35 protein-coding genes and 2 tRNA genes (1 of these 37 running past the window's edge) are annotated in these 42,629 nt (G+C 50.7%); 33 read left to right on the top strand and 4 right to left on the bottom strand.

Features of this window, described 5'->3' with window-relative positions:
* On the top strand, positions 1-1,154 hold the 3' portion of the coding sequence (locus HFE64_05520; GenBank protein MCI8632924.1) for a VWA domain-containing protein. 220 nt of this gene lie to the left of the window's left edge; 1,154 of the gene's 1,374 nt are visible here — the last part of the coding sequence; its start codon lies off the left edge, out of view; it ends in the stop codon at positions 1,152-1,154.
* Here HFE64_05520 and HFE64_05525 read toward each other — a convergent pair.
* Positions 1,147-1,692 (bottom strand): GNAT family N-acetyltransferase, encoded by a 546-nt coding sequence (locus tag HFE64_05525; GenBank protein MCI8632925.1) that lies wholly within the window; start codon positions 1,690-1,692, stop codon positions 1,147-1,149. The two genes, HFE64_05520 and HFE64_05525, sit on opposite strands and share 8 nt — an antisense overlap.
* A gap of 150 nt (positions 1,693-1,842) precedes the next feature.
* On the opposite strand from HFE64_05525, the gene HFE64_05530 reads away from it, so the two are divergent.
* From HFE64_05530 to HFE64_05540, 3 genes are all read left to right on the top strand, one after another.
* Complete coding sequence (locus tag HFE64_05530; GenBank protein ID MCI8632926.1) at positions 1,843-3,768, top strand: hypothetical protein; 1,926 nt, start codon at positions 1,843-1,845, stop codon at positions 3,766-3,768.
* 76 nt (positions 3,769-3,844) lie between these two features.
* Positions 3,845-6,391, top strand: coding sequence for a peptidase M14 family protein (locus HFE64_05535; protein ID MCI8632927.1), 2,547 nt, complete (start codon positions 3,845-3,847; stop codon positions 6,389-6,391).
* A 152-nt stretch (positions 6,392-6,543) separates the two neighbouring features.
* Positions 6,544-6,616, top strand: a tRNA-Val gene (locus HFE64_05540).
* On the opposite strand, the gene HFE64_05545 is transcribed toward HFE64_05540, so the two are convergent.
* Positions 6,605-7,348 carry a DeoR/GlpR transcriptional regulator gene (locus HFE64_05545; protein MCI8632928.1) on the bottom strand — a complete coding sequence of 248 codons (744 nt, stop codon included), beginning with the start codon at positions 7,346-7,348 and terminating at the stop codon, positions 6,605-6,607. The two genes, HFE64_05540 and HFE64_05545, sit on opposite strands and share 12 nt — an antisense overlap.
* Before the next feature lie 124 nt (positions 7,349-7,472).
* On the opposite strand from HFE64_05545, the gene HFE64_05550 reads away from it, so the two are divergent.
* The 3 genes from HFE64_05550 to HFE64_05560 all read left to right on the top strand — a co-directional run bounded on the left by HFE64_05550 (position 7,473) and on the right by HFE64_05560 (position 11,022).
* Positions 7,473-9,044, top strand: a complete 1,572-nt coding sequence (locus HFE64_05550) for a histidinol-phosphatase HisJ family protein (protein MCI8632929.1) — start codon at positions 7,473-7,475, stop codon at positions 9,042-9,044.
* Between the two features lie 121 nt (positions 9,045-9,165).
* Complete coding sequence (locus tag HFE64_05555; GenBank protein ID MCI8632930.1) at positions 9,166-10,182, top strand: zinc-dependent alcohol dehydrogenase family protein; 1,017 nt, start codon at positions 9,166-9,168, stop codon at positions 10,180-10,182.
* A gap of 54 nt (positions 10,183-10,236) precedes the next feature.
* Positions 10,237-11,022 (top strand): DUF134 domain-containing protein, encoded by a 786-nt coding sequence (locus HFE64_05560; protein MCI8632931.1) that lies wholly within the window; start codon positions 10,237-10,239, stop codon positions 11,020-11,022.
* Here the strand turns inward: HFE64_05560 and HFE64_05565 are convergent.
* Positions 11,007-11,966 (bottom strand): TIGR01212 family radical SAM protein, encoded by a 960-nt coding sequence (locus tag HFE64_05565; protein MCI8632932.1) that lies wholly within the window; start codon positions 11,964-11,966, stop codon positions 11,007-11,009. The genes HFE64_05560 and HFE64_05565 overlap by 16 nt on opposite strands.
* 112 nt (positions 11,967-12,078) lie before the next feature.
* On the opposite strand from HFE64_05565, the gene HFE64_05570 reads away from it, so the two are divergent.
* Entirely contained in the window at positions 12,079-13,101 is a 1,023-nt protein-coding gene (locus tag HFE64_05570) for a hypothetical protein (protein MCI8632933.1), read from the top strand.
* Here HFE64_05570 and HFE64_05575 read toward each other — a convergent pair.
* Positions 13,080-13,958 (bottom strand): helix-turn-helix transcriptional regulator, encoded by an 879-nt coding sequence (locus tag HFE64_05575; GenBank protein ID MCI8632934.1) that lies wholly within the window; start codon positions 13,956-13,958, stop codon positions 13,080-13,082. The two genes, HFE64_05570 and HFE64_05575, sit on opposite strands and share 22 nt — an antisense overlap.
* A gap of 119 nt (positions 13,959-14,077) precedes the next feature.
* Between HFE64_05575 and HFE64_05580 the strand changes: the two genes are divergently transcribed.
* The 25 genes from HFE64_05580 to HFE64_05700 form a co-directional block, all read left to right on the top strand.
* Complete coding sequence (locus HFE64_05580) at positions 14,078-14,773, top strand: PIG-L family deacetylase (protein MCI8632935.1); 696 nt, start codon at positions 14,078-14,080, stop codon at positions 14,771-14,773.
* 13 nt (positions 14,774-14,786) lie between these two features.
* The gene (locus HFE64_05585) at positions 14,787-16,730 is read left to right on the top strand and encodes a DUF4838 domain-containing protein (protein ID MCI8632936.1); all 1,944 of its coding nucleotides are present in this window, start codon (positions 14,787-14,789) and stop codon (positions 16,728-16,730) included.
* A 13-nt stretch (positions 16,731-16,743) separates the two neighbouring features.
* On the top strand, positions 16,744-17,682 hold the full coding sequence (locus HFE64_05590; GenBank protein MCI8632937.1) for a glucosamine-6-phosphate isomerase: 939 nt from the start codon (positions 16,744-16,746) through the stop codon (positions 17,680-17,682).
* Positions 17,683-17,685: 3 nt separating this feature from the next.
* Positions 17,686-18,702, top strand: coding sequence for a carbohydrate kinase family protein (locus HFE64_05595; GenBank protein MCI8632938.1), 1,017 nt, complete (start codon positions 17,686-17,688; stop codon positions 18,700-18,702).
* Positions 18,696-19,523: a class II fructose-bisphosphate aldolase gene (locus HFE64_05600; protein ID MCI8632939.1), complete on the top strand. Its 828-nt coding sequence runs from the start codon at positions 18,696-18,698 to the stop codon at positions 19,521-19,523. Before HFE64_05595 ends, HFE64_05600 begins: the two co-directional genes overlap by 7 nt.
* Before the next feature lie 73 nt (positions 19,524-19,596).
* Complete coding sequence (locus tag HFE64_05605; GenBank protein ID MCI8632940.1) at positions 19,597-20,370, top strand: hypothetical protein; 774 nt, start codon at positions 19,597-19,599, stop codon at positions 20,368-20,370.
* Positions 20,371-20,725: 355 nt separating this feature from the next.
* Positions 20,726-21,310 (top strand): flavodoxin family protein, encoded by a 585-nt coding sequence (locus HFE64_05610; GenBank protein ID MCI8632941.1) that lies wholly within the window; start codon positions 20,726-20,728, stop codon positions 21,308-21,310.
* A 540-nt stretch (positions 21,311-21,850) separates the two neighbouring features.
* Positions 21,851-23,077, top strand: a complete 1,227-nt coding sequence (locus tag HFE64_05615; GenBank protein MCI8632942.1) for a tyrosine--tRNA ligase — start codon at positions 21,851-21,853, stop codon at positions 23,075-23,077.
* A gap of 9 nt (positions 23,078-23,086) precedes the next feature.
* A complete protein-coding gene (locus HFE64_05620) occupies positions 23,087-24,235 on the top strand; it encodes an aldo/keto reductase (GenBank protein ID MCI8632943.1) in 1,149 nt (382 codons plus the stop codon).
* A gap of 262 nt (positions 24,236-24,497) precedes the next feature.
* Positions 24,498-25,682 (top strand): MFS transporter, encoded by a 1,185-nt coding sequence (locus HFE64_05625; protein MCI8632944.1) that lies wholly within the window; start codon positions 24,498-24,500, stop codon positions 25,680-25,682.
* Positions 25,649-27,307, top strand: coding sequence for an extracellular solute-binding protein (locus tag HFE64_05630; GenBank protein MCI8632945.1), 1,659 nt, complete (start codon positions 25,649-25,651; stop codon positions 27,305-27,307). Before HFE64_05625 ends, HFE64_05630 begins: the two co-directional genes overlap by 34 nt.
* A 303-nt stretch (positions 27,308-27,610) precedes the next feature.
* Positions 27,611-28,687 carry a phenylalanine--tRNA ligase subunit alpha gene (gene pheS / locus HFE64_05635; GenBank protein ID MCI8632946.1) on the top strand — a complete coding sequence of 359 codons (1,077 nt, stop codon included), beginning with the start codon at positions 27,611-27,613 and terminating at the stop codon, positions 28,685-28,687.
* Positions 28,688-28,711: 24 nt separating this feature from the next.
* Entirely contained in the window at positions 28,712-31,090 is a 2,379-nt protein-coding gene (locus HFE64_05640) for a phenylalanine--tRNA ligase subunit beta (protein MCI8632947.1), read from the top strand.
* Between the two features lie 75 nt (positions 31,091-31,165).
* Positions 31,166-32,722 carry a hypothetical protein gene (locus HFE64_05645; protein ID MCI8632948.1) on the top strand — a complete coding sequence of 519 codons (1,557 nt, stop codon included), beginning with the start codon at positions 31,166-31,168 and terminating at the stop codon, positions 32,720-32,722.
* A 212-nt stretch (positions 32,723-32,934) separates the two neighbouring features.
* Positions 32,935-33,207 carry a hypothetical protein gene (locus HFE64_05650; GenBank protein ID MCI8632949.1) on the top strand — a complete coding sequence of 91 codons (273 nt, stop codon included), beginning with the start codon at positions 32,935-32,937 and terminating at the stop codon, positions 33,205-33,207.
* A 19-nt stretch (positions 33,208-33,226) separates the two neighbouring features.
* Entirely contained in the window at positions 33,227-34,153 is a 927-nt protein-coding gene (locus tag HFE64_05655) for a ribonuclease Z (GenBank protein ID MCI8632950.1), read from the top strand.
* 4 nt (positions 34,154-34,157) lie between these two features.
* Positions 34,158-35,168, top strand: a complete 1,011-nt coding sequence (gene tsaD, locus HFE64_05660) for a tRNA (adenosine(37)-N6)-threonylcarbamoyltransferase complex transferase subunit TsaD (GenBank protein ID MCI8632951.1) — start codon at positions 34,158-34,160, stop codon at positions 35,166-35,168.
* 140 nt (positions 35,169-35,308) lie between these two features.
* Complete coding sequence (locus HFE64_05665; protein ID MCI8632952.1) at positions 35,309-36,088, top strand: M23 family metallopeptidase; 780 nt, start codon at positions 35,309-35,311, stop codon at positions 36,086-36,088.
* 205 nt (positions 36,089-36,293) lie between these two features.
* Complete coding sequence (locus HFE64_05670) at positions 36,294-38,168, top strand: LPXTG cell wall anchor domain-containing protein (GenBank protein ID MCI8632953.1); 1,875 nt, start codon at positions 36,294-36,296, stop codon at positions 38,166-38,168.
* 77 nt (positions 38,169-38,245) lie between these two features.
* Positions 38,246-38,318 (top strand) — tRNA-Ala (locus tag HFE64_05675).
* Positions 38,319-38,381: 63 nt separating this feature from the next.
* The gene (locus HFE64_05680; GenBank protein MCI8632954.1) at positions 38,382-38,918 is read left to right on the top strand and encodes a GrpB family protein; all 537 of its coding nucleotides are present in this window, start codon (positions 38,382-38,384) and stop codon (positions 38,916-38,918) included.
* Between the two features lie 1,015 nt (positions 38,919-39,933).
* On the top strand, positions 39,934-40,140 hold the full coding sequence (locus HFE64_05685; GenBank protein ID MCI8632955.1) for a hypothetical protein: 207 nt from the start codon (positions 39,934-39,936) through the stop codon (positions 40,138-40,140).
* 103 nt (positions 40,141-40,243) lie between these two features.
* Positions 40,244-40,489: a hypothetical protein gene (locus HFE64_05690; protein MCI8632956.1), complete on the top strand. Its 246-nt coding sequence runs from the start codon at positions 40,244-40,246 to the stop codon at positions 40,487-40,489.
* Positions 40,490-40,578: 89 nt separating this feature from the next.
* Positions 40,579-42,111 (top strand): SAM-dependent DNA methyltransferase, encoded by a 1,533-nt coding sequence (locus HFE64_05695; GenBank protein ID MCI8632957.1) that lies wholly within the window; start codon positions 40,579-40,581, stop codon positions 42,109-42,111.
* A partial coding sequence (locus tag HFE64_05700; protein MCI8632958.1) for a restriction endonuclease subunit S occupies positions 42,108-42,629 on the top strand: 522 nt, incomplete at its 3' end. The genes HFE64_05695 and HFE64_05700, both read left to right, overlap by 4 nt.

Below are 42,629 nucleotides of genomic sequence, written 5' to 3' on the forward strand. Positions count from 1 at the left end.
ACGGCGGTCCGGATGGACAAATCGGATATGGGAGCCGCATAGGAATTGTGAGCTTTGCCAGTGTGGCCACGCAGGATACGCAGCTGATAACCTCTGTGGCAGATTTGGATGAAGCGGTAGATGCCCTGTCTGCCGGCGGATCTACGAATCATGAGGATGCATTCATAAAGGCATTAGAGCTGTTTGATCCGCAGTCTGCAAATCAAAAGGTAATGGTCATGTTTACAGATGGGGAAACAACGGCAGGAGGAAATCCGGTGCCTGTTACCACGCAGGCAAAGGCAGAAGGGATTACGATTTATTGTATAGGACTTTCGGGGTCCGGCGGGATCGATGAGGCGGCGCTGGACGCATGGGCATCGCAGCCGGCCTCCGCATATGTAGCCATCACTCCTGATGATGAGGAGCTTGAAAAAATTTTTGAGGATCTGGCCCGGAATATCGTAAAACCCGGGGCGACGGGAATTGAAATAAAGGAAACGGTTAATTCGTGTTTTAAAATAATCTCCATCACGGCGCCGCAGGTCGGAACGGCCATGATTGTAAATGCCAATTCGCTGGAATGGAAAATCTCTGAGCTTGGCGTAGATCATTCGGAAGCAGCTGAGCTTGAATTTACAGTACAGCATGTTGGCGGATGCACGGGGAGCGTGGAGGTGAATGAGAGCATCACGTATAGTGATAATGAAAACAATCATGTTGTATTTCCATCACCAACGATAGAAGTGACCTGCGAAACGGTTGTTATCCCTGAGGAATGTCCGCAGCCTGTGGAAATCTGCATTGAAGGCTGTAAGGATTCGGTTGAGTTTAATGCGGGGGAGGTTGCCCTTGAGTCATTGGGAAGAATTCTGCAGCTCGATGTAACACTCCGAAGCGTTTGTCCTGGAAAAAGAGTTGCGCTTGCCATTATTTTAACGGAAGAAAATGCATGCGGCGAGGAGGTTTCCTGCGGCCTGAAAACTCTTACGGTTCCAGCGCATCATCAGGATAGCTGCCGTGATGTTACGGTGCGGTGCATTAAATTTGTTCTTCCGGAAGAAAGCGGCATGACATCCTGTCAGTGCTCGCTTTGTCCAAAGAGAAAGATCAAAGCGAAGATGATAGCCAACTATATAGACAGCGATTTTAGCTGCTGCTCGGCTATCAGCTGAGACTGGTTTTAGCTATAAAATTGATGAAGGTCTCTGGACAGAGCTCATAGTCAACTGAGGATTGCAGCTCGCCCAGCTGATCGCGCCAAGCATTTTCACGGATCCGAACTTTCCGAAACCCGAGCGCTTCATATACATGCTGCGCCCGGGTGTTTTTTAGATTGGTGTCTAAAATGATCCTTTGGTATCCCATATCCTGAAAAAGTGAATCGATGAGCATGCTCAGAAACAGTCTGCCATAGCCTCGGTTCTGCTTGCTGAAATCGCAGATTTTAATGCCAATTTCAGCAGTATAGCTGCCTATATTGCGATAATTCATTTCTCCTATGGGGCAGTGATCCAGCTCTAAGATGAGTCTTCGGTGGATGTCATCGGCATCATGGCTGATTTTTTCGGTAATTTGCGCCGGCATTTCTCCGGTCCCATTGGGAAATCCGGCATGGGCCATCACCTTGCCGTCGTTCCACCAGGCTGATAGCTGCTGAGCATCAGAGGCACAGGCATTTCGGATCGTCAGATTTTTATATTGTAAATACATAAGGCACTCTCCTTTTTATTTATAACTATAGCGGGGGACAGGCAAAAAAGCAATGCGGCAATCGGATATAGCAGATCTGTCCCTACATCTCTTGAAGAAGACGTCATAATAGGATATACTTAGCCCAATCAGCGACAAAGGAGAAATCATATGATACATACAGCAGCCGTCATTACCGAGCAAAAAAGCGATTTTAGTCTCTTTCTGGAGACGATTCCTCATTATCAGATAGACTATATTCATCCGCAGGATATTGCGGCGTATGATCTTTCAATTTATGATTTTTTAGTTTTACTAGGAGGAACGGAAGAAAAACCGATGGAGCTGGAGGCGCAGGCGCGTATCCAGATCGAGCAGCAGCTGGCGGCTGGTAAAAAAATTTTCAGCGAATATGTAAGCAGCATAGCGGATGTATATACAGCGCCGGTGGCATCCACGCGTTTTAAACGGCTGGTAGTCAGTCAGGAAATAGCAGGGCTTGCGCCGGGGAACCTGCTGGAGGATCAGTGCAACCAGTATGCGCAGCCCTATTTTAGCAAAAGGATGGAAGAACCGCTGCTATATTATAAGGAATTTGCCAGCGGACATGATCAGACAGAGATAGAGGAGCAGGACAAGGCAGAGCTCTCAGGCTGGGCGCTGTGGAAGGAGCGGCCCCAGCTGATGATCTGTGCGTTTCGGCTTTGTAATTTTGTGAAAGCACGCTTTGCGCCTTTGGCGCGCTGGCAGGCGCTGGTGCGCATGATTGCAGAATGGCTTACCGGGGAACATCTCCCGCAGCTGACAGTTAAACAGGCCTATTGGCTGGCGGAGAGCGCAGAAGAGGCTCATTTTGAGACTCAGCTCAGAGACTGCATTGAGTTAGGTAGGAGCTGGTATCATGAAGCGGGCATGCTCCTTGAGAATGGAAAACGCGGTGTATATGAAGGCATGATGACCGAAATTCATCCGGATGGCTCACAGGCACTGGCTAAAACCATCCGCACGGATTGTGCAGGCGAGGCATCACTGGCATTTTTTGCAGACTATCTGCTTACAGGCAGCCGGGCAAGCCTGAAAACCTCGGACGAGTTAGAAGCCTTTTGCTATACGCGGATGCAGATTCAGGGCGGACCTTATGACGGCATGCTGCGCTGGACCAATCTGGCGTGGAATGTATGCTATCAGGATGATAACGCGCGCGTTATCATTCCCAGTCTGCTAAAAATGATGTATACAGGGGACACACGCTATTTGGATGCCTGCTGCAGGGCATTAGAATTTCTTCAAAAAACAACGGGGCCGGATGGGCTTCGGGTGATGAGAACCGACAATTGTCTGCTGGACGAAGCGGAAATGGAGCGCCTTGCTAAGACACCGGCTGACTTTCCTTGTGCGCATTATAACGCCTATTTTGCAGCGGCGCTGCTGCTCTGCGGAAAGCTGGCTGGGCGGGAGGATTTTGTGCGTACGGGCATCACAGGAATGGAAAGCCTGATGGCGGCATATCCGCAGACGATTCGCGAGCATAGCGAGACGCAGGAGCTGTGCCGGCTGATTTTGCCGCTGGCCTGGCTCTATCAGACGACGGGGCAGGCGCGGCACCGGGAGTGGCTTTACCGGGTGACTCAGGACCTGCAGAAAATGAAGCGGGCAGGCGGTGCGTATGCGGAGTGGGATTCGGGCTATCAGGCGGCGTGCAGTCAAAAAGAGAATGGGGAATGCTCGCTGCTTAGCCAAAATGGGGATCCGGTTGTTGATCTGCTGTATTCGATGAACTGGCTGCCGCTTGCCTTTTGGCAGTCGTATCTGGTGACGGGGGATTCGTATTTTTATACGCTGTGGAAGGAGACGGCTGGTTTTATGATCCGTACGCAGATTCATAGTGAAAATCCCTTGATCAATGGGGGCTGGGCCCGCGGATTTGACGTGGAAAAATGGGAGGTTTACGGGATCCCTAACGACATAGGCTGGGGGCCGTGGGCGATCGAAAGCGGCTGGACGGTCTCGGAGATTTTGGCGGGGCTGGCATTTGGTCTGGCGGATGCAGGCGTGCCTCGTACAGAGCTTGCTCAGCGGTTTTATATAAAAAGGTAAAGCTTGACAAAAGATTTTTTGTATAGTATAGTCAAAGTGTTGGAAATTAAAAGTATTTTAAAAAGGAGGCTTTTCTATGCAGCATTCTATTACTTCACCGGATCAATTTTTCGGCTACCATTTAGGTACAGACCGGGAAATGGCCCGCTGGGATGAGATCGCCCGTTATTTTGAGCAGCTCGGCAAGGAGTCTGACCGCGTTCGTACGATCAACATGGGTCCGTCCACCGAGGGCAATCCTTTCTTGGAAGTGATCATCACTTCGCCGGAAAACTTTGAAAATCTAGAGGAAATCCGGCAGACAAGCCTGGCGCTCGCCGATCCGCGAGGCCTCGAGCAGGAGCAGATCGACAGTCTGGTGCAGAAGGGCAAGGCTGTCTGCGTACAGAGTATGAGCCTGCATGCAACTGAAATCGGCGGCACACAGATGGCACCTCTGCTGGCGTATGATTTGGCCTCTAAGGACGATGAAGACATCCTGCGCATCTTGGATCAGGTCGTATTTGTCATGATCCCCTGCTTCAATCCGGACGGGCAGATCATGGTGACAGACTTCTACAAGAGTACGCTCGGCACGCCCTATGAAGGCTGTCATTATCCGATTTTATATCATAAATACACTGGTCATGACAATAACCGCGATGCGTTCGCGCAGAATATTGTGGAGTCCCAGTACATGGGTCAGATCATTTTCCACGAGTGGATGCCGCAGGCCTATCAGGATCATCATCATATGGGCAGCAACGGCGCGCGCATCTTTATCGCACCCTACAAAAACCCGCTGCGTCCCGACACCGATCCGCTTGTATGGCGCGAGCTGAACTGGTACGGCGCTAACATGGCCTATCATATGGAGGCTGAGGGGCTCGACGGCGTAACCAGCGGCGCGCAGTTCCCGGCATGGGGGCACTATGGCTACCACTGGATCACCAACAGCCACAACATCCCCGGCATGCTCACCGAATCGGCCAGCGCACGCCTCGCTTCTCCGCTGTATATCGATCCCTCCTCTCTGGAAGGCGATCATGACAATTTCATGCCCGAATACGAAGCACAGACCAACTTCCCCAATCCGTGGAAGGGCGGCTGGTGGCGCCTCTCTGATATCATGGACCGTCAGTATGGCGCTGCATGGGGCCTTTTAGATACGATGGCCAAAAACCGCGAGGCCGTTCTTTCCAATATGGCGCGCAAAGCGCTCAACCAGACGGAGCGCGGCGCTCAGAGCGAAGAATTTGCGTACGTCATACCGGCGACCCAGTTTGACGCCAGCAGTCATCGCAGACTTCTGCAGATTTTGCTCGGTCAGGGCATCGAGGTGCAGGTAGCGCAGCAAGACTTTACTGTGGGCAATCGCCTGTACAAGGCGGGCGATGCGGTCGTATTTTTGGCGCAGCCTAAGTTTGGCTTAATTAAGAGCCTGCTGGGCGAGACGCATTATCCGGATAATATCTGGACAAGGGATCAGAGCGGTGCGATTACGGCGTTTGATTCGGCGACGGATACCGTGGCAGAGTTCATGGGAATTCAGGTGGATGTGGCCGGACAGGCGTTCAAGGGTGATTTTAAGGTGCTGAAGGCCGTGCCGGAAACGAAGAGCTGGGAAGCAGCGCTGGCGATCGGCGCAGTAAGTCCGGGAGCAGCGCATGATAATCCGGTTGAGGCAGGAAAGCCGCATGGCTATGTGCTGAGTGCGCGTGAGAATGAGGCGTATGCAGCGGCCAATGCGATGATGAAGGCTGGCTGTCAGGTATGGCGTATAACAGCCTGCCCGTTCCGCGACTTTTATGTAGAGGGCGATGAGGCCGCGATCCGCAGCTGCTGGGAGCAGCATCCGGTAGAGCTTCGCGCAGCAGGGCGTCCGGATGGGCTGATCGAGGTAAAGCCTGCCCGCGTAGCGATTTATCAGCATTATTATGGCGGCAATGCCGAAGAGGGCTGGATGCGCCTGCTGTTTGAGAAATTTGGATTTGATTTTACCACAGTGATGGATCAGGATATTTGGGATGGAAAGCTGGCTGATTTTGATGTGCTGGTGCTCCCGAGCGATAATGAAAACATTCTGGACGGTCCGGAGAAGCATCCGGAGGGCTGGATCTATTCGATGAGCCTCAGCCAGCCGCCGCAGTACCGCAGCGGACTGGGTGAAAAGGGCGCTGCCGCCATCCGTGAGTTTGTAGAAAAGGGCGGGCGCCTGCTGGCAATGGAAGGTTCGGCTGACTATGCGATCCGCGTGCTGAATCTGATGGTTCGCAATGTGGTGAAGGGACTGCCGGCTAGTCAGTTCAACACACACGGCTCTACACTGCACGTAACGGTGGATACGCAGCATCCGCTTGGCTTCGGTATGCAGAAGAATACGCTGGCTCTGCACTGGAACGGTCCTGTATTTGAAGTCAAGGATAAATTCCATGCAGATGAATATCAGCCGTTTGTACGCTTTGAAAAGGATCATATCCTAAAGAGCGGACTTCTTACGGGAGAAAAGCTGATTGGCGGTCGTTTTGCCTGCGTGCAGGCACCCTGCGGAGCAGGAAGCGCTGTCCTGTACGGCTTTGCTCCGTCTAAGCGCATGCAGACCTATGCAACCTTTAAGCTGCTGATGAACGCGCTGTATTTATAAGCTGAAACGATAGGAAATGTGGGGTATGGCAGCTGCCATGCCCCATGTTTAATGATAAAGAAGGAAGCGAAGCGCTTGGGAGTACCAGATTATAGGGGAGAAAAAGTCATGTATTGACTTCTGAACGCAAATATGATATCTTTCTATCAAATGGGATCTTAGCTCAGCTGGGAGAGCATCTGCCTTACAAGCAGAGGGTCATAGGTTCGAGCCCTATAGGTCCCATTTATTTTTATGCCCGTCGGTTCTGATCAATGAATCAGCATAGACGATGCCGCTGATTTCATCGGCTTGGCACAGCGTATGAAAGAAACGATGTCCGATCTTATCTGGCGTACAAAGCAGATAGGCCCAGCGCGCATGCGCGATCATATGATGCCGCACATGATTCTCTTTTTCTGATATATCGGTTAGATATCCGTCATCGGAAAGACCGCGGCAGGAAAAAAAGGCCAGATCGGCATTGTAACGGTCGATGATGCTGTGGGCATTATCACCGACGAGAGCTAAACAGGAATGGATCACCTCACCGCCGGTACCAATGGTTTTTATGCCGGACTCACTGAGTCGTTTTAATGCATGAATTCCGTTGGTAATCACGGTGAGATTTTTTTTCGAGCTTAAAAACGGGATCATCTGATAAGCGCTGGTAGAAGCGTCTAAAAAAATAACGCTTTCATCAGGTACAAGCTGAGCTGCCCTTCGGGCAATCTGAATCTTCTCATCAGAGCTTTCCAGCTCGCGAATGAGAAACGGAATCTTGATTTCTGAAATACCGGTTTCATCTAAAATAGCGCCGCCGTGGATACGGCGCAGCAAATGCTGCCTTTCCAGCTCATTCAGATCCCGGCGAATGGAGGGCTCGCTGGCGTATAAGCGTTTGGCCAGATCCGTTACTCTCGCCTGCTTTTCCCGAATTAAAATTTGTAAAATCGCTTTTTCACGTTCTGCATTCATAGAAGCCTCCCATGCGATCATTTATGTGATCGTTTTTTCATTTTTAGCGGCGATCATTGACTGATTGATTGTTTTTATGATTATATAGAAAATATCAATGCATGGCAAGCGGAAAGGGAGAAAAATGAAATTTCAAGCACACAGAGGGGTAAGCAGCGAATATCCGGAAAATACACTTCCGGCCTTTGAGGCGGCGGTGATGCAGGGCTATGCCTATATAGAAACCGATCCCCGCTTTACCAAAGACGGGCAATGTGTTTTGCTGCATGACAGCGCCTTAAGGCGTACCTGCTGCACCGAAAGCGGCGCGCAGCTGCCGGAGGGACTGACAATCGAGACTATTTCGTATGAAGAAGCGCTGCGCTATGATGCCGGCCTCCATAAGGCCTGCAAATTTAAAGGAACCAGAATTCCACTGCTCACAGCGCTTCTAAAGCTTGCAGAGCGAAGCGATGTGACGGTCAAGATCGACAATCGGTTTGAAAAATGCAGCGACGCGCAGCAGAAGGTATTATTTGAGCTTGTCAGGCGTACAAAAGCGAAAGTAGCCCTTACCTGTTCAGCAGTCGATTCCGTAAAACGAGTCAGAAAGGCACTGCCGGATTGTGAAATCCATTATGACGGTCCGGTAAGCGAATCCGTCATAGAAGAGCTGGCCGCCATATTGCGGGACAGCGCATGGTATGTCTGGCTTGCCCTCGACACGCCGCGGACCGCGTGGGTGAAGGTGTCGAAAGCTTCTCCGGCGCTCTGTGCAGCGGTCAAGCAGTACGCAAAGCTGGGGATCTGGATTCTTACCGAGGAGAAGGAGCTGCAGGCAGCGCGGGCGCTGGGAGCAGATCTGATTGAAACAGACGGAAGACTCAAACCGGAGCAGCACCTGCCAGGCTTTGTCGATTGCCATACGCATTCTGAATTTTCGCATGATGCAAAAGGAAGCATGCAAGGTATTTGCCGCGCTGCGGCGCAAAAAAGGCTGGTGGGTCTGGCTGTTACCGATCATTGTGATACGGAATTTGCGGGTCAGCAGGATGTGAAGTCGCCCATCGAAGCTGCTGCAAAAGCAATCCGTGAGGTGCGGGAGCCGGAGCCTCTTTTAAAACTGTGCGGCGTAGAGATGGGAGAGGCAATGTGGCAGCCAGGGGCAGCAAGGGAGGTGCTTTCGGCTGCGTCCTATGATGAGGTGCTGGGATCGGTGCATGCCGTGCGGATGGCGGGGTATACGCTGCCCTATTCGGCCATTGATTTTTCGCGGCTTTCGGAGAAGGAGATAGAAGCTTTTCTGGCAATCTATTTCGCGGATATGGAGGAGATGATTGAAACCTGTGATTTTGATGTACTAACACATTTAACCTGCCCGCTCCGGTATATTAACGGGAAGTACCAGCGGGGGATGGCGGTGAACAGATATGAGGCGGAGATTGAGCGGATTTTGCGGAGGATCATCCAAAAGGGCATTGCGCTGGAGGTCAACACCTCAGGGATTGGCAGCCTGTATGGGGATTATATGCCGCATGAAAGCATTATCAGGCGCTACCGGGAGCTGGGGGGCTATTTGATTACGCTTGGCTCGGATGCGCATACGCCGGAGCGTGTGGGTAACGGCTTTGAGGCTGCCGCTGCCCTGCTCAAGAGGCTGGGCTTTAAAAATCTGTATTATTATCAGCGCCGGATCGCGGTGCCATATCAAATATAAAGGAGAATAGATTGAAAAATAAGTTTGATAGCTTATTTTTTAATCGGCTATTTGTGCCGGAGCGTCACAAATAAGCTGGGATGGCATTCCCGTCGCATACGCTTCGGAATGGAGGAATAAAATGAAAGCAGCTGTATTTTACGGAAAGAATGATTTGCGGATAGAGGAGCGGAGCGTTCCTCAGATTAAGGAGAATGAGGTGCTGATTAAAGTGCGGGCCTGCGGAGTTTGCGGTACGGACGTCCATATCTTTTGCGGAGATGAGGGCGCCGCCAAAACGCCCGCCGGTACGGTGCTGGGGCATGAATTTGCCGGTGAGATCGCAGCGCTGGGGGCAGGAGTTTCTGGCTATGAGATTGGCGATTTGGTAGCGGTGGATCCTAATCAGCTTTGTGGAGGCTGTGAGTATTGTAAAAGCGGCGCCGGACATTTTTGTGAACATATGATCGGCATTGGCACGACGGTGGACGGCGGCTTTGCAGAGTACTGCGCAGCACCGGTTTCGCAGCTATGCCGCTATCCGAAGGAGGTTTCCTATGAGGCGGCAGCCATGACAGAGCCGTTATCCTGCTGTCTTCATGGCATCGATATGAGCAGTGTGCGGCCGGGCAGCACGGTGGTGGTGATTGGCTGCGGCATGATTGGGCTGTTGATGCTGCAGCTGGCTAAGATTTCGGGTGCAGCCAAGCTGATTGCTCTGGAGCCGATTGCTGAAAAAAGAGAACAAGCGCTGGAGCTGGGCGCTGATGCAGCGCTCGATCCGCTCAGCGGTGATGTGAAGACAGCCATTGAGGCCATCACGAAGCAGGTGGATACGGTGATTGAATGCGTGGGTAAGCCAGCGACGATTGAGCAGGCGATCGAAATCGCGGGTAAAGGCAGTACGGTGATGCTGTTCGGTCTTACGAAGCCGGAGGAGACGGTGATGATCAAGCCTTTTATGATCTTTAAAAAAGAAATTACGATTAAAGCTTCTTTCATCAATCCATATACATTTCCCCGTGCTAAAGAGCTGATTGCCGGCGGAAAGATGGATGTAAGCTCAATGATCTATGAGAAAGCACCGCTAGAAGAGCTTCCTAAAATTCTGGCGGATAAAAACAGACGGAATAAAGGTAAATATGTGATTGTATTTTAGGCAAAAGGGTGGTATACTATTTTCGACATATGACGAAAATGGGGGAGTGAGAGCATGGCAAGACCAAGCCGCTGCAGAAGAATCTGCCAGCAGCCATTGTATGCCCGGTTTGAACCGGCAGACAGGAGTCAGGCAGAAACGGTGCAGCTTACCGTTGACGAATACGAGGTAATCCGCCTGATCGACTTGGAAAAGCTGACGCATGAGCAGTGCGCCCGGCAGATGGAGATTTCCAGAACTACAGTGACGGAAATCTATGAGGCCGCCAGAGAAAAGGTGGCGGACAGCCTCGTGAACGGCAAGGCGCTCTTCATTGCAGGCGGTCATTACCGGCTTTGCATTGGCTCTGAATTTTGTCATGGTCAAAAAAAGTGCAGAAAAAGAAAAGGTATGGCGCTACAGCAGGCCATGCCGCAGAAGGGAGAACAAAAAATGAAGATAGCAGTCACGTATGAAAATGGCACGGTATTTCAGCATTTCGGGCATACAGAGCAATTTAAAATTTATGAGGTAGAAAATGGAACCGTTACGCAGGAGCAGGTAGTGGATACCAATGGCAGCGGACATGGCGCGCTGGCTGGTTTTCTGAAGGAAAACGGCGTGGATACGCTCATCTGCGGCGGCATTGGCGGCGGTGCGCAGGCAGCGCTTTCTGAGGTAGGGATCACGCTTTACGGCGGAGTAAGCGGCAGTGCCGATGACGCAGTAAAGGCACTGCTGGAAGGAAATCTTGGGTACGATCCCGAGGTGCACTGCGATCACCATGAGCACGAAGGCCATGAGGGGCATAGCTGCGGACATCATGGTCATCATGGCTGCGGCGGTCACTGCGGCCACTGAGCTAAGCGGCCCTGTTGTACGTCGGCCTCATCCATTGCACGCTGCATAGCGCCTAGTACCAGCTTTTTATTGGCGCTCCACTGCGGCGCGATGAGCAGTGATTTGGGGCCGTCGCCTGTCAGCCGGTGAATGACGAGAGAGGGCGGCAGGACTTCTAAACAGCGAAATAAAATGGCAAAATAATCTTCCATAGAAAGGGCTTTAAAAAGCCCTTTTTTGTAGTCTGCAGCAAGGTCCGTCCCCTGCAGAACATGCAGAAGCTGCAGCTTGACACCACTTGCAGGCGGGATCGGCAGAGCAGGCTGCGGCAGATTTTGGCGCGCAAGCGCGGCGCTTACATAGGCAGCGCTTTGCACCATATCGTCCGGCGATTCACCGGGAAGCCCCAAAATGAGATGCACAATGACGGAGAGCCCGCGCGCCTGCAGCGCATGTACGGCCTGATCAAACACGGGCAGGTCGTAGCCGCGGCGTATATAGGCCGCCGTGTGCGCATGAATGGTCTGCAGGCCGAGCTCTACCCAAACGGGCTTGATATGCGAAAGGCGCTCCAGCAGATCGAGTACCGGCTCTGGCAGGCAATCGGGGCGCGTACCGATGGAGAGCGCGGCGATGTCGGGATGCTGGATGGCCTGCGTAAAAAGCGCCTCCAGATAGGGCAGCGGCGCATAGGTGTTGGTGTAGGCCTGAAAATAGGCGATGTACGGGCCGCCGCGCGCCTTGCGCGAAACCAGGGCCGCCGCTGCTTTGATCTGCTCGTCCACAGACAGCTGGGGATTGGAAGCGAAATCGCCGGAGCCGCCGGCGCTGCAGAAAATGCAGCCGGAGGTGCCGAGCGTGCCGTCGCGGTTCGGACAGCTCATGCCGCCGTTTAAAGAGAGTTTATACAGCTTTTGGCCAAAGGCCTGCCGAATATAGCGGTTAAAAGAATAGTAGTGGTTCATGGTATTATGATTTGAAAAACTCCTTGACAAGAAAAGAGGGGACAAATAAAATAGGGACAGAACAAAAAGAACCTTAATGTATAGGCATGAGGGGGAAAGGAAGAGGAAATACATGACATTACAGGAATTTACAGGCTATGCGACTGCCAGAGGGATGCTGGTAGCGAATCAGATGGCGTTTGGAGAAGTGAAGGGGTATCCGTTTACCATTACGGCCAAAGGCAACCCGGTGCAGAGCATGACGGTTAGCTTTAAGCTGGCGTACAGACTGCCGAAAAAGGTGTATAAGAGCGCAAAAAGAGCGCTGCAGGGAAGTGCAAAGCTGTTTTATTTTAATAATGATCCGCTGCTGGTGGGACTGACCTGTGCAGGGCGCGACGAGGGCCTGTGGAATCGCATTTTTGCGGCAATGGACATTGTTGCGCAGGAGTTTTTGGAAGCTGGCGTGGCCATTCCCCAGCAGTGTCCGCTGTGTAAAAATGCAGGCTGTGACAGCTTGGCGTATATTGGCGATGGTTATGTACCGGTACATAAAAGCTGCTGCGAGAGCCAGTCATACGGTGCACTGGCGGAGGCAGAGGCCAATCAGAATGCCGGTCATTACTGGAGCGGTATCATCGGTGCGATCTTAGGCGGCACGATTGCGACGATCCCGACGATCCTGCTGATGTATTTTGCGGAGCTGATCTCGGCGTGGCTGTACGCGCTGATTCCGCTGGGCGCATATTTTGGATACCGCCTGCTGAAGGGCAAGATGGGGCGCGCGGTACTGCCGGTCGTGATTTTGGTAGCGATCGCCGAGCTTTTCTTTGTGCAGCAGGTGATGTGGTATCTGGCGCTGCATGATGCGTATGGCGTATGGCCCTATATCAGCGATAGCCTTCGCTATTTCAGCACCTATGTGACCACAGAGGATATGATCATGGATCTGATCCAGCCCGCTATTTTCACAGCGCTGGGCATCTTTATCAGCTATGGGCAGATTCGGCGCAACAATCATACCGAGGTAAGGAATGCCGGCCTGATTTTAAACAGCCTGTTTGTGAAAAACGGTGCTCCCGTGCAGCCAAGCCCGGTGCAGAGTACTCCCGTGCAGGCACCGGAGGCGGAGAATCAGCCGCCGATGGAGGACTGATACGCTGTCGGCGAGACGCCATAGGCGCGCTTGAACATGCGTGAAAAATGATGAATACTGGCATAGCCAAGAAGCTCCGAGATCTGCGTGACATTGTAATTGCTTTCACGCAGGAGCTTCTTGGCTTCTTTCATTTTGAGCCCAATCCAATAGTCGATTGGGCTTGTTCCTGTTTCTTCTTTAAAAATGCGGCATAGGTAGGCTCTGCTCAGCGAGAAATGCTGGCACAGCAGTTCGAGCGAAGGGGAGGCGGCAAGTTCTGACTCGATATAGCTTTCGATGGACGATACGAGCGTGCCTGCCGCCATGCGGCGCGCGGCCTTGGTGGGCTGCATCGCGCTGACAGAGGTTTCGTCGCTGCGGATGAGCGAAAATAGAAATTCAACCAGATAGCACTGCATGAGCTGGACGGAGCCGGGGCGTGCGCGGGAGAAGTCTACGGGCGATTTGTTTTCGTATTCGCCGGGCAGGCTGCCGAGCGCGTTTTTGGCTTCTTCTAAAAAGAGGGAGAGGATCTTGCGTGAGGGCTTTTCGAGGGAGAAGATTTTTTTGTTGAAATAGGCCATGCGCGGGCTGGGAGAGGAAAAGGACACGACTACGAGATTGCTGGCGTCCTGATGATTGGCGATGTGGGAATGCATCTCCATGGGCTTGTGAAAGATGACCTGCCCCTTGGAGAGCGTACAGCCGATGCCATCGGCAATGGCGTGGATCCGTCCCTCATCGACATAGACCATCTCCCAGAAGTCATGCTTTTCGGGAGGGTGATAAAAATTTTTGTCAAACTCGAAATAATAGAGCGAATGGAAGCCGGCGATGTCGATCTCCGGCTCGATGCGGACTAGTTCAAAAGCCATGGCGCCTCCTGCTTGGATACGATGTGTTAAAAAATAAAGAACATAAGATAAAGACTTTTTATGCAGTATAGCATAGAATGAGGGCAGAAACAAGACGATGTGTTAAGGAGGGAAACGGATTGAACGTACTAGCGATTGGATGCCATCCGGATGATATTGAGGTATCATGCGCGGGGACAATGGCAAAATACCGGCAGCAGGGGCATCATGTGATTGTGTGCCATGTGGCCAACGGCAATCTGGGGCATGCCATCATTCAGCCGGATGAGCTGCGGGATATGCGCCGCGAGGAGGCCCGCCGGGCTGGGGCGCTGGCTGGCATCGAGGTGATCACCTGCGATGTGGGCGATCTGATGGTGTACCCCAATGAGGAGCAGCGCAACAAGGTGGTCGAGGTGATTCGCTATGCGAAGCCGGATGTGATCATCACGCACAGCCCCGAGGATTATATGCCGGACCACACGGCGGTGAGCAAGCTGGTGTTTGACGCCTCCTTTGCCGCGAGTGTGCCGCATTATCTGAATGCAGAGGCGGCGCCGCTGACCCCCATTTATTATATGGATACGCTGGCTGGCGTGGGCTTTTTGCCGACGGAATATGTGGATATTTCGGACACGATCGACCTCAAGCTGGAAATGCTCGAATGCCATGAGAGCCAGATGAAGTGGATGCGCGACCACGACCATATTGATTTTGCCGAATTTGTGAAGACCTGCGCGCGCTTCAGGGGTCTGCAGTGCGGCGCACAGTATGCCGAGGCCTTTACGCAGTGCTATGCATGGCCCAAGGTCACGACCAAAAGAATGCTGCCATAAGGAGGAGAAAAGGATGAAATACCGCAGAATTAGAATTGCACAGCTGGGAGACGGCAAGGTGACCGATTTCGCCGTTTCAGAGCTGAAAAAATATTTAAAGCAGATGGACAGCGCCCTTGTGATCGACGTCCTGCAGCTGTCTGCGCTGGACGAAAGCTTTGAGCAGGTGATTTGGGTCGGCCGCGACGAGAAGCTTGCAGCCAAGCTGCCAGCTGTTCCCGAGCCTGCACTGGACGACGCGATTGCCATCGCCGTAAAGGGCTGCGCAGGATACATCACGGGTACCAATGACCGCAGCGTCCTGATCGCAGTGTACCGCTTCCTAAAGGAGCTTGGCTGCCTGTGGCTGCGTCCCGGCAAGGAGGGGGAACGAATTCCGTCCCGCCCGGTGGAAAATCTGGAAGTGACTGTCAGCGAGGCGGCCAGCTACCGCCACCGCGGCGTATGCATCGAAGGGGCGGATACCTACGAAAACATTGCCGATATGATCGATTATTTGCCTAAAGTCAGCATGAATGAATATTTTGTCCAGTTTTTGGTACCCGGCGAGTTCTTTGAGCGCTGGTATGGGCATGACAGCAATCCATATTTAGAAAAAGAACCGCTGACAAAGCAGGATATCGCTGCTATGACGGTGAGTCTGGAGAGTGAAATTGCCCGCCGCGGGATTGGCTATCATAAGACCGGCCACGGATGGACCTGTGAGCCCTTTGGCCTTGATGGCAGCAACTGGGGCAGCATGGCCAGTGCGGAAGCGCTTTCTGAGGATACACGGGAGTGCCTGGCGCAGATTGGCGGCAAGCGCGATCTGTGGAAGGGTGTGCCGCTCAATACCAATCTCTGCTATTCGAGTCAAAAGGTGCGCGACCGGATGACGGACGCCATCACAGAATATTGTAAGAAAAATCCGCATGTGAATGCGCTGCATTTCTGGCTGGCCGACGGACGCAACAATCACTGTGAATGCGAGCAGTGCCAAAAGAAGCGTCCCTCCGACTGGTACGTGCGCATGCTGAATGAGCTGGACGAAAAGCTGACAGCAGCAGGGCTGGCTACCAAGGTTGTCTTTTTGGTATACGTGGATCTTTTGTGGGAGCCTGAGGAAGAGCGGCTGCACAATCCCGACCGCTTTATTCTAATGTTTGCCCCCATCTCACGCCGTTACGGTCAGAACTACAGCGACTTTATTGAGTATACTGGCGAGTTGCCGCCTTATCAGCGCAATCAGCTGATCGTGCCCAAATCGCTGGATCAGAATCTGGAGCATCTGCGCCGCTGGCAGGCCATCTTTGACGGCGACAGCTTTGACTATGACTACCATCTTATGTGGGCGCATATCAGCGATCCCGGCTACGAAAAGTGCGCGCAGAACCTCTATCAGGACATGAAGGATCTGCACAAAATCGGCATCAACGGAATGGTCAGCTGCCAGATTCAGCGTGCATTCTTCCCCACGGCCCTGCCCTTCAACATGATGGCCGCCGCCTTGTGGGATGAAACTTGCAGCTACGACGTACTTTCTACGTCATATTATGAAAATGTATTCGGCGCGGACGGCGGACAGGTGCAAGCATATCTGAAAGCGATTTCTGATCTCATGCTCATCTACAACGGCCCCGCCTTTGGCGATCTCGAAAACGAATACGGCCCCTTCTGCAAGGATTATGCCGCGGTGCGCAAAGTGATTGCAGATTTTCAGCCGGTGATTGCAGACAACCTTGCCCGTCAGACCGGCGCATGCCGGAAGGAGTGGGAGGTGCTTCAATTCCATGCAGCCTATGCGAGCCTGTTAATTACCTGCTTTGAGCATAGGGAGCGCCATGAGGACGAAGCCTGTGAACAGACGGCGTGTGAGCTTTTGGATCTGGTAAACCGAAATGAGATGAAGATTCAAAAGATCATGGACGGCGATAATTTGAGGACCATTTTTAGAAGAAGATTTAAAATGGAGCTGTAAGGAGGAAAACAGAATGGATTTTATGACAACCGTTAAGGGCTCTTTATTGGAAGATTTTTACCCCGCTGGCTGGGATATGGCGAAGATCGACGCCTGCTGCGAAAAAGGCGTACAGCGCGAGGACTTTTGGCATGAGGGCTTTGAGCCTATTGCCTGCGCCGACATCAGTGAGTTCGACATGAAGATGGGGCATGAGATTGCATTGCAGATTAAAAAGGCTAAGGATCGCGGAGAAAAGCTGGCAATGATCGTCCCGGTTGGCCCCATGGGCATGTATAAATGGGCAGTTTATTTCCTGCAGGAATGGCAGGTGGCCTGTGATCATGTGTATACGTTTAATATGGATGAGTGGGCCGACGGCGAGGGCAATACACTGCCCAGCACGGATCCGGCTTCGTTTGAATACTGCATGAAGGAAGCGTTTTTTAATAAATTAGGGGATTTGACGGTGCCGGAATATCAGCGGAATTTTGCAACGAAAGAGAATCTGCCAACGTATGCGGGCAAGATTGCGGCGCTGAAGGCAGAAGGAGCGAAACTGGTACTGCTGTTTGGCATTGGCCGTATGTGCCATATTGCTTTCTGGGAGCCTCATTTCGCGGCGGAGTTTGCCAGCGAAGCTGAGTGGAAGCAGCAGACACATCGCCTGGGTGCGAAGCTTCATCCACTGACCATTGAGCAAAATGCAATTACGAGCTTTAAGAGTCGTACGACGCTGGTACCGTGCCGTGCGAATACGGTTGGCCCCGGACTGCTGCTGCAGGCGGATTATATCATCGGCGGTGCGGACGGTGCGCTGAGCCGCGGCATGGGCTGGCAGGGTATGAGCTTTTTGACAACACTGCATTACGGGCCGAATATGTGGATCACCTCGAGCTATATGCCAACACTGCCTGGTAAGCTGTTCTATCTGCAGGAGCTGGCGGGACCGCTGGTAGCGGATGTGAATTGATTCATGAAACAGGATATTGTATTAGCTGGCAATATCTTGGTAGATATTGTGAAAACGGTGGATTCCTATCCACAGCTGGGGATGCTGGCGAATATCAGCTCCGTAAAGCAGGCGGTCGGGGGCTGTGTGCCAAACACAGCCATCGACCTTGCTAAGATGGATTCTTTGCTGAGATTAGGTGCGATCGGCCGGGTGGGGCAGGATGCCTATGGTGATTATGCGCTCTCGCAGCTGCGCGAGCATGGCATTGATACCAGCCGGATTTCCCGCTCTGCGGCCTCGCCGACGAGCTTTAGTGATGTGATGAGCCTCCCCAGCGGGGAGCGAACATTTTTTCATGCGCGGGGCGCCAATGCGGAATTTGCGCCGGAGCAGGTAGAGCTGGAGAATTTGCAGTGTGATATGCTGCATGCAGGGTATCTGATGCTGCTGGATGGGTTTGATGCGGAGGATGCGACGTACGGAACGCAGATGGCACATTTTCTGCATGACGTGCAGGCACAGGGGATTCGTACCTCGGTGGACGCGGTGAGCTCAGCCTCAGCGGATTATCAGCGTACAGTGCTGCCAGCGCTGCGCTACTGCGATTATGTGATTGTAAATGAAATTGAAAGCTGCGGCATCTGGCATATTTCGCCGCGGCGTACAGATGGAACACTAGATATTGCTGCTGTACGCGGTGCAATGGAAAAAATGGCGGAAAGCGGCGTAGGCCGCAAAGTAGTTGTGCATAGCAAGGAAGCGGGACTTTGTCTGGATGTGCCGACAGGTGCATTTACTCTCGTGCCATCGCTGGATTTGCCAGCGGATCAGATTGCCGGCAGTGTGGGCGCTGGGGATGCATTTTGCGCGGGATGCTTGTATGGTCTTTGGAAGGGCTACGGCGATGAGGAGCTTTTGGTCTATGCATCAGCGGCTGCAGCGTGTAATTTGTCCGCTGAAAATGCAGTAGATGGTTTGCGCAGCGTACAAGAAATTTGGCAGATGGCAAGTGCTTACCCAAGGAGGGAAATATGTTAGTAAACCTGAACGAGGTGCTGAAAAAGGCGCAGCAGGGACAGTATGCTGTGGGGCTTTTTAATACGATCGACACTGATATGCTGGAGGCGGCGATCAGTGCGGCTGAGGAGCTGCGTTCGCCGATCATTATCGGTACGGCTGAGGTGCTGCTGCCCTATGGCGAGCTGGAGCTGATTGCGCCTTCAGTGCTGGCCGCAGCCCGGCGCGCGAGCGTGCCGGTGGTGGTGCATTACGATCATGGACTCACCTTTGAACGGTGTATGGAGGCCTTGAAACTTGGTTTTACCAGCGTCATGTTTGACGGCTCTGCCGGTGACGTACAGCAGAATATACGCGATACGCGCGAGATGGTGCGCATTGCGCATGCGATGGGTGCAACGGTGGAGGGCGAGATTGGTCATGTAGGTGAGGCGGCCGCAGGGGATCATGCGGTGAGCGATCAATATACGACGGCGGCCGAGGCGCAGAGCTTTTGTGAAGAGACGGGGGTGGATGCGCTGGCGGTTGCGATCGGTACTGCGCACGGCGCGTATAAGCTGAAGCCCTGCTTGGATTTGCAGCGGCTGCGCGAGATTCGAGCAGCGGTAGATGTGCCGTTGGTGCTGCATGGAGGCTCAGGGCTTTCCGATGCGGATTTTAGAAATACGGTACGAGATGGTATTGCAAAGATCAATATTTTCACAGATTTGTGTGAAGCTGGCGCTTCCGCGGCGGGGGCTTCGTACTTGGAATTACGTGCGGCGCGCGTGGCGGCGATCCGAGAAGCGGTGAAGGCTAAAATGAGATTATTTGGTTCGGAAGGAAAAGCAGGCGACTTTTGACGCCTGTTTTTTTTATTTTTGTAGGGAATTTGATGAAAATCGTACGATACTTCTATATATAGGAGGTGGTACGATGGTTGAAATGGAAATGATGATGGAGCAGCTGAAGCAGTTCTTTTTGGATGTGTATCTGAGAATTGAGGAGCTTAACCGGGCGCTTGTGCATTCGCCGGGGACGGTGGTCTGGAAGGGGCAGCAGAGGAGGTATTCGTACTGGCAATATTATGTGAAGGGAAAGAAGTTTCAGAAATATGTACGTGCTGATGCGCTGGAGGAGGTGCGGCGGCAGATTGAGGTGATGAAGCAGCAGAAAAAGCGCAGAGGAGCTTTGCGGCGGTCTTTGTCGATGGCACGGGGGGCGCTGAGGGCGTTTGGAGTGCAGTGGCAGGAGGTTGTGGCTGGATATCAAGAGGCGAAGCAGGAAAAGGAGCGGCGGCGTGAACAGTATCGCAAGGCGAAGAAGGCAGCGAGTAAAAAGAAATATGCGGAGCAGTATAAACATTTAACGGATCGCGGAGATTTGGTGGCTTCTAAATCGGAGGAAATTATCGCGAATTTGCTGTTTTCGCGGGGGATTCGTTATGAGTATGAGCGGCCAATGAAAATTGGAAAATGGCATCTGAAGCCAGATTTTACGGTGTGGAGAAAGGATGGAAGCGTGGTGATCTGGGAGCATGCGGGATTGATGGATGTGGAAAGCTATGCAAGGAGCTTTCGTGAAAAACTAAAAATATATGAGATCGCTGGCTATGTGCCGCAGAGGAATTTGATTGTGACAGTGGAGGAAAAAGGGGCTTTTAGCGCTGAAGAGGCGCGACGGATGATAGAAGTGTATATGCTGGGCTAGAAGGGACGGTTCTGACGAGAGTGTTTATAGAATAAGGAGGGAGGTCCGTCACTTTAGCACAAGGTTTGGGTGTATTTCCTCTGGAGGTCCGTCCCTATGTGTTTTTAGGTGCGGTAGAGGGGCTGATTTTATCGGCAGCGTATAAGATTTGAGGGTATTGTCCGCGAACTAAGCAAAAGAAATGAAGGACGCGGAGAAAGTATTAAATATGCAGTAGTGCTTGGTAGAAAATGAAGGGTTTCCGCTACCAATGTAGTAGCGGTTCTTGAGGAAATACTCACAGCCACGGAGAAATAATGAGAATATATAGTGGGTGGAATGGATATTAGCAAGATTTTATAGTAGGATAGATAAAATGTACGTCGGCCAAGCGAGAGGAAATGCAGAGGAGGGGGATATAGTGAACATTTTAGTTATGAACTGTAGTCCGGTGAAAGATGGTGCCACAGCGGAAATCGTGCGTGTTGTATCTAATTACCTAAAAGAAAAGCATGAAGTCAGAGATATTTGTATCGATGATTTTGAGGTTAATTATTGTAAGGGATGTAGAAGCTGTCATCGCACTGCTCAATGTATCCAACATGATGAGGTAGATAAAATTATACAAAATTATGAGTGGGCCGATCAGATTATATCGGTATCACCGTCTTATTGGGCGGATATTCCGGGGCAGTTTAAAGTGTTTATCGATCGTTGTACGCCGTGGTGTAATACACATGAGCCGCACGCAGTGATTGGCAAAGGCAAGAAGGGGTATGTGATTGCATTAAGAACAGGGTCAGGCATGCGAGAATGTACGCGCATTATTGAAAGCATTGAGCACTTCTACGGCCATATGGAAATTGAATGCTGCAGTAGCTTAGGTTTGTGCTCGATAGAGTATAAAGAGGCAGTGCAGCAAAGAAAAAATGAAATCATTGAATTTTGTAGTCAGATTTAAAAATAAGCTGAGCTGGATGACTATTGTACGTGGTGATAGCAGAATCTTTAAGTAGAATGGCTATATATAAGCTCATGTGATATCAGTCGTTGAAGGGGAAAACAATGAAACCGCTGGAGATATCCCCTAAAACTTTGACGGGTAGGCTCTTGACAAAAACTTGTAAAGCCATTATACTAACTACCAACTGAATCAAGCAAAAAGGCTATGACAAGAAGGAGTAGCTGTGGTGAAGGCAAACAGAGAGCGGCCGGCTGGTGAGAGGCGCATGAATAGCCATGGTGAATACATCTTCGAGCTGCGCACCGAACAGAATCCGGTCAGCGTCCGATTGGACGACATGGAGATCAGTAGGCTGCGACGGAGAGGCAAACCGTAGAAAGCTGCTAAGGTATCGTCATTTTGGGCCGCAAGGCCGGATGCTGTACCTGATGAGGCAGAAGGCGCGAGCTTTCTGTGAAGTAAGGTGGTAACGCGAGCAAAAGCTCGTCCTTTCATGAGGGCGGGCTTTTTATGTTGTAAGAAAAGGAGTAAAATAGGATGAAAATTTCAGAAGAGTTAAAGGCCAGAGGCCTGATTGCACAGATGACCGATGAGCAGGAGATCTGCGATCTGATCGATGAGGGAAAGGCAGTGTTTTATATTGGCTTTGATCCTACGGCGGACAGCCTGCATGTGGGACATTTCATGGCGCTGTGCCTGATGAAGCGCCTGCAGATGGCGGGCAATAAGCCGATTGCGCTGCTTGGCGGCGGCACTGGCATGATCGGCGATCCATCGGGACGGACCGACATGCGGAAAATGCTGACCGAGGAGGATATCCAGCACAATATCGACTGCTTCAAGCAGCAGATGAGCAAGTTTATTGATTTTTCCGAGGGCAAGGCCATGATGGTCAACAATGCCGACTGGCTGCTGGATCTGAATTATGTCAAGCTGCTGCGCGAGGTAGGTGCGCATTTTTCGGTTAACCGGATGCTTACGGCGGAGTGCTACAAGCAGCGTATGGAAAAGGGTCTGAGCTTTCTGGAGTTCAATTATATGATCATGCAGAGTTATGACTTCTACATGCTGTATCAGAAATATGGTTGCAATATGCAGTTTGGCGGCGACGATCAGTGGTCCAACATGCTCGGAGGGACGGAGCTCATCCGGAGAAAGCTGGGCAAGGACGCCTACGCCATGACGATCAATCTGCTGCTGACCAGCGAAGGAAAGAAAATGGGCAAAACCGCTGGCGGCGCCGTGTGGCTCGATCCCAATAAAACAAGCCCGTTCGAGTTTTACCAGTACTGGCGCAATGTCAATGACGCCGATGTGCTCAAATGCATCCGCATGCTGACCTTCCTGCCGCTCGAAGAAATCGAAAAGATGGACAGCTGGGAGGGTAGCCAGCTAAATGAAGCCAAAAATATCCTTGCCTACGAGCTAACCAAGCTGGTGCATGGTGAGGAAGAAGCCGAAAAGGCGCGGCAGGCATCGCAGGCGCTCTTCGGCGGCGGCGCCAATCTGGAGAATATGCCGACCACCGAAATTGCAGAAAGCGATCTGAAAGACGGTGCAATCGACATCATCACCCTGCTGCAAAAGGCAGGTCTAGCCGGCTCCCGTTCCGAAGGCCGGCGCAATATCGAGCAGGGCGGCGTCGAGGCCGGCGGTGAAAAGGTGACGGACATCGCCAAAATCTTCACAGCCGATGCACTCCGCGGCGAAGGCATCATCATCAAGCGCGGCAAGAAGAAATTTGCCCGCGTAATTCTAAAATAAGGAGATCCCATGCAGTACAGAAGACTTGGCAAAACGAACCTCATGGTCAGCGAAATCGGCTTCGGCGCCGAGTGGCTGGAGCGCCACCCATACGAAGACTGCAAGGCGCTCATCGACCACGCCGAGACCCTCGGCATCAACATCCTAGACTGCTGGATGGCAGAGCCGAACGTCCGCACCAACATCGGCAAAGCCATCGCCGGCCGGCGCGAAAAGTGGTTCATTCAGGGGCATATCGGCTCCACCTGGCAGAACGGTCAGTACGTGCGCACCCGCGAGGCGGGAAAATGTCGGCAGGCCTTTGAGGATCTGCTCACGCGATTGCAAACCGATTATATTGACCTGGGTATGATCCATTTTGTTGATCAGGAAAGCGACTGGCAGGCGGCAACCAGCGGTCCCTATTTTGAATATGTCACTGAGCTTAAGGAAAGCGGAAAGATCCGTCACATCGGTCTCAGTACGCATAACCCTGATATTGCTAAAAAAGCTGCTGAAAGCGGCTTTATCGAGATGATCTTATTTAGCATCAATCCGGCATTTGATATGCTGCCGCCAACCGAGCAGATCGATCAGTATTTTGCAGAGGAATATCAAGAAGAGCTGGGCGGAATTGATCCGTCACGGGCAGAGCTTTATAAGCTGTGCGAGCAAAACGATGTAGGGATCACGGTGATGAAGCCGTATGCAGGAGGCCGTTTGTTTGATGCACAGCGTTCTCCCTTCGGCATAGCGCTGACACCGGTGCAGTGCATTCATTATTGTCTCACACGCCCCGCCGTGGCGGCCGTTATGGCCGGCTATGATACGCCGGAACATATCGATGAGGCAGTAGCGTATGAGACAGCCTCCGAGGAGGAGAAGAATTATGCCTCTGCTTTGGCGGCCGCGCCGCGCCATACCTTTGGGCAGGGCGAGTGCACCTACTGCGGACATTGTAAGCCATGTCCGGTGGATATTGATATTGCCATGGTGAATAAATATTATGATCTGGCTACGATGCAGGTGGAAGTGCCGGCGGCGGTGAAGGCGCATTATCAGGCGCTGGCGCATGGAGCGCAGGAGTGCATCGCCTGCCACAGCTGCGAGAACCGCTGTCCGTTTGGCGTGAAGATTGCGGAGCGTATGAAAATGGCTGCGCAGCTGTTTGCGGATTAAGCCTTGCATCCACGTGGAAAATCTGATATACTCAGTTAAAAAAAGGAGGGCGCAGAATGAAGCGGATAGAGCAGAACATTTCGTATATGGCTGCTTGTTGCAGTAGCAGTGCATCTAAAACATGCAAAACTGATCATTTACGGGATTACTGCGCTCTTTTTTAGGTAAATAACTTAAAATCGCGGTGATTCCTTGGCAGTTTGATCTAACCGATCAGGCTGCTTTTTTGTATCCAAATTTACAAAAAGGAAGGAATTACGAAATGAATGATCAGCTAAAAAGAAGGCTAAAAAGAAATATCAAGCTGGACTATGTGAGTACATTTGTTGTCAATCTCAATATGCAGGGTGCAATTTGGGTGCTGTATTTGATCTATTGCGGGATGAGTCTGGCACAGGTGGGCGTTTTGGAGGGGATTTACCACGCCACCAGCATTTTATGTGAAATTCCGTCGGGGGCGGCCGCCGATCTGCTGGGCAGGAAACACAGTATGATCATAAGCAGGATCTGCATCCTGATTTCCTGCCTGATCATGCTGTTTTTTAAAAGCTTTTGGCTATTTGCGCTCAGCTTTGTGATCCAGGCAATCGGCAATAATTTTAATTCTGGTTCGGAGGAAGCGCTGGTATACGACAGCATGAAATATGTTGGCGAGGAAGAGAAATACCGACATGTTTACGGCAGACTCAACTTTATTATCGAAATCGCCGGAGCCCTTTCAACGGTCATGGGCGGCGTGCTTACGGAGTATTCCTATGTATGGAGCTATGCAGCCTGCACCGGGATTGCCGCCGCCGCGCTGCTCCCCGTGCTGTTTATGGAGGAGGTGCCCCGCGTACAAGAGGCAGCCCATACGGCGTCAGAATCGGTTTGTCAGCTGGTGCGTCAGCATTTTGTTACCAGCTGGCATATTTTAAAATCGGATATCCGCATCTTTAAGATTATTTTATACTATTCAGTCATCGATGCGGCGTATATGGTATTCTCTTTTTACGGACAGCAGTACTACGCTGAGTTCGGATACAATAAAATTGAGATCAGTATCATCTTTTTAGCGGCAAGCGGCGCTGCCTGTCTAGGAGCTGTGCTGAGCGAAAGGCTTTATGAAAAGCTGCGAGGACGGCTTACAACACTAGCCTCCATTCTGATCGGCGCCGCCCTAGTCAGCTACCGTCTGGAAAATACCGTCCTATCCATCCTATTCTTCATGGTTGCCAGCTTTTTCAATACCACGCTCTATCCCGTACAGTCCGAGGCGCTTAACCGGTTGATCCCCTCCGAGCAGAGGGCCACGCTCATCTCGGTGGACAGCATGTTTTTTTCAATTGCCATGATCGTCATTTTCCCGCTGGCGGGCCTGCTGGCTGACGGGGCAGGGCTGAGCAGCATATTTTTAGGAATCGGAGTTTTATTATGGATCTTTGTCAGCGTTTGGAGGAAGCGATGAAAAAACAGGTGTTTATCCTTATTCTTTGTTTGTTAATTCTTTGCACAGGGTGCAAAACCGCTGTAGAAAATGCGGCAGGATCCAAGGCTGATCTGCATTTAGAAGAAGGAGACGGATTGACGGTATACGTCACAGGAGTATCGAGCACCCTGCTGACGGAGAAGGAAGAACTAACCATCTATCCGTCAAAATATACGGTTGGCCCTCAAATAGCAGGCGGCGAGATGAACAGTGGAAGCGGAAATATATTTGTGCAGGCGCTGGAGGAATATAGCGAAAAAACAGGTATTAAAATAGAAATTCATTTTTTAGAAGAGACCGGAGAAGAAGGAGGGGATCCGCTCCAATTTTTATATGATCAGAATCGGCCCCTGCCTGATCTTCTGATTGCCAGTAAGCATACGGGCTACGATTATGAGCGACTGGCAAGGCAGGGGTTGCTGCTAGATTTTACAGAATATGCAGAGCGAGAAGGCCTTCTACAGGAGGATGACTACTATACTCAGATTTTAGAAGGCGGCCAGATCGCCGGAAAGCAGTATACGCTGCCATTTTTATTTAATCTAAATGCGCTGCTTACTTCGGATGCCTATCTAAGCGAAATGCAGATGCCGCGCCCAGATCAGTCCAGTTCATATGAAGAGATACTGTATCTTTTAGAAAATAGCTGCCATCAGACGCAGTCCTCGAATACAAAGGAAGCGATATGGGATGCCAGTATGCGTCCGGCTGGTAAATATCTGCCCAATATTCTAACAGCCGCCGGATACCCGTGTTACTGGAGCGTAGATCAGGAGCTGCTGCTGCAGGAATCAGCGATAACCAAAATTTTCTCGTTAATGGAACAGTATAATCAGCAGGAATTTGTCAATATTTTAAATTGGCAGCAGCAATCCTATTGGCAAAATGTAAACGGCCACAATAAAAGCACGGCGATTGCTGGCATGGAAGCCTCTGCTTATGAGGAGATTGGCATCTTCTTATCAGGCGGACGGTGTGGCAGTCTAAATTTTTATAGTAGCCTTTTAACGGATGCCGCATATTTCCACACAGCGTATCAAAAGGCAGGAGAAGAGCTTGTCCTTTGTGGGATTCCGAGCCTGCAAGGGGTGAATACCTATTCAGCCAATATTACGGGTTTTGCCGTTGGCTTTGCTTCCACCCAATATCCGGAAGTGTGCTACGACATAGCGCGGTATTTGGCTGACTATGCATACCCGCCGTTTTATGGGTTTTCCGTCAATCGGCGGCTGACAGAGAAACAGCTACAGGAGGCGCAGCATACGTCCTTTATTTTATATCCTAACGATATATGGAGCCGCGTTATGACTGGAGGTCTCAAGCAGAGTGAAATAGAAAGCTACCAAATCAAGACAATGCCGCTTGAGCCGGAAACCATAGCCTGCATAGAAAATATGCTGGATCACATAGCAGGGGCGGGGCTCCCATGGGGTGTACTGGAAAGAGAAATCTATGCAGCCGCGCTGGGCAAGCTGGGAGACGCAGCGCTCACACCCAAGCAGGCTAGCGCATGGGTGATCGAAAAGCTTGCAGAATATCAGCGTATTCAAAGCGATCTTAAGCCATTCTACGATGAAGCGTATACCCTCTCATTTGCAGAATAAACGGTTGACAACCGGCGCTTAAAATGCTATACTAGCTGGCGTATAAATCAGCAATGAGCATAGCTAAGTAGCCGCTGCAAAGCGCCTCAGAGAGCCGGGGTCTTGGGCTGAAAGCCCTGGCGGAAAGATGCAGACAGGTGAATTTCACTATGGGAGCTGCCGCCCAGCGCGCACGGCGCAAAGCGGCTGTAGTCTACCGCATTAAGGGGAGCAGAAGAGAGCCTGATCAGCACCGGATTTTCAAGTGATAACCGGGGCGGATGAGCTCTGAATTTTGGTGGTACCACGGAGATAACCCGTCCAATGCAGATTGGACGGGATTTTTTATTATGTAAAGGAGCGCTGAAAAGAGTGAAAACAAAGATTGAGCAGTTAAAAGAAAAATTTCAGCAGGATATGACAGCGGTCAAAAGCGCAGAAGCGCTGGAGAGCATGCGTGTAGCTTATCTGGGCAAGAAAGGCAGCATTACTGAGCTGCTAAAGGGGCTGAAAGACCTGCAGGGAGAAGAGAAAAAGGAGATTGGCAAGTACATCAACCAGCTTAAGGGCGAAGTAGCGGATAAGATCAACCAAAGAGCTGGGCAACTGGAGAAGGAGCTGGAGCAGGCCAAGTTAAAGGCGGATAAAAGATATGATATTTCGCTGCCCTGCCAGCAAAAGCTGGGAACGCTGCATCCGATTACCATCGTGCAGCGGGAGCTGGAGGAGATTTTCAGCAGCATGGGCTTTGCCGTGGAGGATTTCAGCGAGGTTGTAACGGAGTATAACAATTTTGAGGCAGTCAACATTCCCAAGCATCATCCGGCGCGGGATATGCAGGATACTTACTATCTGGACAACGGACAGGTGCTTAAGACGCACACCTCAGCGGCGCAGAATGCCATATTAAGAAAATATGGCGCGCCCTGTAAGGCGATCTTCCCGGGAAGGTGCTTCCGCAACGAGGCGTTGGATGCCAGCCATGAGACTACCTTCTTCCAGATGGAGGGCATGATGGTGGACAAAAATATTTCTATTTCCAATCTGATTTACTTTATGAAGACCATGCTTTCTGAGGTGTTTAAAAAAGAAATTACCGTGCGGCTGCGTCCGGGCTTTTTCCCCTTTGTGGAGCCGGGCTTTGAGCTTGACATTCAGTGTCCGTTCTGCGGCGGCAAGGGCTGCTCCACCTGTAAGCACGGCGGCTGGATCGAGCTGTGTCCCTGCGGCATGATTCACCCCAATGTACTGCAGATGGGCGGTATTGATCCTGAGGAGTATACTGGCTTTGCATTTGGTCTGGGGTTGACGCGCCTGGCTATGATGAAGTTTGATATTCACGACATTCGTGTGCTTAACAGCGGCAATTTAAAGGCGCTGGATCAGTTTGTGACCATGTAAAGAGAAGAGGAGGATACAACGCATATGTTTTTATCGATGAACTGGATTCGGGACTTTGTTAATTTGGACGGCATTGATCTCGATGATTTAATTCATAAATTTACCCTGGGAACGGCTGAGGTAGAAGGCATAGAGCATGTAGGCAGCGATATTCAGGACGTGGTAGTCGGCCAGATCCTATCGATTGAAAACCATCCCAATTCCAAGAAGCTGCATTTGCTTAAAGTAGATGGCGGAGACCGCATCTATCAGGTGGTATGCGGTGCTCCCAACGTGGCAGAGGGGATGAAGGTGCCCTTTGCTAAAACAGGGGGTATGGCCGGCGGCATGCGGATTGAAAAACGGCCGGTAGCTGGCTATGACAGTGAAGGAATGTGCTGCAGCGAGCGCGAGCTTGGTCTGAGCGATAACCATGAGGGCCTGATGGCGCTGCCGGAGGACGCTCCTGTGGGAACGGATATTAAGGAGCTATATGAGGTAGAGGATCTGATTTTTGAGGTTGATAATAAATCGCTCACTAATCGGCCGGATCTGTGGGGGCATTACGGGATTGCCCGCGAGATTGCAGCGCTGGCACACCGAGCGCTGCAGCCCTATGCCCAAAAATCCTTGGTAGAATATGACAGCCTGCCGGAGGTGCCGATTGAAATTCAGGATACGGATCTTGTTTACCGCTATGCGGCGTTGGCTGTGAAGAATATCAGCGTGAAGCAGTCGCCTAAAAATATGCAGATCCGTCTTTATCGCTGCGGTATGCGCGGTATCAATCTGCTGGCTGACCTGACCAATTATATCATGCTTGAGCTCGGCCAGCCCATGCATGCATTTGACTATGAGAGGGTGAGTCAGATTGAGGTGGGGCATTTTGAGAAGCCCTTTGCATTTGCTACGCTGGACGGAAAAGAGCGTATGATTCAGCCGGAAACGCTGATGATCTGCAGCAAAGGAAAGCCTGTGGCCGTGGCCGGCATCATGGGCGGTCTCGAGAGTGAGATCGTGGAAGATACGCATAGCTTTCTACTGGAGAGCGCGACCTTTGACGCCGTGAGCATCCGCAAATCCTCTGCAGCGCTGGGTCTGCGCACGGATGCTTCGATGCGCTATGAAAAAACGCTGGATCCGGAGATGGTGACGGGGGCGATCGGCCGCTATCTGCAGCTGCTTTTGGAGATTGATCCGGGCGTTACTGTGATCAGTCGGCTGAGTGATCAGTATGTTAAGCAGTATCCGAAGCGCAGTATCACCTTTGACAAGGCGTATGTAGACAGGATTACCGGCATCGATATCAGCGAGGCGCAGATAGAGGAAACGCTGACGAGTCTGGGCTTTGGGCTCAGCCGCGAGGGCAAGGATATCATCGTGCAGGTGCCGAGCTGGCGCGCAACCAAAGATGTCAGCATTAAGGCGGATATTATCGAGGAAATCACCCGTATTTACGGCTACGATAATTTTGAAATCAAGACGGCGGAGGTGGCTGTGCAGCCGCAGGCCTATTCCAAGGAGCATACGCTGTATAATCAGCTTAAAAACCTGCTGGCCTATTCCTTTGGCGCACATGAGGAGCACACCTATTTGTGGAATGACGGCAAAAAGCTGGCAGAGCTGGGTCTGGCGAACGAAGGCCATTTGCATCTTGTGAATTCGGTGTCTCCGGATATTGAAACCCTTAGGAGCGAAATGGTTCCTTCGCTGCTTTGCAGCGCGGCGCGCAATAAGGGCTATGACAGTGCGTTTACCGTGTTTGAGATCGGCAGCGTGATTGCGGGTCTGAAGGCGGATGGCCTGGGCGATGAGCAGAAACATCTGGGCGTGGTGCTGTGGGGACGCAAAAAGGATGAGGAGGCGCTGCTGATGCAGGCGAAGGCCCTCACGGAGCGGATTGCCCGCGAGCTTTTAGGAACCACGTTTAGTTATGTGAATGCGGCGCAGGCAAAGGAGTGGCAGCATCCGTATAATGCGTTTACGATCAGCGCCAGTGGCAGTGAGCTTGGTACGCTGGCGGTTGTGCACCCGGCGGTGTGCGGAAAGGTGGATAAAAAAGCGACGGCTATCGCGCTGGAACTGAATCTGGACGCGCTGTGCAGGATCGAAAAGGCGATGCCGCAGTTTGCTGAGCCGAGCCGCTTCCCGAGCATTGTTAATGATATCAGCTTTATGGTCAGCAGCGATACCCGCTTCGCTGATTTTGAACGCGTGATTGCAGCGCATCCCTGCGAATATCTGACGGGCTATGAGCTGGTGGGCATCTATCAGGATGCCAGCTGGCAAGGGCAGCAGAGCGTGACGATTCGCTTTGTCTTCTGCTCTAAAGAGCGTACGCTGGAGAGCGATGAGGTGCAGCAGGCAGCGGCCATGTATATGGAAGCTATGAAGGAGATCGGCGCTGTTGTGAAGCTCGATTAAATGAAAAGCATGCACAGAATATCCCCCGCCCTAATATGCTAATAGCAATATGAGCATAGGGGCGGGGGTATTTTTATGGAAGCGAAACAGATACAGCTGGGATATGAAGAGCTGAAGCAGGAGATAGAGCCGCTTTGGCAGTCGTTTTATGTGACGGTCAGCCGGCCGGCTGAGGAAGCACTTGTCTTAGCGGAGGTACTCTCCGAAATTTCGCTGCAGCGACAAAGCAAGGCGCTGTACTATTATGCGCTAAGGAATTTTTCGGGAGAAAAGGCGCATGAGATCATCGGCCTAGAAGATGGCAGGGCGCAGCGGTTTGAGGATGACTGGCAAAAGTGGCGTGAGCGGCTGCGGCAAAGCGAGAAGCGGGAAGAAGCGCTCCTAGAGATGCTCGAATATATGCGGCAGGCGTGGCCGGAGCAGATCACGTATACCACCGCGCTGACGGATGCTTTGCTGCAGGATCCGCGGGAGCCCAATCCGGCGCAGTACGAGAGCTTGTTTCCGCAAAAGCTCAATCAGACGCGCTGCCCAGTCATTCTTCACCGGGAGCCAAAAGAGCTGGATACACAAATCGAAAACGGCGTATGGCAGATTGGCGAGCTGGCGCGCGCCCTGGGCGGCTATCTGCTGATCGATGCACGCCATTTGTACGCTGCGCCGCTCATCTGGCAGTCGCTGATTCATCAGCTGGCACAGCAGCAGTGCAAGGTACAGCTCGTATTATACGGGCCGGCATCTCTTTATGAGCTATGGCGCAGCGAGGATGAGGATTTTGCTGCCTTTTTCACGGAAGTACGCTGCTTTCCCACGCGAGTGCCCAATTCATGGCCCAATCGGCAGCGCTGGCTAACATACCTGCGCGATCAATTAGATCCAATTATCACGGATAAAGCCTTGGAATTTTTGTTAGCTCTGATCAGCGGCCTGAGCTTCGCTCACATGAAGGACAGCGACGGGTTCCTGCCCGGCAGGCTGGATATAGCGCAGCCATGGATCCGGGAATGCGAGTGGCTGTGCCGCGAAAAAAACACAGAGCTGATCAATATTGCGCTCGTCAAAGAGGTGTGGGAAAATAGGCAGCGCAGAGCCAGACGGCTAGAGCAGGCGCTGCCGTATGGCCTCGCGCCGCAAAAGGGCCGGCAGATCGGCTCCGTTTATACGCTGACGCTGCATGACATCGGCTATTGTACGCTGTGCGAGCCGGTCCATGTGCAGGTGCATCCCAAAAAGGAAGGGAAGCGGCGCGCACGGCGCCAAAAGGACGAATTTGATGTGCTTTTGGAATGCGAGCGAGAGATCGAAGAGGATGCCGGAAGCATCAAGACAGCGATTGCATTTGGCGTTTTGTCCGCCATGGGGCATTATCCGGTGCGCCAGTCGCTGGCGATCATCGGCGAAATGGACGAAAGCGGAGTGCTGCAGCCGGATCAGGCAGCCGCGCAGCTGGTTACAGGCTTTTACGAGGTGTGTCGGCGCGAGGGCTGCGAAAACGGCGGGGTATTGCTGCCGGCGGCGAGCATGCTGGATCTGAAATTGCCGGAGGAGGTGCAGCAGGCCTTGCGGGAAAAACGCTTCTTTCTGTATCCGGTGCGTACGATGCTGGAGGGGGCAGAAATCCTCATGAAATAAAATTTAAAAATCAAGTATTAGCTGATCCGTCCCGTATTTCCAGATTTTACTTCTGTACATCGGGGCGGATCAGTAGTATAATGTGTCATAGCTACGGATCTATATGCATAAAGATAAGATAACAGCAGATAGTAGTCAGAAGGGTTCACAGCGATATACATAGGGGCGCAGCCGCGAGGGCGGAGAGGCAGCTCCAGAAAAGGAGTATGTAGATGAAGCAATATAAAACTATACTGGTAGAGAAAAAAGTGCCGGATCAGATAATCTGCAATTGCTGTGGAAAAAAGCTGTCACCTACAGGGCAGCATCCCTATTTAGACTACCTTCATATTCAAAAGGAATGGGGATATGATTCTCCTTACGACGGAGAGATGCATGAAATGGATATCTGTCCCGATTGTTATGCAGCATGGATCCAGACATTTAAAGTTCCGCTGCAGACCGAAGCAGAGCCGATAGCGGAGGAAGCGGAAGAGGAAAACTGAATAAGGAAAGGTACAAAAGATGTTTGATATTTGTTTGCTGGGGACCGGCGGCATGATGCCGCTGCCGGGGCGCTGGCTGACTTCGTGTATCATGCGCTATAAAGGAACAAGCCTTCTGATCGACTGCGGCGAGGGCACGCAGGTTACGCTCAGAGAGCTCGGCTGGAGCTTTAAAGCGATTGACTATATTTTGTTTACCCACTATCACGGCGATCATATCAGCGGTTTGCCCGGCCTGCTGCTGACGATCGGAAACTGTGACAGAACAGAGCCCGTCACTCTGATTGGGCCCCGCGGTCTGCGAAAGATTGTAGAGGGCCTTCTTTTGATTGCGCCGGGACTTCCGTTCCCCATTGTGTATCAGGAGCTGACAGCAGAGCAGATTCAGCAGCAGCAGGAGCTGATGCTGGGGGAGCTTTCTGTACGCGCCTTTCAGGCCGACCACGGCGTACCCTGCGTGGGCTACAGCGCAGAGGTTAAGCGTCAGCCCAAATTTGATCCCGTTCGGGCCAAGGAAGCCGGGATCCCCTTGCCATATTGGCGGCGCTTGCAAAATGGCGAGGTCATCACGGAAGATGACGGGACGGTGTATGAGCCTTCAATGGTTTTGGGCTCTGCCCGCAAAGGCCTTAAGGTAACCTACTGCACAGATTCGCGGCCGAAGGAAAGCATTGTGCGCGCGGCGCAAAAGTCGGATTTGTTTATCTGTGAGGGCATGTATGGCGAGCCTGATAAGCAGGATAAGGCGGCGAAGCATAAGCATATGTCGTATCAGGAGGCGGCGCAGATGGCGCGGCAGGCGCAGGTGCAGGAGCTTTGGCTGACGCATTTTAGCCCGGCTATGCCGAATCCGAAGGTGTATTTGAAGGAGGCTACGGCGGTTTTCCCAAATACGAAGGCGGGAAAGGATCGTATGCTTAAGGAATTTAAGTTTGAAGAGGAGTAATGGCGTGAGATATCCGGTGATATTAGGAATTGAAAGCTCCTGTGATGAGACGGCGGCGGCGGTGGTGAGAAATGGCCGCGAGGTGCTGTCGAACGTGATCTCTTCGCAGGTACCGCTACATAAGGTGTATGGGGGCGTTGTGCCGGAAATTGCATCGCGCAAGCATATTGAAAATATTGATGGCGTGATTTTGCAGGCGCTTGCAGATGCCAAAATGGGCTGGGAGGATATCGACGCGATTGCGGTGACCTATGGCCCTGGGCTTGTGGGCGCGCTTTTAGTGGGCGTGGCGGAGGCGAAGGCACTTGCTTATGCGCTACATAAACCGCTGCTGGGTGTGCATCATATGAAGGGGCATATTGCAGCTAATTATATTACGAATGCGGATTGGAAGCCGCCGTTTTTATGCTTGGTGGTGTCGGGCGGGCATACGCATTTGGTGATGGTTGAAGATTATCAGCATTATCAGATTTTAGGCAAAACAAGGGATGATGCGGCGGGCGAGGCATTTGACAAGGTGTCCAGGGCGATTGGACTGGGCTACCCCGGCGGACCGCAGATCCAAAAGGCGGCGGAGAAGGGAAATCCGCAGGCGATTCATTTCCCAAGGCCATGTTTGGAGGAGGATGGATACTCCTTCAGTTTTAGCGGCCTGAAGTCGGCGGTGCTGAATTATCTGAACCAGCAGGAGATGAAAAAAGAGGCAGTAAACCCGGCCGACGTGGCCGCGTCTTTTCAGGCGGCGGTTGTAGAGGTGCTGGTGAAGAAAACGATGCAGGCGGCGAAAGATCTCGGGGTGAGCCGGGTGGCGGTTGCCGGCGGTGTGTCGGCTAATAGGCCGCTGCGGGAGGCACTGGAAGAGGCTTGTATGCAAAATCATTTTGATTTTTGCCGGCCGGAATTTGTTTTTTGCACTGATAATGCCGCGATGATTGCCTGCGCGGCGTATTATGAATATGAACAGGGCGAAAGCGCTGATTTGTCGCTTAATGCAAATCCTAATTTAACGCTTTAAATTTATTTTTATGCAATGATTCTTCTGCGACCTTGTGAATAAAAAATCCTTGCTTGTGCCAAGATATGCTCATGAAGCTGATGATAACGTTGGCTTGCGAAATGGCAGGAACCTTTTAAAAGGAGAGAGGAGCAGAAGGTATGAGCGATACGGATAAACAGACCATGCCGGAGAAGCAGGTTAAAATTTATCTGGCTGTACTGTCGGTCCTTTTGGTAGTTGCGGTTTTGGTAACGGTTTTTACGGCCTATCAGGATGAGCAGCTGGCAGAGGAGGAGCAGCCGCCGCGCACCGAGCAGAGCACAGTAACGGCCGAGCAGTCACAGGAAACGAGGCCGGTACAGAATAATTTCTTGGATGCGAACAGTCAGATTGAGGAAACCTCAAAGCCAGAGCCGGTAAAGCCGCAGGCGCCGACAGAGTCGTCTACGGCGACGGAGGAAACGGGCATGGAGGAAGAAGAGCCGCAGGCGCCGGTAGCGGCGTTTGATCCGCAAGAGGATCTGATGGTATGGCCGGTAAGCGGTACGGTAGTGATGGATTACAGCCCGGATGCATTGATCTATGATGCGACGCTGGACCTGTACCGGACAAGCAATTCTCTGAGCATTGGTGCATCAGAGGAGGAAACGGTCGTAGCGGCAGCCGCTGGTACGGTGAAGGAAATAGGAAAGACGGATGAACTGGGCAGTTATGTAGTTCTCGACAACGGAAACGGGTATGAGACTACATACGGTCAGCTTTCGGAGGAGGCAATGGTTGAGGTTGGCGAGACCGTTGCACAGGGCGAAGCAATTGGCCGTATGAGCGAGCCTACCTGGTATAGCGCTGCACTGGGGACACATCTCATTTTTACTGTTACGGTAAATGGCGAGACGGTGAATCCGCTTGATTATTTAGAAAATATATTAGATGACTGATAAGAAGATGCCTTGAGGGGATGATGCCCTCGGGGCATTTTTCAATTGTAAATATATTTTGAACAATGCGCCTGCATAGGGAATCGAGCCGAAAAATATCCGATACTATAAGTAGAACGTTCAAACAAGCAGAGCTCTCAGATAGGAAAGGATCAGGCGAATGGATAAGAAAAAACGCAGCAAACTTTGGGTAGCTTTATGTTTTATGGTGATTTGGATTTTAAAAAGTGTTTGGATGGTATCAGCCGAGGAGGAGATTTCTGTTTGTACGGTAGCACCGGGACAGGCTGATATGAGGATCGGATTATGTGAAGGAAATGGCTTTTTAATGGAAGCCGGGCAGTATGCCGGAAATTATGCGCCGGTATTTTATTCTGCGTTCTGGTCGGGCAGTGCGCTGGGTAGTGTGCTGCCGCTAGGGCATTTTGTATACTGCGTTGAGCCGGAAGTTACACTGCTGGGGGATGCACAGTATAATGAGGGCGGCGTTCTGGGCAATCGGGATGTATTGCTCCATCTGACGACGCCGCGCATCACGCAGGAGGGCCGGATTTTCCAAATGCTGGGGCAGATTTTGCAGGTTTGCGGCCCGGAGATCCAAAGCGGTCCCGAGATTTGCAAAACAGCACCGCAGGCGACGCGGTATCTGGCGGCGCAGACGCTGATCTGGCAGCTGGTATGCGGCGACATGGATGAAAATTTCAATGTGCTTAGCAGTCAGTGGGCAGAGGCGTATGATTTGCGCTCCATGCCGTATTGGAATACAGCGCCGGCGGGAGGAAGGTCGGTCAAGGCATGGCAGGAAACATGGCTGCAGGAGCTTAAAAGGATGCAGCAGCTGCCCAGCTTTTGCAGTCAGGATCAGGCTGTATATGAAATGACAGGCGATACCCTCGTGCTGACCGATACGGCACAGAGTCTTGATGATATGCAGTTTATAGCATCGGATAGCAGTGTAACGCTGACGGTAAAGGAAAATACGCTGATTATTTCAAACCCACAGCAGGTTGATTTTACCGTGAATGTCCGTAATGTGCTGCGGGATGGAATCAAGGAACCCGCTCCGATTCTGACGGTCAATCAAAGTACGGGCGCTAAGCGGCAGACTACGGTGACAGCATCAGAGACGCCGCTTACTATGCCACTGGAGGCTTCTTTTAAGATAAAGGCACTGGTAATCAGCCTTGAGGTTAGCAAGCAGGAGCTGACAGGGAGCCACGAGGTGCCGGGAGCTAAGCTGCAGATTTTGGATGAAAACGGGCAGGTCATCGAGGAATGGATATCAAGCGATCAGCCACATTACATCGAAAAGCTGCCTATTGGCACGTATATTCTGCGCGAAATTTTGCCGGCTGCCGGCTATGTAACGGCAGAGGATATTTTATTTGAGGTAAAGGACACAGCAGAGCTGCAAAAGGTTGAAATGAAGGATGATATTACAAAATTGCAGATCAGCAAAAAAGATCTGACAACCGGAGAAGAGCTACCAGGGGCAGCGCTGCAGATTTTGGATGAGACAGGAAAGGTCATTGAAGAATGGGTATCCGGTGCTGAGCCGCATTATATTGAAAGGCTGCCGATTGGGGTCTATACGCTGCGAGAGACTCTGCCGGCTAAAGGCTATGTGACAGCACAGGATGTAATCTTTAAGATAGAGGATACGGCGGCGCTGCAAAAAGTGGAGATGAAGGATGATGTAACGAAGCTGGAGATCAGCAAAAAGGAGCTGGAAAGCGGAGAGCCGCTGTCAGGAGCCGCCTTGCAGATTGTCGATCAGAAGGGCAGTGTGATAAAGGAATGGATATCCGGCGATAGGCCGCAGTATATCGAAAGTCTTCCGGTAGGAAGCTATACCCTGCAGGAAAAGGAAGCACCGAAGGGCTATCAAAAGGCCGCGGATATTTCGTTTGAGATTGCGGATATACCGCAGATACAAAGAGTTGAAATGAGCGATCAGAAAAAGAAGCCGTCGCCGCAAACAGGAGACGAAGCAGTATGGCAGTTATATATAGGAATGCTAGGACTAGCGGGGATGGGATTAGGGTTCTTGATGCGTAAAAGGAGCTTGCGGCAGAGATAGGGCTTTAGAGGCTAAGGAGAAAATATCAGGCGAGGGCTTGACATTTTCTCCGGCCTTTGCTATACTAATTTTCGCTTGGGGCATTGGCGCAGTTGGGAGCGCGTTTGAATGGCATTCAAAAGGTCATGGGTTCGAATCCCATATGCTCCACTGAAAAAAACACAACGTGGAAGTGTTGTGTTTTTTTATTTATAAACAGGGGGTGGATAATTAATGCTCGGAGTGCCAAAGAACAAAGTAATCTTGTTACCGTATAACGAAAAATGGGTGGATGAATATAGCAAAGTAAAAGAGCTTTTTATGGGAATGTTTACTGATGAAATTGTTTCCATTGAACATGTTGGCAGTACATCTATCCCTGGAATAATGGCGAAGCCGATGCTGGATGTAGCGATTGTTTTTAAGGATATAACAGAGCAAGTATTCCATAAAATGAAAGAAAGTAACTACATTTATTATGGTGAAGTCGCATCAGGCAAGTATTTATTCATATTGCGAGGAGAGAATGAAAGCTCCTTACAACACGTTCATTGTTATAAAGCAAATGATCGCACATTGTTTTATCAGCAAGTACAATTTAGAGACTTTTTACGAACTCATCCTAAATATGCAAAAGAGTATGAACAATTAAAGATAAACTTGTCTAAAATGTATTTTGATGACAGGAATAAATATACGGCTGGGAAACAGGCATTTTTTGATAAAATAAGGGCTCTTGCTGCTCAAAATCAAGACGTCATTGAAACCTAAAGTTTTAAGGATTGGAAGTAGTGTAACAAATATTGTGTAAACCTCTTAGATTAGTGAAAAATCATAGGTTTAATAAAATTTATATAAGATTGATTGAGGGCTGAATGGCATGAAATGCTGTTCAGCCCTTGTCTACTTTCTAGCATGGATCATGTTGTATGTCAAGAGCTCCCACTATAATCCGGGGGTTTGATTTACAGTCTCATATTTTATAACTCTCCGTTGAAATCACTATCGGTTATTAGCGATATTGCAATGCTTGATCATTTGAGTGATATACGAATCTTGCTCTTTACTCTAGAATTTAAAGACGAAGAAGTATTCGGATTGTATAATAGTCTATATAAAGCGTATATAAATTTAGCAGATAATGATTTTGAAACAGTTACAGATCACTTATAAAGCGTAGCACAATCAGATTGCATTTCTGAAGAAGAGCGAAGCTTTTGCAATAACGTGTTTCTTTATATCGAGCAATTATATAATCAAAGAAGTGGCATTGAATGGACGATTCCTAAAATCAAAACACTTTGGGACAAGGTGAATATGTAAAAAAACTATAGCATAGTGAAAATTTTATAGAATTTACGCACAGAATACAAAAGTGTTTTTATGGCTTCAATAACTCTGAGTTCTTCACGAAACCGCAAAAATATGTTTTCAGAGAAAAAACAGAGCAAATATTGAAAAATGGGTTTCGGAGCGGTCGAGTGGCTACTCGGAAGCCCATTTTTGACGTTCAGAGGTAGAAGAAGGTCGAAAACGCTGCTGCATAAATTGAATTTCTTTTCTTTACAAGCAACTACTAAATGTATTTAGGAAATGGGACTTGAACCGGATATTGCGAAAAATCTAATTTGGGTAGTGATATAATTGCGTGGAAACTTTGAAAAATTGAAAGTTTTGTGTTATACTTAATCAGTATTATTATATCCATTTCAAGGAGAAGGCACGGCATGGCTGTTAACATGCAAAAGATCAAGCTGGTGAAGCTTTATGAGCTGTTGTGCAAGAGATGGGTGAAGTGCACCCCATCTCCCGCGCGGAGTTTTGCAGACGGTTGAATGAGATGGACATTTCCAGTAATGTCAGGACACTGAGATTGGATATCGAGGTCATGCAGGAAAACGGCTTCGAGATTATGAGCTACCTGAAGGATAAGGAAAAGTTTACTATGTTCCAGAGCACGAGCTCACAGTGCCAAAATAAAGATACTGATTGATGTGCTGCAGAATGTCAGTTTTATCACTGAGAAAAAAACAGCAGAGCTGATAGAAAAGGTTGCTGTTCTCGGTGGATCACACCAAGTTGAGCTACTAAAAAACATGGTATACTTCAATACGCGGAAGCACACCAACGAGGCCATTCTCTACACGGTGAACGGCATTGAGGATGCCATCATTCGCAGGAAAAAGATCGACTTTTGTCTGAATGAAAAGGCAGAACGCGTCTATGTGACCATAAACGATAGCAATAAGAAACGTTACTATGTGGAGCCAGTCGCAAGGATTGATGGTGTGTCAGAGTTTACGGAGCAGGTGTTCAAAATATTCAGTGGAGAGCTGGCGTAATTTGGGAATAGAATGCAGGTTATCTCCCCACTCAATGTGATCGATCAGTACAGAAAACACATTAACAATATTGTCGGAGGAAACGCGGAATGGTTACAGGAGCAATTAAAAATAAGGTCGATAAGATCTGGACAGATATTTGGGCTGGCGGTATTACAAACCCCCTGACCGTTATCGAGCAGCTTACATATCTCATGTTCATCCGTTCCCTCGATGAAAAGGAACTGGAGACTGAGGAATTCGAAACGATGACCGGCGAGAAGATGGCAAAGATTTTTCCCCAGTCTCCCGTCGGACAATCAATGCGTTGGAGCAAGTTCAAAAACGACGATCCACGCCAGATTTTCGACGTGATCTCTCAGAGAGTATTTCCCGCGATCAAAAGCATGAAGTATGGTCGCTTCCCCGATTTTAATGAAAAGGGTGAGCTTGTAGAGATCGAAGACGAACCCGGTAAGGCAGATGAAAGCACGACCGCTTTTGCGCGGTATATGAGCAATGCAATGTTTATCATTCCTACTCCGCAGCTGCTGCAGAAGATAATTACGGGATTGGACGATCTTTACGAACACGATATTGCAGAGCTGGATATGCAGGGCGACCTATATGAGTACATGCTCGGCAAACTGGCTACAGCAGGCCAGAACGGACAGTTTCGCACTCCGAAGCATATCCGAGAGATGATGGTCGAGTTGCTACAGCCGACACCGGATGATATGATTTGCGATCCGGCATGTGGAACGGCAGGTTTCTTGGTTTCTGCGTCAGAGTATATCCGTCGCAATTACGAGGATACTATGACCCCTGAGCAATGGCAGCATTTTACAGGCCCCGCATTTACGGGGTTTGATATGGACTACACTATGCTCCGCATTTCTGCGATGAACCTTATGATGCACTCTATCAGCAATCCAGAGATAGATTATAAGGATAGTGTGTCAAAGCAAAATCAGATTTTCGATCGCTTTACGATGTGCTTGGCAAATCCCCCGTTCAAGGGAACGATCGACGCAGAGAGCATCCACGATAATCTGAAAGCGGTAACGAACACGAAGAAGACCGAGCTTCTGTTTCTTGCCTTGTTCTTACGGATGCTGAAAAAAGGCGGTCAGTGTGCATGCATCGTTCCGGATGGTGTGTTGTTTGGATCGTCCTCAGCACATAAATCCATTCGCAAAGAACTCGTCGAGAATCATCAGCTCCGCGCAGTGATCTCGATGCCGTCTGGCGTATTTAAGCCATATGCAGGTGTTTCCACTGCTGTGTTGGTATTCACAAAGACCGGCGCGGGTGGTACCGACAAAGTATGGTTTTATGATATGAAGGCGGATGGCTTCAGCCTTGACGATAAGCGTTCCGAGATTGTGGATAATGATATCCCCGATATCATTCAGCGTTTCCAGCATCTGGAGCAGGAAGCCACACGTGAACGCACCGAGCAGAGCTTTTTTGTACCGAAGCAGGAAATCGTGGACAATGGATACGATCTTTCCATTAACAAATATAAGAAGATGGAGTATGTAGCTGTCGAATATCCCTCTACCGCAGAAATTATGGATAAGCTCGACGAACTTGAAGAGAGTATCTCCGCCGAACTGAAGGAATTGAGGAAAATGCTATGATGGAGAAAACTTTACCCGAGGTATGCACAATCCAATATGGATTTCCTTTTGACTCGGCCAAATTCTGCACTGCAGAAGGCGTTCCGCTTGTTCGCATTCGAGATGTCGTTAGGGGCTATTCGGAAACATATACAACAGAAACTGCTGGAGAAAACTATATTGTCAAAGATGGTGACCTACTCATTGGCATGGATGGAGAGTTTAATATCGCCTATTGGAAAGGTGGTCGTGCATATTTAAATCAACGAGTATGCAGATTAATTCCACGTGAAGACGTTGACCACGATTACATATTTTACTATATGCCAAAAGCACTAAAAGCAATAGAGGATGCCACGCCATTTGTGACGGTAAAGCATTTGTCTGCAAAACAACTGAGCAAAATACTGATACCCCTGCCCGATATGAGAGAGCAGCAGCGAATTTCTGCAGTATTGCGTAGTGTTGACAGAGTAATTGCCATGAGACACAAAGAATTGGACGAGTTTAACAATCTCGTGAAATCCCGATTTATCGAA

Source organism: Lachnospiraceae bacterium, from assembly GCA_022794035.1.
Taxonomy (GTDB): Bacteria; Bacillota; Clostridia; order Lachnospirales; family Bianqueaceae; genus CALWPV01.

Bases quoted from the DNA above. Each gene is read 5' to 3' on its own strand.
- HFE64_05525 (MCI8632925.1), bottom strand. From the start codon at position 1,692: ATGTATTTACAATATAAAAATCTGACGATCCGAAATGCCTGTGCCTCT.
- HFE64_05530 (MCI8632926.1), top strand. From the start codon at position 1,843: ATGATACATACAGCAGCCGTCATTACCGAGCAAAAAAGCGATTTTAGT.
- HFE64_05535 (MCI8632927.1), top strand. From the start codon at position 3,845: ATGCAGCATTCTATTACTTCACCGGATCAATTTTTCGGCTACCATTTA.
- HFE64_05545 (MCI8632928.1), bottom strand. From the start codon at position 7,348: ATGAATGCAGAACGTGAAAAAGCGATTTTACAAATTTTAATTCGGGAA.
- HFE64_05550 (MCI8632929.1), top strand. From the start codon at position 7,473: ATGAAATTTCAAGCACACAGAGGGGTAAGCAGCGAATATCCGGAAAAT.
- HFE64_05555 (MCI8632930.1), top strand. From the start codon at position 9,166: ATGAAAGCAGCTGTATTTTACGGAAAGAATGATTTGCGGATAGAGGAG.
- HFE64_05560 (MCI8632931.1), top strand. From the start codon at position 10,237: ATGGCAAGACCAAGCCGCTGCAGAAGAATCTGCCAGCAGCCATTGTAT.
- HFE64_05565 (MCI8632932.1), bottom strand. From the start codon at position 11,966: ATGAACCACTACTATTCTTTTAACCGCTATATTCGGCAGGCCTTTGGC.
- HFE64_05570 (MCI8632933.1), top strand. From the start codon at position 12,079: ATGACATTACAGGAATTTACAGGCTATGCGACTGCCAGAGGGATGCTG.
- HFE64_05575 (MCI8632934.1), bottom strand. From the start codon at position 13,958: ATGGCTTTTGAACTAGTCCGCATCGAGCCGGAGATCGACATCGCCGGC.
- HFE64_05585 (MCI8632936.1), top strand. From the start codon at position 14,787: ATGAAATACCGCAGAATTAGAATTGCACAGCTGGGAGACGGCAAGGTG.
- HFE64_05590 (MCI8632937.1), top strand. From the start codon at position 16,744: ATGGATTTTATGACAACCGTTAAGGGCTCTTTATTGGAAGATTTTTAC.
- HFE64_05595 (MCI8632938.1), top strand. From the start codon at position 17,686: ATGAAACAGGATATTGTATTAGCTGGCAATATCTTGGTAGATATTGTG.
- HFE64_05600 (MCI8632939.1), top strand. From the start codon at position 18,696: ATGTTAGTAAACCTGAACGAGGTGCTGAAAAAGGCGCAGCAGGGACAG.
- HFE64_05605 (MCI8632940.1), top strand. From the start codon at position 19,597: ATGGTTGAAATGGAAATGATGATGGAGCAGCTGAAGCAGTTCTTTTTG.
- HFE64_05610 (MCI8632941.1), top strand. From the start codon at position 20,726: ATGTACGTCGGCCAAGCGAGAGGAAATGCAGAGGAGGGGGATATAGTG.
- HFE64_05615 (MCI8632942.1), top strand. From the start codon at position 21,851: ATGAAAATTTCAGAAGAGTTAAAGGCCAGAGGCCTGATTGCACAGATG.
- HFE64_05620 (MCI8632943.1), top strand. From the start codon at position 23,087: ATGCAGTACAGAAGACTTGGCAAAACGAACCTCATGGTCAGCGAAATC.
- HFE64_05625 (MCI8632944.1), top strand. From the start codon at position 24,498: ATGAATGATCAGCTAAAAAGAAGGCTAAAAAGAAATATCAAGCTGGAC.
- HFE64_05630 (MCI8632945.1), top strand. From the start codon at position 25,649: ATGGATCTTTGTCAGCGTTTGGAGGAAGCGATGAAAAAACAGGTGTTT.
- pheS (MCI8632946.1), top strand. From the start codon at position 27,611: ATGCAGATTGGACGGGATTTTTTATTATGTAAAGGAGCGCTGAAAAGA.
- HFE64_05640 (MCI8632947.1), top strand. From the start codon at position 28,712: ATGTTTTTATCGATGAACTGGATTCGGGACTTTGTTAATTTGGACGGC.
- HFE64_05645 (MCI8632948.1), top strand. From the start codon at position 31,166: ATGGAAGCGAAACAGATACAGCTGGGATATGAAGAGCTGAAGCAGGAG.
- HFE64_05650 (MCI8632949.1), top strand. From the start codon at position 32,935: ATGAAGCAATATAAAACTATACTGGTAGAGAAAAAAGTGCCGGATCAG.
- HFE64_05655 (MCI8632950.1), top strand. From the start codon at position 33,227: ATGTTTGATATTTGTTTGCTGGGGACCGGCGGCATGATGCCGCTGCCG.
- HFE64_05665 (MCI8632952.1), top strand. From the start codon at position 35,309: ATGAGCGATACGGATAAACAGACCATGCCGGAGAAGCAGGTTAAAATT.
- HFE64_05670 (MCI8632953.1), top strand. From the start codon at position 36,294: ATGGTGATTTGGATTTTAAAAAGTGTTTGGATGGTATCAGCCGAGGAG.
- HFE64_05680 (MCI8632954.1), top strand. From the start codon at position 38,382: ATGCTCGGAGTGCCAAAGAACAAAGTAATCTTGTTACCGTATAACGAA.
- HFE64_05685 (MCI8632955.1), top strand. From the start codon at position 39,934: ATGGGTGAAGTGCACCCCATCTCCCGCGCGGAGTTTTGCAGACGGTTG.
- HFE64_05690 (MCI8632956.1), top strand. From the start codon at position 40,244: ATGGTATACTTCAATACGCGGAAGCACACCAACGAGGCCATTCTCTAC.
- HFE64_05695 (MCI8632957.1), top strand. From the start codon at position 40,579: ATGGTTACAGGAGCAATTAAAAATAAGGTCGATAAGATCTGGACAGAT.